The organism is Synechococcus sp. MU1642 (assembly GCF_020514115.1).
In the GTDB taxonomy this organism is placed as follows: domain Bacteria; phylum Cyanobacteriota; class Cyanobacteriia; order PCC-6307; family Cyanobiaceae; genus Parasynechococcus.
In genome coordinates this window covers 1-53540 of the sequence record NZ_VTKZ01000008.1, presented here as the reverse complement: position 1 = coordinate 53540, position 53540 = coordinate 1, and the positions used below count along the sequence as shown (strand labels likewise).

Annotated in this window: 65 protein-coding genes, 2 tRNA genes and 1 rRNA gene (1 of these 68 running past the window's edge); 23 read left to right on the top strand and 45 right to left on the bottom strand. The window is 53.5% G+C overall.

The features are described 5' to 3' along the window. On the bottom strand, window positions 1-598 hold the 5' portion of the coding sequence (locus FZZ85_RS08935; RefSeq protein ID WP_226414276.1) for a phycobiliprotein lyase. It extends 14 nt beyond the left edge of the window; the window shows 598 of its 612 coding nt (coding positions 1-598); the start codon lies at window positions 596-598; its stop codon lies beyond the left edge, outside the window. 63 nt (window positions 599-661) lie between these two features. Then, window positions 662-895 carry a hypothetical protein gene (locus tag FZZ85_RS08930; RefSeq protein WP_226414273.1) on the bottom strand — a complete coding sequence of 78 codons (234 nt, stop codon included), beginning with the start codon at window positions 893-895 and terminating at the stop codon, window positions 662-664. A 309-nt stretch (window positions 896-1204) separates the two neighbouring features. Here FZZ85_RS08930 and cpeB point away from each other — a divergent pair, with 309 nt between their 5' ends. The 5 genes from cpeB to FZZ85_RS08905 all read left to right on the top strand — a co-directional run bounded on the left by cpeB (window position 1205) and on the right by FZZ85_RS08905 (window position 5424). Continuing rightward, a complete protein-coding gene (gene cpeB / locus FZZ85_RS08925; RefSeq protein ID WP_006850931.1) occupies window positions 1205-1759 on the top strand; it encodes a class 1 C-phycoerythrin subunit beta in 555 nt (184 codons plus the stop codon). A gap of 61 nt (window positions 1760-1820) precedes the next feature. After that, complete coding sequence (gene cpeA, locus FZZ85_RS08920; protein WP_006851808.1) at window positions 1821-2315, top strand: class 1 C-phycoerythrin subunit alpha; 495 nt, start codon at window positions 1821-1823, stop codon at window positions 2313-2315. Between the two features lie 139 nt (window positions 2316-2454). Further along, window positions 2455-2889 carry a DUF2656 family protein gene (locus tag FZZ85_RS08915; protein WP_226414270.1) on the top strand — a complete coding sequence of 145 codons (435 nt, stop codon included), beginning with the start codon at window positions 2455-2457 and terminating at the stop codon, window positions 2887-2889. 497 nt (window positions 2890-3386) lie between these two features. Continuing rightward, on the top strand, window positions 3387-4712 hold the full coding sequence (locus FZZ85_RS08910) for a HEAT repeat domain-containing protein (RefSeq protein ID WP_226414268.1): 1326 nt from the start codon (window positions 3387-3389) through the stop codon (window positions 4710-4712). 73 nt (window positions 4713-4785) lie between these two features. After that, window positions 4786-5424 (top strand): HEAT repeat domain-containing protein, encoded by a 639-nt coding sequence (locus tag FZZ85_RS08905; protein WP_226414265.1) that lies wholly within the window; start codon window positions 4786-4788, stop codon window positions 5422-5424. 10 nt (window positions 5425-5434) lie between these two features. Here the strand turns inward: FZZ85_RS08905 and FZZ85_RS08900 are convergent, their stop codons facing one another. Further along, window positions 5435-5779, bottom strand: a complete 345-nt coding sequence (locus FZZ85_RS08900) for a Nif11-like leader peptide family natural product precursor (protein WP_226414262.1) — start codon at window positions 5777-5779, stop codon at window positions 5435-5437. A gap of 395 nt (window positions 5780-6174) precedes the next feature. On the opposite strand from FZZ85_RS08900, the gene FZZ85_RS08895 reads away from it, so the two are divergent. Continuing rightward, window positions 6175-7326 carry a HEAT repeat domain-containing protein gene (locus FZZ85_RS08895; RefSeq protein ID WP_226414260.1) on the top strand — a complete coding sequence of 384 codons (1152 nt, stop codon included), beginning with the start codon at window positions 6175-6177 and terminating at the stop codon, window positions 7324-7326. A gap of 28 nt (window positions 7327-7354) precedes the next feature. On the opposite strand, the gene FZZ85_RS08890 is transcribed toward FZZ85_RS08895, so the two are convergent. The 7 genes from FZZ85_RS08890 to FZZ85_RS08860 form a co-directional block, all read right to left on the bottom strand. Then, window positions 7355-8320 (bottom strand): helix-turn-helix transcriptional regulator, encoded by a 966-nt coding sequence (locus FZZ85_RS08890; protein WP_226414257.1) that lies wholly within the window; start codon window positions 8318-8320, stop codon window positions 7355-7357. Between the two features lie 3 nt (window positions 8321-8323). Continuing rightward, a complete protein-coding gene (locus tag FZZ85_RS08885) occupies window positions 8324-9307 on the bottom strand; it encodes a helix-turn-helix domain-containing protein (protein ID WP_226414255.1) in 984 nt (327 codons plus the stop codon). A 258-nt stretch (window positions 9308-9565) separates the two neighbouring features. Continuing rightward, the gene (locus tag FZZ85_RS08880; RefSeq protein WP_226414253.1) at window positions 9566-10471 is read right to left on the bottom strand and encodes a HEAT repeat domain-containing protein; all 906 of its coding nucleotides are present in this window, start codon (window positions 10469-10471) and stop codon (window positions 9566-9568) included. A gap of 156 nt (window positions 10472-10627) precedes the next feature. After that, window positions 10628-11497 carry a phycobilisome rod-core linker polypeptide gene (locus tag FZZ85_RS08875; RefSeq protein ID WP_226414251.1) on the bottom strand — a complete coding sequence of 290 codons (870 nt, stop codon included), beginning with the start codon at window positions 11495-11497 and terminating at the stop codon, window positions 10628-10630. Between the two features lie 328 nt (window positions 11498-11825). Continuing rightward, complete coding sequence (gene mpeA / locus FZZ85_RS08870; RefSeq protein WP_006850994.1) at window positions 11826-12323, bottom strand: class 2 C-phycoerythrin subunit alpha; 498 nt, start codon at window positions 12321-12323, stop codon at window positions 11826-11828. 46 nt (window positions 12324-12369) lie between these two features. Next, window positions 12370-12906, bottom strand: coding sequence for a bleomycin hydrolase (locus FZZ85_RS08865; RefSeq protein ID WP_006850273.1), 537 nt, complete (start codon window positions 12904-12906; stop codon window positions 12370-12372). Between the two features lie 181 nt (window positions 12907-13087). Continuing rightward, window positions 13088-14284 carry a HEAT repeat domain-containing protein gene (locus FZZ85_RS08860; protein ID WP_226414248.1) on the bottom strand — a complete coding sequence of 399 codons (1197 nt, stop codon included), beginning with the start codon at window positions 14282-14284 and terminating at the stop codon, window positions 13088-13090. Between the two features lie 249 nt (window positions 14285-14533). On the opposite strand from FZZ85_RS08860, the gene FZZ85_RS08855 reads away from it, so the two are divergent. From FZZ85_RS08855 to FZZ85_RS08845, 3 genes are all read left to right on the top strand, one after another. Then, window positions 14534-14854: a hypothetical protein gene (locus tag FZZ85_RS08855; RefSeq protein WP_226414245.1), complete on the top strand. Its 321-nt coding sequence runs from the start codon at window positions 14534-14536 to the stop codon at window positions 14852-14854. A 2-nt stretch (window positions 14855-14856) separates the two neighbouring features. After that, window positions 14857-15138, top strand: a complete 282-nt coding sequence (locus FZZ85_RS08850) for a Nif11-like leader peptide family natural product precursor (RefSeq protein WP_226414243.1) — start codon at window positions 14857-14859, stop codon at window positions 15136-15138. A gap of 61 nt (window positions 15139-15199) precedes the next feature. Then, window positions 15200-15433, top strand: a complete 234-nt coding sequence (locus tag FZZ85_RS08845; RefSeq protein ID WP_226414240.1) for a Nif11-like leader peptide family natural product precursor — start codon at window positions 15200-15202, stop codon at window positions 15431-15433. An 8-nt stretch (window positions 15434-15441) separates the two neighbouring features. Here the strand turns inward: FZZ85_RS08845 and FZZ85_RS08840 are convergent, their stop codons facing one another. The 11 genes from FZZ85_RS08840 to FZZ85_RS08790 form a co-directional block, all read right to left on the bottom strand. After that, on the bottom strand, window positions 15442-15747 hold the full coding sequence (locus tag FZZ85_RS08840) for a CpeR family transcriptional regulator (RefSeq protein WP_226414238.1): 306 nt from the start codon (window positions 15745-15747) through the stop codon (window positions 15442-15444). A 1-nt stretch (window position 15748) separates the two neighbouring features. Then, window positions 15749-16363: a chromophore lyase CpcT/CpeT gene (locus tag FZZ85_RS08835; protein WP_226414236.1), complete on the bottom strand. Its 615-nt coding sequence runs from the start codon at window positions 16361-16363 to the stop codon at window positions 15749-15751. A gap of 9 nt (window positions 16364-16372) precedes the next feature. Then, on the bottom strand, window positions 16373-16915 hold the full coding sequence (locus FZZ85_RS08830) for a phycobiliprotein lyase (RefSeq protein WP_226414387.1): 543 nt from the start codon (window positions 16913-16915) through the stop codon (window positions 16373-16375). Window positions 16916-17198: 283 nt separating this feature from the next. Next, a complete protein-coding gene (locus FZZ85_RS08825; protein ID WP_226414234.1) occupies window positions 17199-17942 on the bottom strand; it encodes a phycobilisome rod-core linker polypeptide in 744 nt (247 codons plus the stop codon). Window positions 17943-18018: 76 nt separating this feature from the next. Continuing rightward, window positions 18019-19665: a phycobilisome rod-core linker polypeptide gene (locus tag FZZ85_RS08820; RefSeq protein WP_226414232.1), complete on the bottom strand. Its 1647-nt coding sequence runs from the start codon at window positions 19663-19665 to the stop codon at window positions 18019-18021. A gap of 54 nt (window positions 19666-19719) precedes the next feature. Then, window positions 19720-20604 carry a phycobilisome linker polypeptide gene (locus tag FZZ85_RS08815; protein ID WP_226414230.1) on the bottom strand — a complete coding sequence of 295 codons (885 nt, stop codon included), beginning with the start codon at window positions 20602-20604 and terminating at the stop codon, window positions 19720-19722. Window positions 20605-20776: 172 nt separating this feature from the next. Next, window positions 20777-21496 (bottom strand): pentapeptide repeat-containing protein, encoded by a 720-nt coding sequence (locus tag FZZ85_RS08810; protein WP_226414228.1) that lies wholly within the window; start codon window positions 21494-21496, stop codon window positions 20777-20779. A 1-nt stretch (window position 21497) separates the two neighbouring features. Beyond that, window positions 21498-22256: a phycobilisome rod-core linker polypeptide gene (locus FZZ85_RS08805; RefSeq protein ID WP_226414226.1), complete on the bottom strand. Its 759-nt coding sequence runs from the start codon at window positions 22254-22256 to the stop codon at window positions 21498-21500. Between the two features lie 71 nt (window positions 22257-22327). Beyond that, window positions 22328-22966 carry a phycobilisome polypeptide gene (locus tag FZZ85_RS08800; RefSeq protein ID WP_226414224.1) on the bottom strand — a complete coding sequence of 213 codons (639 nt, stop codon included), beginning with the start codon at window positions 22964-22966 and terminating at the stop codon, window positions 22328-22330. After that, complete coding sequence (locus FZZ85_RS08795; RefSeq protein WP_226414222.1) at window positions 22900-23325, bottom strand: hypothetical protein; 426 nt, start codon at window positions 23323-23325, stop codon at window positions 22900-22902. The genes FZZ85_RS08800 and FZZ85_RS08795 overlap by 67 nt, the downstream gene beginning before the upstream one ends. 110 nt (window positions 23326-23435) lie before the next feature. After that, window positions 23436-24092 (bottom strand): TVP38/TMEM64 family protein, encoded by a 657-nt coding sequence (locus FZZ85_RS08790; protein ID WP_226414220.1) that lies wholly within the window; start codon window positions 24090-24092, stop codon window positions 23436-23438. A 41-nt stretch (window positions 24093-24133) separates the two neighbouring features. Between FZZ85_RS08790 and FZZ85_RS08785 the strand changes: the two genes are divergently transcribed. Further along, complete coding sequence (locus tag FZZ85_RS08785; RefSeq protein ID WP_226414217.1) at window positions 24134-24640, top strand: hypothetical protein; 507 nt, start codon at window positions 24134-24136, stop codon at window positions 24638-24640. Here the strand turns inward: FZZ85_RS08785 and FZZ85_RS08780 are convergent, their stop codons facing one another. Continuing rightward, a complete protein-coding gene (locus FZZ85_RS08780; protein WP_226414214.1) occupies window positions 24641-24880 on the bottom strand; it encodes a hypothetical protein in 240 nt (79 codons plus the stop codon). A 215-nt stretch (window positions 24881-25095) separates the two neighbouring features. On the opposite strand from FZZ85_RS08780, the gene FZZ85_RS08775 reads away from it, so the two are divergent. After that, window positions 25096-26523: a hypothetical protein gene (locus FZZ85_RS08775; protein WP_226414211.1), complete on the top strand. Its 1428-nt coding sequence runs from the start codon at window positions 25096-25098 to the stop codon at window positions 26521-26523. Between the two features lie 1632 nt (window positions 26524-28155). Here the strand turns inward: FZZ85_RS08775 and FZZ85_RS08770 are convergent. The 3 genes from FZZ85_RS08770 to FZZ85_RS08760 form a co-directional block, all read right to left on the bottom strand. After that, on the bottom strand, window positions 28156-28323 hold the full coding sequence (locus tag FZZ85_RS08770) for a hypothetical protein (RefSeq protein ID WP_226402022.1): 168 nt from the start codon (window positions 28321-28323) through the stop codon (window positions 28156-28158). A gap of 1038 nt (window positions 28324-29361) precedes the next feature. Continuing rightward, on the bottom strand, window positions 29362-30045 hold the full coding sequence (locus FZZ85_RS08765) for a hypothetical protein (RefSeq protein WP_226414209.1): 684 nt from the start codon (window positions 30043-30045) through the stop codon (window positions 29362-29364). A 174-nt stretch (window positions 30046-30219) separates the two neighbouring features. Next, complete coding sequence (locus tag FZZ85_RS08760) at window positions 30220-30747, bottom strand: recombinase family protein (RefSeq protein ID WP_226414206.1); 528 nt, start codon at window positions 30745-30747, stop codon at window positions 30220-30222. A 189-nt stretch (window positions 30748-30936) separates the two neighbouring features. On the opposite strand from FZZ85_RS08760, the gene FZZ85_RS08750 reads away from it, so the two are divergent. After that, a complete protein-coding gene (locus FZZ85_RS08750) occupies window positions 30937-31146 on the top strand; it encodes a DUF1651 domain-containing protein (protein ID WP_226414203.1) in 210 nt (69 codons plus the stop codon). Window positions 31147-31383: 237 nt separating this feature from the next. After that, window positions 31384-31554 carry a hypothetical protein gene (locus tag FZZ85_RS08745; RefSeq protein WP_226414200.1) on the top strand — a complete coding sequence of 57 codons (171 nt, stop codon included), beginning with the start codon at window positions 31384-31386 and terminating at the stop codon, window positions 31552-31554. A gap of 1237 nt (window positions 31555-32791) precedes the next feature. Here the strand turns inward: FZZ85_RS08745 and FZZ85_RS08740 are convergent. The 10 genes from FZZ85_RS08740 to psbB all read right to left on the bottom strand — a co-directional run bounded on the left by FZZ85_RS08740 (window position 32792) and on the right by psbB (window position 40964). Next, window positions 32792-32864 (bottom strand) — tRNA-Phe (locus FZZ85_RS08740). Window positions 32865-32894: 30 nt separating this feature from the next. Then, entirely contained in the window at window positions 32895-33539 is a 645-nt protein-coding gene (locus FZZ85_RS08735; RefSeq protein ID WP_226414198.1) for a ComF family protein, read from the bottom strand. Window positions 33540-33593: 54 nt separating this feature from the next. Next, window positions 33594-33869 (bottom strand): DUF2470 domain-containing protein, encoded by a 276-nt coding sequence (locus tag FZZ85_RS08730; RefSeq protein WP_011363472.1) that lies wholly within the window; start codon window positions 33867-33869, stop codon window positions 33594-33596. 180 nt (window positions 33870-34049) lie between these two features. Then, a complete protein-coding gene (locus FZZ85_RS08725; RefSeq protein ID WP_226414195.1) occupies window positions 34050-35288 on the bottom strand; it encodes an FGGY-family carbohydrate kinase in 1239 nt (412 codons plus the stop codon). A 4-nt stretch (window positions 35289-35292) separates the two neighbouring features. Beyond that, a complete protein-coding gene (gene metK, locus FZZ85_RS08720) occupies window positions 35293-36528 on the bottom strand; it encodes a methionine adenosyltransferase (protein WP_226414193.1) in 1236 nt (411 codons plus the stop codon). A 23-nt stretch (window positions 36529-36551) separates the two neighbouring features. Next, window positions 36552-37325, bottom strand: coding sequence for an HAD family hydrolase (locus FZZ85_RS08715; protein ID WP_226414191.1), 774 nt, complete (start codon window positions 37323-37325; stop codon window positions 36552-36554). Between the two features lie 5 nt (window positions 37326-37330). After that, window positions 37331-38422, bottom strand: coding sequence for a 30S ribosomal protein S1 (locus FZZ85_RS08710; RefSeq protein ID WP_226414189.1), 1092 nt, complete (start codon window positions 38420-38422; stop codon window positions 37331-37333). A 169-nt stretch (window positions 38423-38591) separates the two neighbouring features. After that, window positions 38592-39074 (bottom strand): transcriptional regulator NrdR, encoded by a 483-nt coding sequence (nrdR, locus tag FZZ85_RS08705; protein WP_226414187.1) that lies wholly within the window; start codon window positions 39072-39074, stop codon window positions 38592-38594. Window positions 39075-39287: 213 nt separating this feature from the next. After that, complete coding sequence (locus tag FZZ85_RS08700; RefSeq protein ID WP_011128841.1) at window positions 39288-39383, bottom strand: photosystem II reaction center protein T; 96 nt, start codon at window positions 39381-39383, stop codon at window positions 39288-39290. 21 nt (window positions 39384-39404) lie between these two features. Further along, window positions 39405-40964 carry a photosystem II chlorophyll-binding protein CP47 gene (psbB, locus tag FZZ85_RS08695; protein WP_226414185.1) on the bottom strand — a complete coding sequence of 520 codons (1560 nt, stop codon included), beginning with the start codon at window positions 40962-40964 and terminating at the stop codon, window positions 39405-39407. Between the two features lie 182 nt (window positions 40965-41146). Here psbB and FZZ85_RS08690 point away from each other — a divergent pair, with 182 nt between their 5' ends. Beyond that, complete coding sequence (locus tag FZZ85_RS08690; RefSeq protein WP_226414183.1) at window positions 41147-41623, top strand: 2Fe-2S iron-sulfur cluster-binding protein; 477 nt, start codon at window positions 41147-41149, stop codon at window positions 41621-41623. A gap of 59 nt (window positions 41624-41682) precedes the next feature. Continuing rightward, the gene (gene psbM, locus FZZ85_RS08685; protein WP_226414181.1) at window positions 41683-41787 is read left to right on the top strand and encodes a photosystem II reaction center protein PsbM; all 105 of its coding nucleotides are present in this window, start codon (window positions 41683-41685) and stop codon (window positions 41785-41787) included. A gap of 1 nt (window position 41788) precedes the next feature. Here psbM and FZZ85_RS08680 read toward each other — a convergent pair whose 3' ends face one another. Further along, window positions 41789-42637 carry a universal stress protein gene (locus tag FZZ85_RS08680; RefSeq protein WP_226414384.1) on the bottom strand — a complete coding sequence of 283 codons (849 nt, stop codon included), beginning with the start codon at window positions 42635-42637 and terminating at the stop codon, window positions 41789-41791. 82 nt (window positions 42638-42719) lie between these two features. Between FZZ85_RS08680 and FZZ85_RS08675 the strand changes: the two genes are divergently transcribed. Beyond that, complete coding sequence (locus FZZ85_RS08675) at window positions 42720-43124, top strand: thioesterase family protein (RefSeq protein ID WP_226414179.1); 405 nt, start codon at window positions 42720-42722, stop codon at window positions 43122-43124. Window positions 43125-43197: 73 nt separating this feature from the next. Then, a complete protein-coding gene (locus FZZ85_RS08670; protein ID WP_370631169.1) occupies window positions 43198-43413 on the top strand; it encodes a hypothetical protein in 216 nt (71 codons plus the stop codon). 25 nt (window positions 43414-43438) lie between these two features. Here the strand turns inward: FZZ85_RS08670 and FZZ85_RS08665 are convergent, their stop codons facing one another. Further along, entirely contained in the window at window positions 43439-43579 is a 141-nt protein-coding gene (locus FZZ85_RS08665) for a hypothetical protein (protein WP_226414177.1), read from the bottom strand. A gap of 17 nt (window positions 43580-43596) precedes the next feature. Here FZZ85_RS08665 and prmC point away from each other — a divergent pair, with 17 nt between their 5' ends. The 3 genes from prmC to FZZ85_RS08650 are packed head-to-tail and all read left to right on the top strand — an operon-like array spanning window position 43597 to window position 45282. Then, the gene (prmC, locus tag FZZ85_RS08660) at window positions 43597-44484 is read left to right on the top strand and encodes a peptide chain release factor N(5)-glutamine methyltransferase (protein WP_226414175.1); all 888 of its coding nucleotides are present in this window, start codon (window positions 43597-43599) and stop codon (window positions 44482-44484) included. 13 nt (window positions 44485-44497) lie between these two features. After that, entirely contained in the window at window positions 44498-45112 is a 615-nt protein-coding gene (locus FZZ85_RS08655) for an L-threonylcarbamoyladenylate synthase (RefSeq protein ID WP_226414173.1), read from the top strand. Next, window positions 45109-45282, top strand: coding sequence for a hypothetical protein (locus tag FZZ85_RS08650; protein WP_226414170.1), 174 nt, complete (start codon window positions 45109-45111; stop codon window positions 45280-45282). Before FZZ85_RS08655 ends, FZZ85_RS08650 begins: the two co-directional genes overlap by 4 nt. A gap of 9 nt (window positions 45283-45291) precedes the next feature. Here FZZ85_RS08650 and FZZ85_RS08645 read toward each other — a convergent pair. The 7 genes from FZZ85_RS08645 to ctpZ form a co-directional block, all read right to left on the bottom strand. Beyond that, window positions 45292-45363, bottom strand: a tRNA-Thr gene (locus tag FZZ85_RS08645). Further along, on the bottom strand, window positions 45354-45608 hold the full coding sequence (locus FZZ85_RS08640) for a helix-turn-helix transcriptional regulator (protein WP_226414168.1): 255 nt from the start codon (window positions 45606-45608) through the stop codon (window positions 45354-45356). The genes FZZ85_RS08645 and FZZ85_RS08640 overlap by 10 nt, the downstream gene beginning before the upstream one ends. Beyond that, window positions 45605-45913 carry a cell division topological specificity factor MinE gene (minE, locus tag FZZ85_RS08635; RefSeq protein ID WP_226414166.1) on the bottom strand — a complete coding sequence of 103 codons (309 nt, stop codon included), beginning with the start codon at window positions 45911-45913 and terminating at the stop codon, window positions 45605-45607. The genes FZZ85_RS08640 and minE overlap by 4 nt, the downstream gene beginning before the upstream one ends. 4 nt (window positions 45914-45917) lie before the next feature. Next, window positions 45918-46730: a septum site-determining protein MinD gene (minD, locus tag FZZ85_RS08630; protein WP_226414164.1), complete on the bottom strand. Its 813-nt coding sequence runs from the start codon at window positions 46728-46730 to the stop codon at window positions 45918-45920. A gap of 56 nt (window positions 46731-46786) precedes the next feature. Continuing rightward, the gene (minC, locus tag FZZ85_RS08625; protein ID WP_226414379.1) at window positions 46787-47425 is read right to left on the bottom strand and encodes a septum site-determining protein MinC; all 639 of its coding nucleotides are present in this window, start codon (window positions 47423-47425) and stop codon (window positions 46787-46789) included. Between the two features lie 7 nt (window positions 47426-47432). Continuing rightward, window positions 47433-48698: an HD domain-containing protein gene (locus FZZ85_RS08620; RefSeq protein ID WP_226414162.1), complete on the bottom strand. Its 1266-nt coding sequence runs from the start codon at window positions 48696-48698 to the stop codon at window positions 47433-47435. Beyond that, window positions 48695-49972 carry a carboxyl-terminal processing protease CtpZ gene (gene ctpZ / locus FZZ85_RS08615; protein ID WP_226414160.1) on the bottom strand — a complete coding sequence of 426 codons (1278 nt, stop codon included), beginning with the start codon at window positions 49970-49972 and terminating at the stop codon, window positions 48695-48697. Before ctpZ ends, FZZ85_RS08620 begins: the two co-directional genes overlap by 4 nt. A 67-nt stretch (window positions 49973-50039) precedes the next feature. Here ctpZ and petB point away from each other — a divergent pair, with 67 nt between their 5' ends. Together petB and petD are read left to right on the top strand one after the other, a co-directional pair. Continuing rightward, on the top strand, window positions 50040-50696 hold the full coding sequence (gene petB / locus FZZ85_RS08610) for a cytochrome b6 (protein WP_011363493.1): 657 nt from the start codon (window positions 50040-50042) through the stop codon (window positions 50694-50696). A 38-nt stretch (window positions 50697-50734) separates the two neighbouring features. Then, on the top strand, window positions 50735-51217 hold the full coding sequence (gene petD / locus FZZ85_RS08605) for a cytochrome b6-f complex subunit IV (protein ID WP_226414158.1): 483 nt from the start codon (window positions 50735-50737) through the stop codon (window positions 51215-51217). 76 nt (window positions 51218-51293) lie between these two features. On the opposite strand, the gene FZZ85_RS08600 is transcribed toward petD, so the two are convergent. Then, complete coding sequence (locus FZZ85_RS08600) at window positions 51294-52751, bottom strand: glycoside hydrolase 100 family protein (RefSeq protein ID WP_226414156.1); 1458 nt, start codon at window positions 52749-52751, stop codon at window positions 51294-51296. A 682-nt stretch (window positions 52752-53433) separates the two neighbouring features. Between FZZ85_RS08600 and FZZ85_RS08595 the strand changes: the two genes are divergently transcribed. Beyond that, window positions 53434-53540, top strand: a 16S ribosomal RNA gene (locus FZZ85_RS08595); the annotation flags it as partial.

Genomic DNA, 53540 nt, shown 5'->3' with positions numbered 1-53540 from the left:
TTGAAGACGCCATGGCCAGTTGTTGTGCCCGCTGGGTGATATCTGAAATTTCAGCATCAGTAGGGCACCGAAACTCGGTGCAATATGTGGTCATTGCAACACCATCCAAGCACTGAACAGAACTGACTCTCATCCTGATTTGATCGGTCACAAACCAGCAGCGTTCAATACCAATATTGGTGTCATATCGCGTCGTTATCGTCACGACGCCGTCGTCTGCGAAGTTGTAAGTGCTTAAAACAGATTGCTTTTCAACATATCCAACATCTCGAAGTAGAAATCCCTTGCGGGGGTCTTCATTGTCAGGAACGTCGATAACTACTGCAGCGTAATCATCGTTGCGGACGCCTTTCTTGATATTGCTTTCCCACCAAAATCGGGCTCCACCTGAGCTGTCTTCGGTTTTAATGTTCAAAGAATTGCAGATATTAGTGACGACTGGGTCATCTGCATTAAATGGTTCAATTACTAGATTCGAATCCGCAGCTTCGTCATCCTGATAGTCGTGGTGATGAACAGCGCGCCTGTTTAGCCAAGTCCCGCGGCTGGCTTCAAAGAAATCCGCCATTGTCATCGGCGGGGAAAGTGTCTGCACCATTGGTTTGCGCTTTGAAGAAAGTTAATTAATACAGGCGAACCGGTAAAGTATTATTTTGGCACTTCAAGGCTGAATCTGCTGTGCATTCCTCTGTGCAACAAGCTGTGACATCACTTCGTCGAGTCTTTGAAGCTCTGGATGTGCTGCAACAGTTGCGTCAATCTTCTTCTGGGATAAGCGCAGTTTTTTGCCTAAACCAACTACATCTTGAAACAGTCTTTCCCTGTAGGCAGCTAATTCATCGATGGACTCTTGCAACTCCTCGAGGCTAGGTAAATCGGACGCTGCGTTGTCCATGAATCTGTGATTAAGCCAAAAGATCCTAAGCCTGTTCGATGCCTGCCCAAGGCGTTTGTGAACCTTTGCTCAGGTTTACGTCACTAAAAGAAGAATTGCCCTCGGATCGGCCTAATTCCTAGGGCGCCAACCGGGGTATTTGGCCCAAGGTGACAAACTTTTGCGTAAAGGGGTCTGTTTGACGAACCCTGCTGATAACTGAGTTTAGCCTGTGTCAGCGCTTCCACCACCCTTGGGTCTCTGGGCTTTTAAGTCCTGTTCACCCGGCGGTTTCCGAAGCACTGCATCCCCAAAACTGTCTGGCCCCCAATGCTCGACGCATTCTCCCGCACAGTCGTCAGCGCTGACGCCAAAACTGCACCTGTTGGTGGTAGCGATCTCGCTAGCCTCCGCTCCTACGTGCAAGATGGCAACAAGCGTTTGGACGCTGTGAATGCCATTACTTCCAACGCCTACTGCATCGTCTCCGATGCAGTCACCGGCATGATCTGCGAAAACACAGGTCTGATCCAGGCTGGCGGCAACTGCTATCCCACCCGTCGGATGGCTGCATGCCTTCGCGATGGTGAGATTGTGCTTCGCTACATCAGCTATGCACTGCTTGCTGGTGACGCTTCCGTGCTGGATGACCGTTGCTTGAATGGCCTCAAGGAAACCTATATCGCTTTAGGTGTTCCTACCCAGTCTGCTGCCCGTGCGGTCGCGATCATGAAATCCGCTGCTACGGCTCTGATTGGTCAGACCAACTCTCCTGCCAGCGGTGGTGCTAAGTACCGCAAGATGGAAACCACTCAGGGCGACTGCTCTGCACTGGTTGCTGAAGCAGGTTCTTACTTCGATCGTGTGATTGGCGCAATCAGCTGATCTGCGGACGATCAAGTCTTCTCTCCTCACCTTCTCAGCACCTTTTACCTAAGGATCTCAAATGAAATCCGTCGTCACCACTGTTGTGACCGCAGCTGATGCAGCCGGTCGCTTCCCTTCCCAGAACGATCTTGAGGCTGTTCAGGGCAACATCCAGCGTGCAGCTGCTCGTCTGGAAGCTGCTGAAAAGCTGGCCGCCGGTCTGGACAATGTCACCCGTGAAGCAGGTGATGCTTGCTTCAATAAGTACGCCTATCTGCGGCAACCCGGTGAAGCCGGTGATAGCCAAGTGAAGGTCGACAAGTGCTATCGCGACCTCGGTCACTACCTGCGCTTGATCAACTACTGCCTCATCGTTGGTGGTACTGGTCCTCTCGATGAGTGGGGTATTGCAGGAGCACGTGAGGTGTATCGCACCTTGGGTCTTCCCACCAACGCTTACATCGAAGCTCTGACTTACACTCGCGATCGCGCATGTGCTCCTCGCGATATGAGCCCTCAGGCTCTTAACGAGTTCAAGAGCTATCTTGATTACGCGATCAACGCTCTGTCTTGATCACTTCAAGATTTTAGGAAAAAAAGGGGGGGGAGCAATTGCTCCCCCCCTTTTTTATGTCGCCCAGATGGAAGACCAATGCTCACCCATCACAGATGAGCTGAAATTCCATTAGATTCTTTAAAGGTGGAATTTTTCTATGACGACGTTTGTTCTATCTCATAACTTACAGGTTCAATCAGATCTCGTGCCTGCATTGGATTTTGAACTGCTTGCTCAAGAACTCAAATCTCTTTCAAAAAATATTTCTTCAACAGCAGTTCTTAATCACCCTCATTGGAAACTTTTAATAACATCTGATTTATCGCCGCAAGATATGGCTGCTGATTTAGTGCAAACTTGGTCTGAGTACCGTCGTCAACTCGGACACGAAATGAACCACTTTGTCCTGGCATTGGGTGGAAGGAAAGACTCCCAAGCTTCTCCTGGAGCTCCACTCCAGGAGGGATATTGGGGTGTTGATTTGGTTGAAACGTCTGATAAAACCGTGTTTCTTCAAGCGATCAACTGGGAGGCTCTTAAAGCTGGGCGATCCGAAGATGCGATTTTTGAAGTCTCCTCGAGAGCCTCATAGATTTTTATCAGGCTTGTTTCCGGCGATTCCTACGTCGGCTAGAGGCGCTTTTATGCTTGTTTGCCTCTGGCTTTTCGGAATCAGCTTTTTCTTTCTTGTTAGGAGTGTTGTCTTTTTGGGGTGTTAATTTCTCTACTAGTTTCCGAACCTTGGATGTATGAGGTTGCTTTTTAGGTGCTGGTATCGAAGGCTGATCCGCTGCGCTCCAGCCAACAGATGTTATCGGTGTATTGCAACTTCTAAAAGATTTCATCCATTGAGCCATGAACCGGGTGTCAATGGAAATTGTGTGGGAAGTTGAGGGCCTGCATCCGTCCATCACACCAGTGGAAACATGGATCAATCGTCCTGGGAAAGGTCCCATTTTTTCGTAGTGGCTTAGAAGAATTTTGCCTCCGGTGTCGTCTGATGGCAAGCTTGCTATTACTTTCTTATCCAGACAGGCCCCATTGAATTACGCACCTCAAGTAGAATCCTTCGAATGTTGACCATTACTGATGACTGGTCTTTTCGATAATATTCATGCTGGTTTGCATCAACAGGGAGCTGTTGATATCTTGTCTAAAGAAGTTGATGTTCTTGAGAATGAGAGTGATTATTATATGGCTGTTTCTCATTTGATTAATTTTCCTGGCCCGATAACAAGCAAAGCGTTATTAGCTTTTCTTGATAAGTGCTCTGAAGATGTACCAGTAGGTCTTGCCCAAAGAAAAGCTGTAGAAGTTCTTGCGCGATTAGGGGTTGCAGAGGCTACGCCCAAAATTGCTAGTTTTTTAGGCAGCTCTGATGTGTATATGGTCGAGAATGCTGCTTGGGCATTGTCTCGTTTGAATTGTCAAGATCCTGAAGTGCACCAACATATGATTAATTTGTTGAATGATGCTAGCCAGAATCAAAGAGTCTTAATTCAAAGTCTTTCAAAGCTTTCTGTTAAATCAGCAATTTCGACTATTTCTGTTCACACAGCCCATGAGAAGACTTCGGTCCGCGGTGCCGCCATCGCTGCCATGATTCATCTATCTGGAGATCAATCCCATCTGGCTGATCTTTCAGATCATTTGTATGGCTCCAATCAAATGGATCGCCAGTCGGCTGTGCAGGATGTGATCGATGCGAATGCTGTTGAGCTTTTGTCTGATTTGATGGAAGCACCAATATCGCCTGCATTTCGCATGCGAGCTGTGAGATCTTTTTTGATTAACCCGTCAAACAAACTCTCCGATAATGATGCACTATCAGCGGTGGATCAAATTTTGGTTGACGATCCTCGTATGATCACTGTCCTCCATCATTACGGCGATCCTTTGTCTACGGAGCTACTGATTGACGGCTTGTTCCATCCCGATTTTAGTCGTTGCTATCTTGCCATGCAGGCACTAATGAAATGTGATGCCCAAGAGATTTGGAATGCTATTGAGAATTGCTGGAAAGATAAAGCTCACAATGACTATGGTGCACATTATTTTTTGATGAGATTATTTGGCCTTGTTGAAGGTTGGACAGACGAGGCATTGAGTCATATTCGCAAAATTCTCTCAGATGCTATTACAGATAAGCGGCCTCAATTTAGAAAATCACCCCCAGCTGCTTTGCTGTCATTCGCTAAGCTATTTCCTGGCCAATACAATTGTTTTCTGGATAATTGTTTGTCTTTAGAGAATAACCTTAGTTGGGATATGCGTTATGCAGGCCTCCTCCTGATCCAATCTGATCAGACCGAGCATCTTCAACTTCGATATCAATGTCAACTACAACATCTTGTCGAATCTGATGGCGACAGCTTGCTGCAACTAAAAGCACAGAGCATTCAGGATCGTGGTTGAGAACTAAGTGGCAATTCTTCATGCCCCATGACTTGAAATGCTAATATTGAACAATAATGATTTAGGCTTTTAAATGAGCGGCGATTCAAACATTCCTTCAGTTGATGCATTGTTTGAGGATCTAATGCATCCCAACCCTAGGATTCAAGAAGAAGCTTGTTTGATTCTTTCTGAGAACTATCGGGAAGAGGCGTTACCAAGATTATTGGATCTCTTCTGTCATCATGATCCTAAAGTCTATAGAGCGGCTGTTAAAGGTGTTGGTTTTTTTGGGAGCTCTGCGTTTGATCCCTTGATCGAACTCTATGCAACAACAGAGAATCAAACTGCAAGGCGTTGCTGCCCTAAGGCCTTTGTGCAGGTGTTCAAAAACTTCCCAGATCAGCCGTTTCCTGATTCAGTCATGGAAATGCTGGAACAAGGGATAGATGATTCCGATATGGTTGTCGTGCAGGGTGCACTGATGTGTCTTGGTCAGATCGGTAAGCAACAATTTAAGTCTGAAGAGGCAATAAAGATTCTAGTAAGTTCTCTTAGCAGTCAAAATGTTGCTTTAATTTTTAGTGCATCTCAGGCTCTTGCCGATATTCCCAATCCTTTAGCAGAAGATGCTTTACGTTCACTGCAGACCAATAATACGGATCCTTTGATTCAGGAAGCAGCTCAATCTGCGTTGGCACGACTTCAGACTTTATTAAACACAAAGAGTTAGCCTATTTTCTCTATCGATTTACTGTTTTTACCCCTTCGTAATAGCCTCCAGCACGGAAATCAAAACGCTCTACCTTGTCCTCTTTAGTGCAAGTCGTCTGTGAATAATGAAGCAGTGTGCTGAATCCTTCTGGCACCATCTTGGGGCATAGTCTCCCGACATCATTAGCAAATGGGCAGAAGTAAACTCCTGCCCACCGATTCAGGAAACGACCCTTTATTTCATCCGAAAAGATAAATCCATGTTCATTTGCAAGCCTGAGGATTTGCTCGGGCTCCGCTTCCTGGAAAAGCGCTCTAAATGTTAAGTCTTCTTCTAGAACTTGAAGAAAGCGTATGAATTCAGCACGTGACATGAAGAATCAGCATCATATCCATATTTTATCAGCAATTATCCGCTTCTTATCAGAGTTGTTTGACTTATTTAGGGTTCACCACGCCAACAATAACTTTGTATGGCACTGCACTTTTCTTGTGCTGATCCTATGTGGACAACGAATTGAACCGGGCGCGATTCGATGATTGGATAAATCGTCATTGGTTTGAATTCAATCAACGACTACTTGTCTATATTTGATTAATTGTAGTGGTTTATTCTTCTTAAAATAGATATCCACCAATTATCAATTTTTGCGTTAGATAGGTCACTTCTTATCAAGCTAGGTAGATCAATCAATTCTTCTGTTAAAAATGAATATACGCATGTTGCATGGTGCCGAGTTCTCAGAGATTTGATAATCTATTCTCGTGGATGGGTGAACAGCAGGCAATTGAATTGCTTTCTAAAAATATTAGGACTCTTGATAATCCTGGGATTAAGTATATTGCGGCGACAAGGTTGGGAGCCTGTTCTTCGCGAGATTCTCTGGATGCCTTAGTCGTAGCGGCTACTGGGGATAGAGACAATATCTTTGATGCTATTACACGCCGTAAATCTATTGAAGCACTAGGACGTCGCCGAGATCTTAGCACTCTGCCAACTATTTATGATGCCATGCGTAGTCGTGATGAGCAGACTATTGTTAATGCTGTTGACACGCTAATTAATTTTGGCATACCACTTGATACTCAGTTTAAATCTACTCTTTTTAAGATTATTGAAGATGGCTCAGATATACTTAAGCGTGTTGCAATTCAATGCTTTACACGCTTGGAGATGGACGACTCTTATGGCATCATTCACCAGCAACAGAACAATCAAAACCTATTGGTTAAAGGAGCATCAATAGCTTATTCAATAAGAGTTGAAGGTGACAAGAGTAAATTGCATCTCCTTGCAAATCAGCTCAAAGATACCAACGTTATTTATCGACGTTCGTCGGTTATTGATATTGGTGATGCTGGTGATCCGTCTCTTTTGCCGATCATTTCAAAAGTAGCAGTTTCAATGCCATTAAGAGCTAAAAGTGCATTTAAGATTATACCTAAAACTAAAACAGAATCGCAGAGAATTTTGATTAATCAAATGTTGCAGGATGATTCTCGTAATTTATTTCTTACCCAGGATTTCAATGCACCAAGTGATCTGCAAGAAGTTTGTGACCTGCTGAGACATAGAGATGAAGAGCATCAGTATTTTGCTGCAAAATCTTTATTTAGTTGGCCAGGATCCACGCTTGCAGATTCTATTAAATCTATCTGGGAGAATCATGGCTCCGATTATGGTGTTCACTATCAAGTAAATTGTTTGGTATCTCAGCTTGATTTAAAAGAATTATCATTCATAACGAAGGAATCATTGTTGGAGCCAGCTCCGCAGTATGCAAAATCAAAAATTGCAGCGACTTGGGGATGTTTGAAATTGGGTTTGTTGGAATGTCGTGCTGAAATTGAGAATTTATTAATGACATCTACTTGGGAGCCACTTCGATGGACTTGTGCAGAGGTTTTACGTAAGATGTAGAGACCATTCCTCTTTGCCATTCATTTATTTATATGGGTAATTTATATCTTCTCGACTTTTCTATGGTCTGACTTGGAAGTTCTCCGAATGCAGTGTAATAGCGCCGTGCATATCTCCCTTGATGTTTAAACCCATATTTAATTGCAATATCTCGAATTGAATATAGATTTAATTTCCGACGAGCATTTTGGTTAAGCATAATTCTCCTGGATTCCTCAAGTCTAATTTGTGTCATCAATTCTATGATTCCCATTCCAAAGTACTCCTGACATATACGATATAATGATGCTTGGCTTGTATTTATATGCTTGCATACTTCGAGCAATGACAGAGGGGATTCCATGGTCTTCTCACTATGTGCAAGATTAATGATTTCTCTTAATTGATCGACATGTTTTGGATTTTGACTATTTTGCTCAGTCATTGGTTCTTCTAGACATGCGATTACAAGATCAAAATATTTTTCTGGGTTCTGAATTCCAGCAGATACTTCTCTAGCAGCTAATCTCTTAAGTTGGTTTAGAGCTTTATTATTGCAATAAATCCCCTGATCACCCGTGAGTCGTTCAAGTCCATCATATGCTTTACAATTTTCGAGTAATTCAAATAGGTGCTGCTTTTCGAGCATGCAACCAGTACTAGAGCATTCGTTGTTATATTTTCCCCATGCATTTCCTGGTACCGAATTAATCGTGCCGAATCCAGCCAGGCTATTTTTTGTCATCTTAAATCCATCGCAATAGCCAAAGGCTCCTTGAGTATTCGCTTTTGGCGTAATCCAATTAAAATCAATAGTTATACCATTACCCCACCCCTCGTACAATAATGTTTTGTTGGCAGATATTTCTGCAAGTGCGACTTTATTAGTATTTGCTGTTTGCATAGTGTAGAAACCACTGCCACCTTCCAGTTGCGTTATTTTTGTGAGCTGGCCGAGTTTTGCAAGCTCTTCAGAGAGCTCCAGTGGATCACGATATTCAATAGATGTTTTCATGTATTACTCTCCCTGCCATGCACTAAACGAATATAAATTCTTATTGGAACGATCTATTGTTTGGCTGGGTGATTCTCCAAAATATGTGGAGTAGGAGGCTTCAAATTTTTTCCAGTTCTTAAAACCATAGTAAAGTGCGGTCCTCTTCTTTGTAAACTCTTTGAGGCCTGTTGAGGAATATGGAGTTAAAAAAGCCTTGCGGGTCTGTTCCAGGCGTACTCTTCTAACAAGCTCAATTACATCCATATTAAAGATTTCTTGGCATATAGTATTGAGAGACTCTGTTTTTGAATTCAAGTATTCCGTAATTTCGTCAAGTGTTATTGGTGGCATGCCAGCCCTATCTTCGTGAATTAGTTTGACCATGTCTTCTATTAGGTCCGTTGAATCGCATCGATGTGCATCATAGGTTGATTCATTATTGTCGTTGTCTAGGAATATGATTGCTAGATCGTAGAATGCATTTGGTTTCGTTGATGGCTGGCCATTAAAATGTCCATTAAATAATTTCTTGAGCTGAGCACTTGCATGATCATGCGAGTCAATTCCAATGCATTCCTCAAGCCTCGCATAGGCATTAAATGCATTTAATTTGTTGATTCTTTCTTGTAATTTATTCCATTTTAGGCTCATGCAGCAAAGCTCTTCGTTTGCTCCCACAATGTCCCAGATATTTCCTCCTGTTTTGTTTATCCGATTGAAGCCAGCAATGCTATTTTTTGTCATTTGGTGGCCGCTAATGATTGTCTGTGTCTCCGTTTCGTTTGTCGGTGATGTGTCTAGCCAGCAGAATGATACTGATTTTGTATTGGCTTCTTCCTCGTAGAGAAGAGTTTGGTTCGATTTAAAAATTTCAAGATGCACATCTTGAATTGGTGAGCAAGTGGTCTTCGTTTCGAGAAGGCCGGTGCTTAACTGAGTTACATTGCATGAGAAGTTGGATTTTGAGTGATATTCTTCAAAATGTGCTTTGCAGAACTCTTCCATCTCGAGCGTGTCGGAAAAAATATAATTGCGCGATCGTTTTTTTCGCAAATTTTTTCTGCGTATCTACATACTCTATTGATGTTCCTTGATTGCGTGTAAGAAGCTTAATGTTTTTCTGAGTTATTGCTTTTTATCTTTTTGGTGTCCACTTCCTATCAAATTGCCTCCCTTTTCTCTTCTTTGTGTTAGCGCGAAGGCATGATTTGCCTCGCTGAGCATTCTTCTAAAGCTGTTTCTCTAATTGCTCTATTCGCTTTGCTATTTCTCCTGCAAATCTCTACTTAGTATGTTGATGGCAACATTTAATACTGCTTTAACCGACTCATCTCTTTCTGTTGACTTTGCTGCTTCTATGCTTTCTATGGCATTAAATGCTTCGAGTTTCATTAATGCCATTGCTGTATTTTTGCGTACCTGAGTGTCTTGATCGACCAGCTTTCTGCTTAGCATATTTTCAACATCTTCGGCATCACATGATTTTCCGATAAGGGTTACTGCTTCAGCTCTGACCTCTGCTGAGCTGTCATCGAGTGCTCGAAATACTCTGTTTTGTGCCCGCAGATCATCACTCTTCTGTATTTGATCTCCCAATGCTGAAATTGCAGCAACACGAACTTCAGCCACGTCTGAATCCGCAGCCTCGAGCAATGCCTCTGGTGCTTTGGCACCGATGAAACTTAGCGCAAGGTTGATCAAGCCAACCTGAAATGGTGTGCAGTCCGGATTTTTAAGGATTCCAAGCAGTGAATCCATGGCATCCGGTCCAATGGTTGCCATCGCTCCAGCAGATGAACCGAGAACAACTGGGTCATCATCTTCTAAAAAGGCTTCAAGCAGATATGGCAACGCGTCCTTGTTGCCAATCAAATTGAGTGTTTTGGCTGATGCTCGTCTTACGATCACATTTTGGTGCTGGCGAAGTGCTTTACAAAGAATGGGTAGCGCTTCGTCACCTACTGCGCCAAGACTTTTTGCAAAGGTGAGTCTTAAAGCTCCCCTCGCATCTCCGAGTCCGGCGACCATACGCTCGAGTGATTCTGCATCTGATCTTGGGAGCTCACCTTCGCTCAATTTTGCACTGAGCTCATCAGCGAGTTGGAGAGCTTCTTCTTCCGTGAGTTGGCTTTCGCTGATTGATGAGATATCGGTGAAATCCTGGAGCACGGTGGACGTCCAACTGCGTTGAGTCGCAATCTAAGCGACTCTCATCAGGCACCTACCAGCTTGTGGGGCTTTGCAGTGTCGCCGTCGGACATAAAAATGCCCCCATACAGGAATGGGGGCAGAAGTGATGGCATTTCGGTGCCTAATTCATCTTCATCAAAATGGCAATGGCTTAACGCCGAAAGGACGGAAGGGAGCAGCGCCGGTTCTCCTGGGAGGCTGATGTCCGCCGTACTTTTGTTGGGGCAGCGTTGGTGCGCCCTTAAAGATCGGTTTCATCATGCTGATCGCTGCCGCAGCCAGTTGCGTCGTGGTGCGACTCCGACGTCCTTGTGCGTTGTCACTAACGGCAACTTTTGTGCCTGCTAGCTCGCGCATCATGTTGAAGGAGCTGGTCATCATTCCTGCGTAGGAATCGCCTGCTCGCATGTAAGGAACGATGTCTGATCCAAACACCTCGGCATATTCTGCGCAATCTGTGAGGCTGTCGATCAGAGCATCAAATCCCTCTTCTGCTTGAAGTTTGATGCTGTTTTGAACTTCCTCTTGAGTGAGGGGTGCCCGTCCAAGCAGGTGTTTGAAGTTAAGTTCAATCCCACGTTGGGGGGCGACACTATGGAAATAATTTTCCTTGTAGAAAGGAGATTTTGCCAGCCCGTTAACAAAGTCCCGGACTGTAATTTCTCCGTTCATCAAGCGCACCTCAAGGGAGGTGCAACGCTCGTTTTCAGTGGGAGGCAGGTTTCCGTAGACCTGCCTGTAGGCGGCAATGATCGTGCGCTCGAGTGCTTCACTGCTGTCAGGGTGATACTCGTCGAAAGTCACCGCAAAGGGACATTCGCTGTGAAGCCTTGGGCCGATACCAAGTCCCATCTGGGAACAAGTGTTCCGCTTGAATTCAGCGATGGCACCAGCAACAGTCCGATGGACTGTGTTTTTGCCAGCTTTGCTTGGCATGGCGTATGACGCTGGTTTGGTGCGGCTAGCAGCAGCCATTCCAGCCGGGCTGGTTTGTGTACTGAGCATGGGGTTAGTGAGGGGAGGTGAATTGCGGTGACTATTCCCTACATGCTTAAAGCAACAGATTTTGTTGCTCGTAGGCTTTATAGAGGTTTTAGTGAAATGTGAGCATTAATTTGGCTCTCATATTTCACTCAATGTCACCTTGAGTAAACATTGCGTCTGTAATTGTGGCTAAATCCTTTGTTGGCTGGCCACAATATTCCTGGGTTATTCCAGAATTGTTTACTCTCGAATGTCAAGAACTTGTGTTTTTTGATTTTGAAAACAAAAAGGGGTGGGCTTTTGGCCCACCCCTTGCTTAGATCAAAAAATCACTCAGCTTGACTGATTATCAGCCGAGGGAGTTGATCACGTAGTCGAGCAGCTGGTTGTAAGCGGTCAGAGCCTGAGCGCTCATGTCGCGAGGGGCACAACCGCGGGAACGCAGGTGGGAGAAACCAGCCACATAGGTGCCAGCGTCGATGCTGAGGGCCTTGTAGACCTCTTTCTGACCGTTGATGGCCAGCTCATCCAGAGGGCCGGTGCCGCCGGTGACCAGGCAGTAGTTGATCAGACGCAGGTAGTGAACGAAGTCACGCTTGCACTTCTCTTTGCCTTCGGTAGCGCACTTACGGGGCTGACGGCCGGTGGCACCATTGGGGTACTGGGCGTAGACAGCATCAACAGCTTCCTGTGCAACTTGGTCGTAGTTGCTGGCCAGCTTTTCAGCAGCTTCCAAACGAGCAGAGGCGCGTTGGATGGAGCCCTGGACGGACTCCATGTCGGAAGCGGTGGGGAAGCGGGATGCGCTGTCGGCTGCGCCGACGACGGTGGTGATAACGGACTTCATGATTAAGAAGAAGGGTGTTCAGGTGTGCAGAAAATCGATACCTGGCTCAGCTGATGGCGCTGATCACCATGTCGAAGTAGCTAGCAGCTTCACCAGAAAGGCTGGCGCAATCACCAGAGGTCAGAGCCATCTTCTTGGGCTGGCTGTTGGTGTTGGTGATCAGGGCGCTAGCAGCGGCCTTCATGATGGCAACAGCACGTGCGGCGGATCCGGTGGGAACGCCCAGAGCGGCATAGGTCTCGCGGAGACCGTTCAGGCAGCGGTCCTGCAGCACGGAAGCGTCACCGGCGAGCAGCGCGTAGGAGACGTAGCGCAGAACGATCTCGCCATCACGCAGGCAAGCAGCCATCTTGCGGTTGGTGTACACACCACCGTTGGGAGCGGTCAGGCCGGTGTTCTCGCAGCAGATGCCGGCGACGGCGTCAGACACGATGCAGCTGGCGTTAGAGGTGATGGCGTTCACAGCGTCCAGGCGCTTGTTGCCATCAGCAATGAAGGACTTCAGAGAAGCCAGTTCGCCGCCACCAATGAAGGAGCCGCTGGAATCGGCCGAGACAGCAGCCCGGGAGAATGCGTCGAGCATGGGGGTTGTGGAATACGTTGTTTGGGGAGATGCATTCCGCATCACGAATGACACTACCCCTGCTTCCCAGGTCGACTTCCTGAAGGAGGACGTCAGGACACACAAGTTGACAAAGGCGAAATCAGTAAGGCCGTGTCGTCAACCAATGTCCGACAGTTCATCTTATTTACTGCTCGTCTTTTTATGACAACTGTTTAAGGACGCGTTGGCAAGTCCATTTCAGTGGTAGCCAGAAGGCACTGGCTGAAAGCTCCTCTAGGAGCGGCTTTTGGTCCACAAGGCCCAAGCGGAGGCACCCCCATGCAGCAGCAATGCGGGACTTGGTGTACTGAGGAATTGTTTCGGCTAAGGCAAGCCTGATTAGATCGCTTCGTTCTTCCAAACCTTGAAGGCTGACGACGGCGGTTAGGTAATAGTGCGTAACGTAATCACTCCATAATTTTTCTTTAATTTCGTTAATTAAAATCATCCTCTCTGCCCTCGGCATGGACATCAAGCTTGAAGCACCACCGTATTGGCGTGCTTCATCACGATGTTGAAGGTTGTTTTCGATCTCCGTAGGCTCAATATCACAAATCCACTCTTTCCTAAGTTTGAGTTGTTGAGGGTTGTCTTGTAAGAGTTGTGTTATGAGCTCTGCATATTCTTCCGGTATTAGGCATTTCTTATCAGGATCTACCAACTGAAATGCACTTCTAGCCCGCAACGACATCGACACAGGAGCTGTGACAAGAGCTTCTAGCCTTGTTACGTCACCGGCATCCCCCAAATCAATTACGGCAGAGCGCCTTCGTCCGGCGATTGGATCAACAAGTTGCGGGATGAGGACATCAAGGCCCTCTGGCTGTTGAGCAACTTTCGACATGTATGCCCTTGCCGCACCAGCCACCAAGGGATTGGAATCATCCTGGAGGGGGCTGATGCTGTTGATGACTCCGGGGGCCCCTAAACGACAAAATGCCTGTATGACAGCTCGCTTTTGAATATCCTCTCCCTCAAGGGCTTCCAATAATTTTTCATGATCTGTTTCTGTTAACGGTGCCCCGATTTTTGTTATCGCCTCTACAGAATTAATCACTGCAGCTTCATCACTGCATTTTAGGGCTCGAAACAAAGAGGGTAGGGCCTTTGGACTTTTTCGTCTGCCAAGGGCGTCAATCGCTTTGCGTCGTGTGATTCGATTAAAAAGATGCTCTGGATCCAGCTCTGCAGCCTTAATCAGCACATCGAGTGATTCTTCGCTGTTACTCGCTCCAAGCCTTGTGGCTGCCATGTATTTATCAACGGGCCTCTCGAGTGAGTCTGGATCTGCCAAAATCACTGCCATGGCCTGCTCTTCTGTCAAGCCTTCAACCAAGTTGTCGAATCGCTCGGCCATGTTTAAAGCGTCATCAATGAAAAAACCTGGATTTTCTGTCAGCTGGTGTTGAGCTGCAGTTTTAGAGCAGCTGACTTGATTCTGTTGAATCTGCAGTGACGTTGAAATTCCTTTATCTCTTTGACCATAGCATCAACGTCTTAATATCAGTGATGATTTATGACTGGTTGATTGTCTTCTTTAATTTGCCTGCCCTTTTATGAACACGTTCTCATCATCTGTTATCGTAAGTAGAGGGAATTTTGTATCATGCCAGTCTCTCCCGAGCTCGAACAGGCTCTTCCTAGATTTGTTGAAGCTGTCCAGAAGTCAGCAGATGTCCAAGATCAATTGAACCTTGTTGTTGATTTGGACCAATTAAAAGTAATTGTAAATCGTGTTGAGCCTTTATTGACTGGATCGGCACTGATTCCTTATGAACAGGCGACGAGCCCCCCGAAAATTACTATTGATTCAGGTACTTTAGAACAAAATATTCCATGGCGGTTATTACGGTGTCCTGGTGGGCCTTTGGTGCTGCAGATGATTTGTGCGAAGGTGAATTTTGCACTTTGGATTGAAAGCTGCTGACGATGTCTGTTTCTGTTATTAATGATTTTGTGCAGATGGTTATCTATGATCATTCTGTTGCAACTGGATTGAAGTCCTGCAAGACAGATCAAGATATTGTCGATTTTGCGTCTTCCTGTGATTATGTTTTTTCAATCACAGCTTGGCTTCAGTATGTTGAATCAGATTCAGCTGGTTTATCTGAATCTGAAGCCTTGGCGATCCAAGCCACCGCAAACGATCACTGGTCATGGGCATTTCGTAAAATCGCCCCATGGAGAGCCATGTTGATGGATGGTGCCTAGTTTTACGGTCTGCTGATGGAAGTTTCGTTTAGAATTATTCTTGTGACTTTGAAGGCCTTTAATGACCGGTTCTGCTCTTAGTGCAAATCAAGATCAAGTCCTAGAGGCTTTTATTGCTTTAGTTCGTCACAATCCAGATCTAAAAGCTCAAATTAAAGCTGCCCTTAATCAAGATCAAGTCATTGAGATCGCTGCTGCCAATGGTTTTGATATTGATTCCTCTGCTATTTTGAGAAAATGGAGTAAACATACTGATTTTAGTCAAGACACCTGGATGGGCTGGTTTGAAGAATAAATTTCTATTCAGGAATTGATTTCTGAGTATCTTGTTGTTTTACTGCCTTTCTTTGCCCAATAAGTGACAAGATCTTCTCCTCCTGGTCTGGGCACGCTTGCTGTTGCTTGCAGTATTTTGAACGATCGTCTTGGTCCCATCGGCCAATTCCCAATTGCTTTGACTGTTCTAATTCTTCCCCCAATTGCTTGTATAGAGGCTTCAAACTTGTCAAGTTGAGTTTGATCAACTGTTTCGAAGATAAAGTCTGTGCCAACACATATTAGATGCTGTGAGCGTATCCAGGATTTCATTTGTTTTTTGATATCTTCCATTTCAAGCTTTCGAATTTAGCCACTCATCATTAATTTCTTCGGAGAAGCTCTTGATCCTCTTGAATTTTAGGAGTCCATGTTCTGACCCCCAAATCTGTTCGTCTGTTTTCGGGTCATACCCACGATCCCGACTAATCCAATTGTCTTGATCCACTTCAACTTCGCTGACAAGATATGTGATCTTCCCATCTCTTGGAACCAAACATTTTTTCCCTGGTTCAACTTTGCCAATGTACTGTCCTTTTCCTTTACTTTGAAAGTGCATCGCACATCCACACCGTTCTTTTAGGCTTGTAGTATCGATTGCATTCATGATTTCTGGATCCCGACCAGCTCCCGCTATTCTTCTGGGGTTTGTGAAGCCATAGTTCTCTACTATAAATGTATCGCTATTTGCTGTTAAACGATGAATTCCCTGTCGATAGGGATCCCAGGGGGCATAGTCGTAGCATTGTTCAGAATAAAATCCAGGCCCTTTGAAAATATGCCAAGGCAATGGTCGAAAGAAGATATTGATGCGTGCAAAATCCTTGGGATTTTCTTGCGACTGTTCGATGTTGTCGTACACGCCTGCGAGAGTTTTGGCGAACTCGGCAAAGGCTGAATTCTTGCTCATCTTTTTGATCTATGCATTAATGCGCCGGACTTCTGAGGCAAATGAAGTTTGAAGTATGCCTGATCCTGCTGATGTTCTCAAGACTGATGACCTACAGCGGACGTTTTCCGACACAAACCAAATTCTTTCTTCCGCAATCGATTGCTCATACTGCGTCGTGAGGGTAAATGTACCATCGTCTAAAAAACTGTATTCAGAGATTGCGGACTCAGATTCTGCATATCCAACGCTTCTGATCAATGTTCCCGAAGATTTATCTTTGGTTAGTGGAACAATAATGCAAGATCCTGATGATACTTCTGAAGGGTCGTCGGGTTCCCAGTCACTTTCAGCGCACCATTCCATTTTGAAGGGTGATGAAATTGAGCATTTATCTTGTTCCTTCGCTAAAGATGATTCAAGCAGTTGTTTAACTCCTGGATCTTCTTTGCTGAGTTTTTCAATGACAACTTCGCTTAGAACTTCTTCAAACTGCTGGAAGGCTAGAGAATGCCCCGATCTCATTGAGCGCCATTTGCCTGAACTTTGAGCAACAAATTGCTCAATCGTCATGCGAACTTGTGCTGTTTCCTGCGTTGAGCTCATCCAGTGAAGGACGGTTGATCTGCATCATGTTAACCATCGAGTCGACCATCATGGACATTGCCATGGGTGTTGACGCAACTGACTGGAGGAATGTGGTGTTGCTGTTTGGGTCCTCGCTTGAGGGTGGGCGCAGGATAGGCATGTTTAGAGAGTTTGTTTGACGTGCCTTTGGTAGCCGAATGGCCACCATGACTGGGATTTCGATTACCCAACCATCATCACTGATGAGGCATAGATAATTTCGGGATGATCAAAAGGAGTTAGCCTTCGCAATAGAAAGGATCTGACCTCCCTGCGCAAGAATTGATTTGATCGTGGCCGACATGGATGTTTGGGTCACCACCGATTTCTGCACAGCGCGGCGATTGGCGCCCACTTGGCGGCGGGAAGTCCAGTTGATGGTCAGGGAGCGGGCATTACCAACACCTCTACGATCTTGTGCCTCTGGTGAACTGTTGGTACACAGACTATTCAAGAGTTTTGAATCTGTTTCTGCGTTGTCGTATCCGGCATGACCGGCATCCAAAGCTTTTGCCCGTGTGAAGAAGAGCGTGCTTCCTCCAACTACTGTCTGAGTGGAACGATTGTATGGCACTTGGTCGATGCCAAAAGCAGATAGGTATTCATCGCTGTAGGTGTAACTCGCGATTTCTGTTTCATACCCTTCTTCCTGCAAAAGCCGAACATGGCTCATCAATTCAGCTTGGTCACGGGGAGGACGGCCTAAAAGATGTTTGAAGTTCAGTTCAACAAACCGGTAGGGGCTATTGCTTTCTAGAAAAAGCTTTTTATAGGTTTCCGATTGTGCGAGAGCCGTTACCAATCCTTGAACTGTCAGATCCCCATTGATGAACAACGCCTCAATGGAGGGGTTCACATCGAGTTCCATCAGGTGTCGATTTCCAAAAACCTGGCGGTAGGCTTGGCGAATCACATCTGCCGCATGTGCTGTGTCGACATTGGCAGCTGAGGAAAGAGTTGTTGGCTCAGTCATGGGGATCTGATTAAAAGGTGATGTGAGAGAGCTGTTTCTTTACGAAGTAGCTCTCAGTTGCAGCAATGGAATGCTTTTACATCACCTCAGTGATGGAAACGATCTTGCCTCCGCGTGCATGGATGTACTTCATTTGGCTGCTCATGTCCTTTCCGGACACGACGTAGCTGTTACCAGCTGTGCGTTGACGTGAACGAGCTGCCTGAGAAGCAACAACAATGCGGAAACGCTTCTTGGTCGGATCGGGTGCGCCTGATTGGGTGCCGGTGCGGTTTGCCCGGCTGGTGGTTTTGCTCCAGCCGCTTGGAGCCAGACCTGTGGCCACCGAACTCACCAAAGCGGAGCTGCCGAGTACCGTATCGCTCGCCGCAAATCCTTCTGCGAGGCTCAGTTGACGATTGAAGTCAACCTGAGAACGACCGCTTTCGGTGAGGATTCGTGCGTATGGAACTGTGTCTTCACCAAATGTGTTCTGGTATTCCGCGCTATCGACATAGCTGGAGATTTCAGCCTCGTAGCCACCTTCGGCGAGGATCTTTGTGTGCTCGCTGATTTCGGCTTGGGACTGTGGAGCTCTTCCCAGGAAATGTTTAAAGTTCAGCTCGATAAATCGATAGGGCGCACTCGTTTCGAAGAAGCGGCGCTTGTATTCGGCTGACAGGCCAACGGCACGAACGAATTCACGTGTGCTCAGGTAGCCGTCGATGAATTTGCTCTCCGCGGAACCCACCCGTTCGAACTCCATCAGATGGGGGTTGCCCATCACTTGCTTGTAAGTGGAACGAATCAGTGCTGCGAGTTGATCGGGGCCATCACCAGGACAACGTTGGTAGGTCTCTTGCTCCCGCTGGCCAAGACCGAAGGTGACATACACATCCCCACGCATGGGTCCAGAGTCTTTTCCTGAAGTGATTCCAGGTGTCTTGGAGCTGAATTGCGTGGAGGTGTAACTTCCAGACGATGGACGCAAGCCAACCGGCTGACTAGGCAGGCTAATCCGCGGAGCCACGCCATTGGCAAGGCTGCGGGTTAGCGCCGGACCTGCACCGCGGGCACTATCACTGCCAGCAAAACTCTTTTGAAGAGCGGCCAGCATCGGGAAGGCAGCTGTCGATAGGTCAGCGGGTGAAGACCATGAACGGGCATAGGGCACCACGTCGCTTCCGAAGACCTCGAGGTACTCCGCAGAGTCGACAATGCTGTCGACCAGACCGTCGTGACCGTGCTCTGCCTGCAGGGCGATTTTCGCTGAGATCTCGGCCTGTGTTTCAGGTGCTCGGCCCAACAGATGCTTGAACGTCAGCTCGACACCCCGCTGTGGGGCAACGCTTCTGAAGAAACGGTCCTTGTAGAAGCTGGACTTGGCCAGACCACGAACGAATTCACGCACGGTCAAACGACCGTCTCGAAGCTGAGCTTCCAATTCCGAGCAACGCTCGAAATCCATCACATGGGCGTTGCCAAAAACCTGTCGATATGAAGCACTGATCACCGTTTCCAGTGACGCCACATCTTCTGGGCTGTAGCACTCGCTTGTGACGCGATGGGGGCAGTCAGCGTGACTCCGGGGACCAACCCCAATCGCCATCTGATCACACGATTGCTTCAGGAACTCACCAATGGTGAGAGCAGCGGTTTGGTCTACTCCCTTGCGCTGGAAGCGAACGGGATCATTCCACTTGCTTGTTGCGCCGAAACCAAGGGAAGATTGCGTGCTGGCCATTGTTTTGGTGAGGGGAGAGATGGTCGTGAGCGTCGAGAGGAATTCGGATGTGGCTTAAGTCACCGGCGTAATGCTGGCGATTTTGCCGCCTTCGTTATGGATGCGTTTGAACTGCTCTGAGAGCTTGTCGAACGGCACGTAGAAGATGCGGTTGCTTCGGGTGTAGCGGGAAATCCGCCTCACATTGTTGGCTTTGTAAGCCGTGACTTCGACCCGATACGTGATGCCTTGATCGCCTGCGCCAACCCCAAGACGTGTGGGTGCGTCCTGAAGGTTGGTCGAGGGACGGAAACTCCATCCAGCGGTCTCTTTGGAGGATGGGGGAACCACTGCAATGGCTCGGTTCAGATAAGCCGAACCGCCCAGCTTGCTCCTGTTGCCTGCCAGATCACCCTTGAGGCTGCTGCTGCTGTTGCCTCGCAGCAACTGGAAGCTCCAGGTGAATTCCTGCAAGGTGGCACAGCTTTCGGTCTTCCAGCCCCGCTGATAGGGGACCGTCCATTCGCCGAAGGTGTTTTGGTATTCCGAGCTGTTCAGGAAGCTGTCGATATCAGCCTCATACCCTTGGCTGTCTAGGCGATCGGCGTGCTCACGCATTTCCGAGTAGTCAGCAGGTGCGCGACCGAGAAGATGGCGGAAGGCCAGCTCGATGTAGCGGTATCGCGCGCAGTTATCAAAGAAGCGGCTGCGGTACAGCTCGCTTTTGGCAATGCGACCCACCAGCTCACGGACGCTGATTTCACCGAGCTTGAACTGCGACTCTTCGACGATCTGCCGCTCGCTGTCCATCACATAAGCGTTGCCAAGCACTTGCTTGTAAACGGCCCGGATGATCTGTTCTTTCCTGGCGTCCTCATCGCCTGGGATCAGCTCGAGAGGGGCTTCACTCTCTTCAGAGAAGCGTTCGACCCCTAGAAGCGAGGCTGGACCGAAAGGCATGAATTCACACGCATTGGTTCGACTAATAGTCCTTCAGAAGCTCACGCCCGAAGAGCATTCTTTATAAACCTCAATCAATTGTGTCCGACTGTTGCGTCACGGGCTGATTCCTACGCCGTGACGGCGATCTCGGCGGGTTCTGTAGGAAAAGTTTGGATGCAAATGGCTCGCTTTAGGCGTCCTGCCCTTGCTCCTTGATCAGGGACTCAAGGCTCGCCCTTGTCGTGGAGCGTGTCATCGGATTCCAGCAGTCGAGTTCTTGGACGGATCGACCGAGCAGAGCACCAATTTGATCCTCAAGTCCGGTGCAGAGCGAAAAGTCTGCCCCCCGAATCGACGTCACCGTTTCAAGAGCTGCCCCCTCCAGGTTGGCCCCGCGAAGATCGGCCATGTCCATCTCGCAGGTTCCGAAGCGGGTCCCCCGGCACATGGCTCCGCGAAACGTGGCTGATCGCAGGTCAGCGCCTGCTAAAGAAACGCCATCGAGCAAAGCTCCACTCAGATCTGAACCACTCAGATAGGCGCCCATCAACACGCTTCCCCTGAGGTCCATCCCGCGCAGATCTGTGCTGTTGAGAAAAGCCCCATTAAGCTTCGCGCCGGGGCCCACGGCACCGCTTGTGTTCAGTGCGAAGCCCTCAGGCACCAGGGTGGCCTGGTCGTAACGGGCCAGACGTAGATCAGCGCCTTCGAGTTGGCACTGGCTGAGGTTTGTGCCGCGCAGATCAGAGCGACAGAGCTTGGCGTTTCTTAGGTCGAGGTCTCCCAAGTCCTGACCGCTCCAGTCAGCCCCTCGAGCATCGACTGGATTTGTGGCTGCGCTTGTTGTTCCGCACGTTTCGGGTGCCGTCCACTCACGCAGATTTAGAGCCCCAGATTTGGGCATCACCATCTCAGTTGCGCAGCATCGCGACAACGATGGTAGAGAGCACCCGCACGATTTCGAATCCACCGACGGCAAACAGGCCGAGCCAGAGCTTGAGAGCGAAAGCAGGGGGTTCCTCGTTCAACCAAGTGGCAGCAACCTCCAGTCGCTCTGACTGCGCACCCTGATGGATAGGCGCCCGATCTTGAAGGGCGTCGCGCCAGTCGGTTCCGTAGCGCGGGAATTGTTGGTAGATCGGGATTTCCCCAAGGGGCCGCCCGGGCAGAACGCGTGAACGTTGCTGAGGAACCAGGTCGTACCCGAAGCAGTTCATGTATTCCGGGCCGTCGAGCAGGGCGTCGACGAAGGCGGTAAAGCCCCTCTCTCCGATCACGATCGACCAGGCCCGGCGTTCGGCGTCGCCATGGGTCGGGCGCCCGAGCACGCGTCCCACCACCTGATCCACCATCCGGTAGTTCGAGTTGCACTGGTAGTAGCCCTGCTGGAAGCGTTCCGAAAGCAGAAGACCTCGGATGAAATCCCGAACCGTGATGTTGCCGCTCCGGAGCTGTGATTCCAGGAACGGTTCGCGATCACTGCGCATCGCATGGAAGAAGACTTGGCGATAGGCCTGTTCAATCAAGCTGTCTATGTCTGTTCTGGCGCTGTCATCGCCCGCTGCAGAGGAGGCATACGTTGGGGGATTGATGGTGCTGTTGTCGCCGGCCAGGTTGCTAACGCGACCGTTTTGGGTGTTGAGCGGGTACCCAAGAAGCGGGATGGCCATGGGGTGCTCCGTGAGTAGAAATACTTGGGAGTAATCCTCTCTTGATCAAAAAAATTTGGTGGTGGTGCTTATCAGCTCTTAACTGCAGATTTGTTGAGCTCGGCGTGTAAGTGCTGGAAGCAGTCGTGGATCAACTGACGGTCGTTTGATCGCGAGACCCCTTCTAGGGCCTTCTCTTTGAGCTGACCGAGGGCTATGTTCATCCCCTCGATGGGCACGTTCATTCGTCTGTATAGCTCTCTAAGGGCGGCCATGCCGCTCGGATGTGTAAAGCAGCTCTGGTTGCAGGCCACCGCGTAGATGATCACGCGTAGAAAATTCCAACAGTCGCGCCAGCAGGCATCTGCTCTGTCCTGCGGGTAGAGAGCCCCGCCCGGTTGCACCAGATGCGGCTGGGTTTCAAGCAGATGTCCCCGTGCCTGGTTCACTAGTTGATCCGACCGATGGATCAGGCTGCCGGGGAGCGAGTCATCCATGCCGGAGAGCTGGCAGATCGTGACAAGGTCATCGGCCGTTAGTTGGCATTGGGCTTGATCCGCACGCTCAAGAATGTTGCGCGTCGCCTGCGGCAAATCTTGGTTGATGCTCAGTCCTTGAACCTGTGCGGTCTGCACCAAGGTCTTGAAGTCGATGTTGTGGAAGTTCAAGGGTTGACGCTGGCCACCGGTGTGGCGATCAGCCAGCCGTGGCGTTCCAGGTAGAAGGCCCACACCAGGTCGTCCCCCAACCCAGGGCAACGTGTGATGGCTGCTTCAGTGAGGTCTGTTGGTACCCCCAACTGCGACAAAAGCCAGCCAACGGCGTCTGGGCTTGAGGCCGTCGCTGTACGGATGGCAGATCCCACCACCCAGGTCAGGCGGGTGTCCTTGAGATCCCCATTGCTTTCTTCGCAAGCCAGCAGAAGGTTGTCCGCCGTGGTGTGTTGGTCCAATGTTTCCTGCCAGAGCGCGATGTTTTCATCACGGAGGTTGATCCGAAAACAGCCCTCTCCCACCGGTAGATCCAGCTCACCGCTGCTACCGGCCTGGTTCTGCAGGACAGAAATTCTCGGATCTGCCAGTGCGCTCATCAAGAAACGCCGATCAACTCGAATGTAACCAGTGTCCAGGAATTTCCTCGACCCCGTCAGCGGTTCGTGGGAATCGACATGGATCGGATGTCATCCTCCGAAGGACCCTGTCAGAGGTGCTTGTCGGAGGACACCTCTAAGGATTTCTTTTTCAGCAGACCTGTGATGGTGGCGAGAGCAAACATGGCAAGCAGTGCCAATCCCAGGGTGAGGCTGGCGCCTTGAGCGGCACCTGCGCCGACAGCAACGAGGATCGAATCGCTGATCAGCACGCTGATCAGCAGGGCTGGGGCAAAGAGACGCCAGTGGGTGCGGCTGATCCCGATGGCATAGCTGAGAAAATCAAACAATCCGGTCATCAGCAGGCCGGTCATCAAAAAGAAGTTGCCTTCCAGCTGGTTCTTGCTGAAGCCATCGATGCGTTTCATTGCGCTGGCACCCACCAGACGGCTCACCGGTCTGCGTCCCCAGCGGCGGGCGATGAAGAAGGCCGCACTGCAGAACACCAGGTCCGACAGGATGATCGTGAGATAGCCCGCCTTGAAGCCCAGCAGCGAGCCGGCCAGCAGGGAATACACCGAACTCGGCAGCGCCGGCAGGATGATGCTGACCCCTCGCAGCAGGAATAGGCCGAGTGGGGCCAAGATGCCCATGTCGTTCACGGCGCTTTGCAGCGGAGCAATGCCGTATCGCTGCAAAGAAACGACGGCAACAATGAAGATGGCGACCCAGGCGCTGACCTTCAGCCCTGTCTTCAGCCTGGACATCTCTTCAATCGCTCGAAAGCCCTGTGGAATGTAGGCCAGTCGTGGCTTTTCCCAGGGCCGTGGACATGAAGCTCAGCATCGATACCATCAGCGAAATTTCTCAACACGAGGCCAGCCCGGTGATCATCACCTCCCCGCGCACCGCGTTCGAGCAACAGCTGTGCACCCACCTGCTCAGCCTCAGTGAGGTGGTGGAAACCCTGGCGGATCGTTTGATGGAACTGGAAACGCGGTTGGCCAACATTGAGGGCCAGCAGCTGGTGGATGCGGAGATCGCGGCGGTCAGTGATGACGCCGGTGAACTGCTCCTGGCCAGCGAAGAGAAGGTGCGGATGCTTCGGGATCGTCTGACCCCAGGCGAGGTCGTAGCGCTACATGCTGATTCCCATGACGAGGGGGCTTCACAAGCGGACGATCAGGAGATCTCAGAAACCCCTGAGATGGAGATGGACATCGACCGTGTCGAGGACGAGACCTTCAGTGACGAGGCCCTCAGCGATGACACGGAATATGTGGATGATCCTCAGATCGATCTGCTCTCCGCCTGATCAAGCCAGCTCCAGCAGTCGAATCCGGAAGGCCGCCACCTGGCGTGCCATGTCGGGGGAACTGATCAGAAAGGGGTGATCGGCCATCGCCTCGAGCACGGCTTCGAGATGCTCCTCCTGGCTGAGCTCAGGTTTGTTGCTGCCCCTCAGACGCTTCCAGGTGCGGTCGAACACCATGGCAAAACTGTCGGCGTTGTCGAAAACACGATCGGTGCCTGCATCTGGAGAGATGAATGACACGGCAGTTTTGGCATCGATGTGATGCCAGGACCCAGATTTGAACTGGGGGCATTGCGACAATTTGCCCCTTTAAGCGCTCAAACTGTATAGCAACGATACAAAAAATGCCCTTTTTGGGCGTTTTTGCTTGCTGCTCCCATACCGCTCCCATACCATCGGGTTGATTTGCGGTAGGTCCGAACCACTCCTGGAAGGTGTTTCGGTAGTGGAACTCTATGGGACGGTCGCTGCCACAGGAATGGATAGACGGCACCCTTCACACCCTCAATGTGGTGCGCGACCTGGGGGGCAAAGGGAATATCCCCCACACCTCTCTATCGGTCGTTCGTCAAAAACCCAGCGCGAACAGCAGAAAGACCAAGAACCTCCAGTGGCGCTTCCTGCCGGAGAAAGTAGATGACCCTCGTCCGTTTGCTGGCAAAACCAATCGGGGGCGGGGCAAGCGCATCTATATAGAGGGAACTTGCGGGACCACCGACCCCTGGGAAGCAGCAAAGGTCGCGGTCGCTGCCTCTCAAAAGAAGTGGCAGGACCTCCTCTCACAGTCCCAAGTGTGGGAAGTGGAGAAGCAACACGCTCTGTCGGTCTATTGGGAGCGTTGGTGTGCCAAGGCGAAACTGGAACCAAGGAACAACCGAAGTCGTTGGTTGAGCGACAAGCGGAACCTTTGGAACGGAACCACAGGCATAGGCGTTCAACCCTGGGCGACTGTCAAAAGCATTCAGGCGATCACGAGCAACGACTTTTTGGAGTTCTTCCGTCTCATAAGGGAGAACTGTGAAGCGAAGGGCAACTCAGGAGAAGAGACCAGAAGGCAATACAAGACCCTTATCCGCAACCTCTTCAAAGAGGCGAAGGCAGATTTCCCCGCTCTGTCCTGCCCTGAGTTTCCTGCGATTAAGAAGAGCGTGCGTCAGAAGAGGCATTTCACACATCAGGAGTGGGAGCAATTGGTTCGCGTTGTCGCCGAACTGTCTGGTGGTGCTGCTCGCCGGTCTCTGACGGCGGAGGAATATCGGGAACTGCCTTGGACCCAGACGAACCGTCAGAACTCACGCAACTGGGTTGATTTGTATGACGCGCTCTACTTGGGGTGGTTTTATTACCTCCGAAGTGAGGATGCTCCTCGGTTGAGAAGTGAGTGGTTCAGCGAGCAACTGACCGATGCGGGAGAAGCTCTGGTTATCTGCTTCCTTGAGAAAACGAAGGGCGACAGGGGCAAGTACGACACTTATGCCTACCGACCAGATGCGTTGGAGAACGTCCGCCGCATTCTCCAGAGGAAACCACTGGGGTGGTTGAACTTTCCCCACATCAAGAGAACGGAAGGCAACGAAAACGAGAGTAACGTTGGAGAGACGATCAACTTCCTTCTCAAGAAGGCGTGTGAGAAGGCAGGTATTTCAACCAAAGGGATTGATTGGACCTCCTGTCGCCATACCGCGTTCCGCTTGACCTTGGAGGACTACCCAGAACTCGGTACCACGCAATACATCCGGGATTTTGCGGACAACGGTCATATGTCGCCAAAGATGCTGGAGGAGCGTTATTTGCGCTTTATCCAGCGTGAGAAGACAGCAGCAAAGGTGCGGGCAGCAATCACTCCAGGGCAGTTGTCACTAATAAGCAGAACGAAGAATTAAGAGCAATGGATTTGATTGCACTCTGATACTAATTAAAATTTGACTAGATGTTGATTAGCCTGTAGGATTAACTTTGTGGAGGTTGATGAGAAATCTCTGGATCCTTGTATCCCTTTGCGTCGCAATTGTCGCGAAAGGCGTTAGTCATGCTCCTGGAATACATGATTAGGTTTGTGACCTTTGGCCTCAAGGGTGTGTCTAAATTTGCTCCAAAGGGATGAAAGCACGCTAGAGGCCACGAGCGAAGCGAGTATTCCCCGAAGGGGAATGAATTAAATGTCCGAATAAATATAGTTTTGTTCTCTATTTAAGACCGTTAGAGAACGAAAAAACAAGAATAACACAAGGGAGTCCCAATAAATCAACTGCCAAGCAAACCCCCCCCTGTAACCACCCCCATCAAGCATGTTGAGGAAACTAAATAGTCAAAGATTTAACACGACCTATACCAAGAGAGAAGCGCCAATATTGGTTCCCATTGAGCATAAACTTTGTTCTGAACTGGGACTGGATCGCTCTGAACTCCACAAGACAGCAATCAAGGAGTTCTGGAACCGCCGTCAGCAATCCACCTTGTCCTTCTTCAATTTGGTTAGGAGAGAGCGGATGGTTTCTTCGGTTTGCGCTGCGTCCATTGGTCCCTCTGGTGTCAGGGAATATCCGCGGAGTCTGAATCCTGCGGCAGGGGACTGGAGTTCAGAGTCGTTTCGTCTGACCCTTTTGATTCCTGTTCTGCTCTGGTCAATCTCTCCACCAGGTTCAGGGTGTCGTGAGGGGACAAATCACCGTCATCGCCCCACTTGAGACTGGAAAGGTCAGGCGGGCACATGAGGGGTAAGGGATGTATCTGCGGAACCTACGGACGTTGAGATCACTGTTGCGGCAATGCTCCCCGAAGATTCATGGAAGAAATGCTGAATTGAGTGCCTTCGCGATACCGAACTGGTTGGGAGTGGTTTTAACCACGCACAATCCGACCACCCAGGCATTGCGCAGAGATGGTCCAGAACCCCGCCGCTGCTTTCAGGAGTTCTCGATTTGGAGCGAATTCCTCTGTTCGCCAAAAAAGGAGCGCATTGTCCAACCCAACAAAAATCACTCGATTGACGTCCTGGGGTTTGGGGACTCGCTTGTGCGGGTTCCATACAAGGTCGTTCTCAAATAGCAGAGCAGTTCCTGAGTTAGCGGCGTCCTGGGTGAAGAAGGACCAAGTGGTTTGGCGGTACTGCTTGGGTTTACTGGACATAAATATTCCAAGTCGTTTGTCGTCCTGGATTAGAACCCCTCGAAGTGCCGTAGGAGTTCGCTCTTCCAAGCGAATGGAAATGGTGGGGACCTCTTCACTGGTTACTTCGCAGACCAAGGGCAGTGGGACTGCACTCGCAGGCATTGCTGACAGAAGCAGAAGGAGTAATGCCCTCATTCGTCCCTCATCAAACCCGGCATTCTCATGGATTCACCTCAGTTAGGACTTCTCCGTCTTCGCTCAGCACTCGGGTTTTCCTGCCGATCATCTTGGCGATCCTCTTTGCTTGTTCACAGGCGACCCCTAATGACGCTGCTCTCGCGTGGAGGTGCCATTCCAAAAAGGGGTTCAGTTCTTGGATTTGGAACTGATTCCCTGCCATCCCCTTAGTCGCCTACCAAGACTTCGTTGATCCGATCTTCGAGCGTCTTCTCCTCCAAGGCGGGGGCAAGCGCGTCTCCTGTTGCTCTGAGTAGATCAGCAGTGATCTGTCTTGCCTCTGGGTTGGCGTAGATGAAGACGCCAATGGCAATACCCAGCAGAACTCTCAGCACGACACCTTCACCTGTTACTAAATGATCCGACGAACCATCGATGTTGTCATCCCCATCGCTGATGCGATTTTTCCGTATCCACCTCCTCTCTGGCTAATCTCCATAACTGCTACTTCCCTTCCCGGTGGTGCCTTTTTAATGACCGCCTTCCAGTGATCGAGATGTAATTACATCAAACTCTTGAAGTAGAGCGTACGCATCATCGAACCGCTCAGCATCTCTGAGTTCTTGGACCTTGTGATTCCACCAGATTCCAGTGTCGATAATTGCTTGGAGTTGTTCAGGTGAGGGGTTGAACCCTGATCCTCCAGACATAAGCGCCTTTCTGATTTCAGGGAAGAGTATCTGCTGAGAACAGGAACGCAAGTAAATCAGGATAAAGGAAGTTTTGCCTATGGATCTGATCCTTGAGATAGATATGATAAGTCGTTCGTACTTAATCGTTAGGCCCTTTAAAACTGCAGAGGAAGTGCTTGGCAATAGTGATATTCCGATCCACTTTCTGAAAAAATATCCGCTCTGCAATTTTGACTACAGGCGATTGTGTGTGCCGAGTTGAACCAAAATCTGTAAAGTTGTTTGTGCTTTTAGTGCTCCTTCCCCCTCTCCCCTCAAGCATGTGGAGCAACTTCCCTCCCAGGCGTGACCAATTACTGCTACATGCTTTTGGAAGGTCAGAAGGTCTCTTTGGGAGTCCATCCTGATGCTGTTGTTACTGAGGAATACTCCCTTCCGGATGGCACAGCAGTCCATGTGATTGTTGGGGAGGAGGAGCAGGACAAGTTGTTTGCTCTACAAGGAATCCTTGATGAGGGAGAGTGATTTCTCCACCTAAGGACTAACGGCAAACAGGATTCCGACCAATGATCTTGGTGTGAGGGTTCCTTGCCATCGCTGCTCTTTCAGCATCTTGGCGGTTGCTGGTAACGATTTCCTCCTTCCAGGTCTTACCGCCTGAGTAGAGAGTGATTTCCCATTTTCAAGTGCATGACATTGCTGGTCCTCCGATCAGTAGTAGTGCGAGTAGCAGCGCCTTCATCATCCGTGGACTCGCTTCAGGAAGTAGGCGTTGTCCTGTGTTCTGACCACTAGGAATGATTGCGCTAACTCCTTCTCCCAGAACTCCTGGTAGTCGGTGTCGTCTGACTTGTTGAGCACCTCCTTCCAGATGTGCTCAGCGAAGAGTTGCTCCGCTACTTGGTTTTCAGGCACCTCGACGTTCCACTTGAGGCGATAGAGGAACTCTGCCTTCGTCTCCATCCCCAGGACACTGAGTTTCTCCAGAAGACCAGGCACGTCTTCGTCGTACTCAAGGGTGTGGAGGTAGTCGTCGAGTGAGTCCTCTTCTGAGGTGCTCACATCGATGACCTCACCCTCCCCAGGTTCCTCATCCCACTCCTCCTCCTCTTGCTCTGGAGGCAAGCGGTAGTCGTCGTCTCGCCTGGACTCCGCTTCTAGGTACTGACGTTCTTTCTCCTGTTCCCATTGCTGCCTATCCCAGGCGTGCTTCCGCTGGATCTCATCCAGCATTTCCTCCTGGGTGTTGATCAGCTTTTGGGTGTCCCAGTCCCGCTTTCGGTCTCTCAACCCAAGGGTGGCGATCAGTGCAAGGGGACCAAACAGGATCCCGCCCAAGAACCAACTACACCCGCCGTGCCCTTTGCCTCCGGCAATGGTGGAAGCGAAGACTCCGCACAGAATCCAGAAGACAACAGCGATCACTGGTCGCCTTTGAGCACTTCGTTGATCCGATTCTGAAGCGTTTTCGAGTCTTCGTCCTCGACCGCTGGAGCACGAGCATCAGCAGCGAACCGAAGAACGTCTGCTGTGGTCTGACGTGCTCCTGGACTGGTGAAGAGCAAATACCCAGGACCACTCCCGCATGGATCTTCAGCATCACGCCACCTCTTGCTGCTGAAGGATCCGGCGAACCATTGATGCCGTCATCCCCATTGCTGACGCGATGGTCCTGTATCCATCGCCCCGCTGCCGCATCTCCAGCACTGCTGCTGCCTGCTGGGGCGTGTAGTTCTTCTTCCTGCCGAACTTCACCCCTCTGTTCTTCGCGACCTCTCTGCCCTCAGCAGTGCGCTTCTTGATGCCCTTCAGTTCCATCTCGGCGGCGTAACCCATCACGCCCACCACCAACTTCACCAACTCCTCAGGCATCGAGGCAGTGCCCAGTCGCTCATCCAGGGTTTTGATCGCCACCCCGCGTTCGATCAGACCATTGACCTGAACAAGCATTTCGACCATTGAGCGCCCAAGACGATCCAGTTCGTGGATCACAAGGGTGTCGCCATCACGGAGACCATCCAGGCACTTGCTCAGTTCAGGGCGATCTCCATGTCGGAAGAGGAATGGGACTTTGTGGATGGTCTGAGGCAGACCAGATCCTCTCGCGTCTGTATGACGTGCCAGCACTTTTCTCCTATGTCTGCGACCAGCACTGCCACACGTTGCTTACTTGTGGTCTCCAGCGTCGCCAGGTTCCGCATGGCGAGCACCTGACGAAGAGGTGCCGCAACTGGATGGTCCGCAGGGAAGCGGAAATGGTTTGGTGCCCGGAGGTGGCGTGATGCAAGAGGGATGGTTGATAGACGTCAATGACCATTGGAGTGGCGTTTCCATAAGGACAACTCAGCGTGGGTCCGAGACCCCAAGGTCTTCATTGGCCGAGGGCGACAGATGCCTGTTGGTCCGCCACTGCTCAAGGAGCTTCGATCTCTGAGGAAAGACGCCGCAGAGCAGATGTGGAAGTCGCTTCAGCCCCAGGGGTGGAAGAAGACAAGACCTCTATGGGGTTTGACTGCTGAACCCTGAACGGTCCTTTTTGTTTGTGTCCCTATGCTGCAAAGCCAGGAGTCTCGTAAGTAGGAATACTTAGAGATTGTTTAATTCCTTCTGAACGAGTTATCAGTACCCCGCAAGGTCATGCCCCTGCGGGGTGTCTTTTTGTGGGTAGTGGTCACGGACGCACCCCAAATACCAATCCGGTAAAAATCGCTGCCGCTACCCATATGGCGGGTGCCTACAACCTCAAAAAGGTGTTGCCCCTCCATGTCTTACAGAGACGCCAACCACCTCAAATCCACCTTCCAGCGGGAACTTTGGAGTGAAGCGGGGACTTGGTTGCTGGAGAGGACGCAAACGCTTTGGGATGGCGGGATGCCCGATGAAGCATCGGCGCTCTATTCAGAGTTCTCCAGGGATCCTGCTCTGGGCGAATGACTTTGCTCTGTATTGATACAAAGTTCGGTATTCCGTAAGCACAAATGCTTGCCAAGCGGTGTTAAACCGGTTGCATCGCATGAGAGCGAGGAACTCAGGAGGTCAAACACTCCTGGGTCTTTTCTTGGAAAACGCTCACGGCACCCACAGCAGTCCCACCTCATGGGTGATGGTGGTGGTCGCTTGGCGTCGTCCCGCCTAGCGGCACTTTCAGTCCCCGAAGGAGTGATAGGGATACCGCTCCTTTTTTTGTGCCGAAGCGATACAAGCAAATGGGCGCTTTTACGGATGGCGATATCAGTTTGTCTCGCGAGCATCAGGACATCCCCTTGTAAGGGGGGTGGGAATGTGTCTTCAGGAGAGCGGGTGGGACCGCTCTTTTTTATGTGCCCTTGCGATACAGGAACCGGTAGTTCCGCTCATGCCTTTGTGCTCTGACCCGCCTTAGAACTGGGATGAGGTCAGAGACCGATTAGGACGACAAACCAGGTCTCAACGACCTTCAGGGGGGTGTCTGCTCACCCCCCTTCTTAATGAGCGGTTCTACCGATGGCGGACGGGTTTGTAACGGAGAGAACATAAAAGAGCATCATCCGTAAGAGATGAATGCGTCGAACAGAGCAGAGGGTGGGACCTCTGCTTTTTCTTGGATTGCTGACCCCGGTAGTCGTTTGGTCGTAATGGCGACGACTGGTAGGTATTTCTTCCGTCACCTTGTGGTTGCTCCCTTTTGGTGAGGGGGTGATGCGTCGAACTGGGAGCGGGTGGGACCGCTCCTTTTTTTGTGAGTTCGTAAACGGCACCCACGGCATCCTTGGATGTCTGAAGAGAGTGGTCCTGCTGGTGACCCCAGCGATTTCGACGCGTTCGTCCCTCCCTTTTTTGCTGGCGGCATTCCCTGCCGCCTTTTTTATTGCTTACGGGCGACCGAACCAGGAACGGTCGTCACTACCTGTTTTGACGGTTCTCCTACTCCTCACGGGAGATCACTTGAAGGAGGTTGATGGGGTCAAGAACGAGAGGGACGGGACCCCTGAGGTGTGGGCGCCTCAGGGGTCTTTTTCTGTCCTTGGGTATGGGAAATCTGGGGATCTTGTTCCGCCTGACCGAAAGGGCGTGCTCCCCTGCTGCTCCCCTACCGTTTTGACGAAAGTCGACAAGGCGCTTGGGACGCTAAAAAGCACGTAATTACACCAGATGTGGTGCTTTCACGTGCCTTTTGAGGCGATTCGGGAAATGCCAGGACCCAGATTTGAACTGGGGACACGGCGATTTTCAGTCGCCTGCTCTACCAACTGAGCTATCCCGGCGCGCCGCCGAAGCGACTCGTGAATCTTAAATCACCGCCTGCGCTCTTTTGCGGGGTTTCGTCCCAGGCAGATCAATCCAGCCACGTGGTGGCCAGCATTTTCAAGGGCCTCATGGGCAGCTAAGGCGGTGGATCCGGTTGTGAGGATGTCGTCCACGAGCCAGACCGAGCCGAGGCTTCCTTGTTTGTCCAAGGGGATGGCCTGGAAAGCCCCGATCAGGTTGTTCTGGCGTTGGGTTTTGTTCAGATGGTGTTGGCTTAGCCCTGCATGGGTGCGGTGCAGCAGGGCTGCCGTCGGTCGGCCCAAGCCCAGGGCGATCTGCTGCGGCAAGGGGTTGGATCGTTGCCTTTTCCAGCTTGGAATCGGTACCAGCACTGCTGTTGCGGGCAGTGGCAAACGGTCCGATAGCAGCTGAACCAAGGCAACAAGTGCTATCCCTTGGCGCGGCTGACGCACCTGGAGCAGCAGTTGACGCAGAGTGCCTGCATAAGGCCCGAGGGCGCACCTAGGCAATCGGAGCAAGCCCTTGAGCCCTTTCAGAGGGAGAGTCAATGCGTCGAGGCACGTGCTGCAGAGAGCCGCCGGCCGCATTGGGCTGTCCCAGGGTCCATCACAGATCGGGCAGCGGGGCTCGATCAGCAGTGTTTGGGCAAAGGCCAGGAGCGCGCGATGCACAGCAGATCGATCGTTGCGACGAGGGTTCCACTGCTGGGCCGAATCGGTCCGAGATCAGGCGCCTTCTTTGGGCATCGCCCGCAGCATCGCCACCAAGGTGCGGTGGGCGTCTTCGCTGTCGGTGAGGGTGTGATCGAAGGCGATGCTGACGCTCGCGCCATCCACCTCCAGTTCCATGGTTTCCGCTTTCACAGACACCATGCGAGCTGCAGCGGGATTGCTGACGCCGCCGTAGTGCTTGGCGTAGGCGAGCACCGCCTCGGCATGGTCGTCGTTCATGTGTTTGCAGATCCGTGTGCTGACGGCATCAGTGAGGGGGTCTGCAGGCATCGGGATCAAACGGGTTAATGCAATCTTTGCAGTGATCGGCTCAAGCGAAGCGCTCGATCAACAAAAGGCCGAGGCGGATGCCACTGAAGCCCACATACCCGGCCAGCACGACGAAGAGGCCGATAGCCAGAACTTCGCGGAGATTGGTGGGCATGGGGGCTGGGCGTGATGCCGGAATTCTTACCCGACCAGGGCCTTTTGGGCCAGTCGCGCCACCCCTGCAGCAGGGGGTGTTTGGCAACTCGTTACAGCGCAGCCAAGACGCCGTTCTCGCAGCCGTCTCCATTGGGGATTGCGCGCTCCACCGCCGATGCTGATGATCCGCAGAGGTACGGAAGCACCAAGTTCGTTCAGGCGTTGCCAACCCTGCGCTTCGATTTCGGCAAGACCTTCGAGCAGTCCATGCAGGAAGAGGGCATCACTCACCGGCCGTGGTTCAAGTACCGGTAGCAGCTCTGGATCATCTACAGGGAACCGTTCCCCTGGGCAGGGGAGCGGCCGCAGGCGGAGTCCGCTGTCGGTGTCGGGGTTGATCTGGCGGCTCAGTTCGCTGAGCTGCTCATCGCTGTAGAAACGCCGCAGCACCCCGGCCCCTGCATTGGAGGCGCCTCCACAGAGCCAGCGTCCACCAACGCGATGGCTGGTCACCCCCGGGGCGTGCAGGGGCGTTTTGGTGAAGCACTTCATCACTAGCGTGGTCCCCAGCACGGTGATCCCATCTCCAGGTCCGGGATTGGCGGCGAGCACGGCGGCATTGGAATCGGTGGTTCCCGCCACGATCATCAGATCGTCCGCCAGGCCCAAGGCCTTGGCCTGATCCGGTGCGATCGTCCCGAGAATGCTGCCGCTCCGACGGATTTCGGGTAAAGCCTGCCGCCATGTCTGTTCGGCAAAGCGGTCTGGCCAGCTGTTGCTGATCAGATCCCAGCCCAGTCGCAGGTTGTTGCCTTCTTCCCCCCAGCGCCAATCGTTCAGCAGCCACCCGCTGATCCAGTCGGCCTGATGCCGCAGCAGGATCGCCTCTCCATGGCAGCTGAGAAGCCGCAAGGCCCGGGCCAGGCTGCCGCTGCAGCTGGCGGCAGGGCTGCCTCGATCGACCAGCGGCTGCAATGCTGACTGCAGCTCAGGGCAGCTCTGGGAGTAGGGAAGTGCCTCCCCCAGTGGGCGACCATCGCGATCACAGGCCAGTAGCGTGCCGGATGTGCCATCCACGGCGAGCGCCCTCAGCTGGGATCGCAGTTGTGCTGGGATTGCCCTGATCAGATCCCCACAGCCTTCGCGCCAGCTGTTGGGGTTGGAGAAGTCTCCGGCATAGGCCTGGGATCTGCTGTCGAGCAGCACGCCATTGTCGGCCACAACGGCTGTGCGGATTCCGCTGGTGCCCAGGTCGATTCCGAGCACCAGTAGCGAATCCGTCATGGCATCAGGCCGCGGCGACCTGCTTCAACTCCTGGCTTTTTGCTGTCACGTTTTCCCAGGGGGCGTTGAGGTCGTTGCGTCCGAAATGGCCGTAAGCGGCAGTGTCCTGATAGAAGCGGCCGCCCCGTTGCTGGGGAAGGTTGCGCAGACCGAAGGTTTCGATGATGGCGCCGGGGCGCAGATCGAAGTGCTCCTGCACCAGGGCGGTGAGGGCATCGTTGGCCAGTGCACTCGTGCTGAAGGATTCCACCAGGATCGACACGGGCTTGGCCACGCCAATGGCGTAGCTCAGCTGCACCTCGGCCCTTTCGGCGAGCCCTGCGGCCACGAGGCACTTGGCCACATAGCGCGCGGCATAGGCGGCCGAACGGTCCACTTTGGTGGGGTCCTTGCCGGAGAAGGCACCACCGCCATGGCGGGCATAGCCGCCATAGGTGTCCACGATGATCTTGCGGCCGGTGAGGCCGGCATCGCCCTGAGGGCCGCCCACCACGAACTTGCCGGTTGGGTTCACCAGATACTTGGTGGCCTCGCGGGAGGGCTTAAGGGTCAGGTCGGCAGTCGCTGGCTCCACCACATGGGTCCATAGGTCTTCGGTGATGCGCTCGCGGATGCCCTGCTCATCACTCATCCCATCCACTTCCGCGGTGTGCTGGGTGGAGATCAGGATTGTGTCGATCGAGACGGGCTTGTCGTTTTCATAGACGACGCTCACCTGGGTTTTGCCATCGGGAAGCAGGTAGCCCAGGGTTCCGTTGTGGCGCACTTCGGCAAGGCGGCGCGACAGCCGGTGGGCCAGGCTGATCGGCAACGGCATCAGCTCGGGCGTCTCGTTGCAGGCGTAGCCGAACATGATTCCCTGGTCGCCGGCACCCACCAGATCCAGAGGATCACCGGCGTGGTCGTCCGCTTCGTTAACGCCCTGGGCGATGTCGGGGGACTGCTGGTCGAGAGCCACCAGCACCGCACAGCTGTTGGCATCGAAGCCACCGGCCCTGGCTCCGCTGTAACCGATCTCCTTGATCACATTGCGCACCAAGTGGATGAAATCCACCTGCGCTTTGGAGGTCACCTCACCGGTGATCATGCAGAGGCCGGTGTTCACTACGGTCTCGCAGGCCACGCGGCTGGCGGGATCCTGGGCAAGCAGAGCATCGAGAACGGCGTCGCTCACCTGGTCGCAGATCTTGTCGGGATGCCCTTCCGTGACGGATTCGGATGTAAAGACGTATCGGCTCATTCGGGGCTCCAGATGGCGCGACTTTACGTGGCTGTGCTGAGGGCGAGGTCGTCCCAGCCGTGGAGCAGATGCTGTGCTGACGGCAGTTCCGGCGGACGACTCCAGCCACCTGTGAATCCGATCACGCCGCCGATGCCGGCCTCCAAGGCCATCTGAAGGTCGGTTTCCGCATCACCAACCAAGGCACAACGTTGGGGTGGCAGGCCAAGCCTGTCGCACAGCTCCAGGACGGCTTGTGGATCGGGTTTGCGCGGATGGTCGTCAGCACTCCAGATGCCGGCAAAGCCTGCGCTGAGCTGATGGTGAGCTAGGAAGTCTTCGACACCGGATCGGGTGTCGTTGCTGATCACAGCAGCGGTCATGCCCTGCTCGTGCAGATCCCGCAGCAGTTGTCCTGAACCGTTGATCAACGGGCTTGGAGTTGTGTCGATCAGGCCGTCCTGGTCAACTGCGTCAAAGCAGGCATGGGCAAGGGCTAGAGCCTGGGGCCATGAGCAGCCCAACAGACACAAAACCGTTGCGGTCGAGGCGATGTTGTCTTGCCGTGAGGCAACCGCCAGGGTTCCGCCGGGATCGAGCATGCCGTTATCAACACCGGTTGCTCTGCAAAGGGTTTCTCTTAGTTCAGAGGCCTGCAGCGCAGGGGCTTTTTCCCGCGCAATCTCAATGGCTTTGTTGATGCGTGCGTCTGCCAAGGCCAGCAGATGCGGCTCGCTATGGGAAAGGGTGCCGTCCTTATCGAACAGCACCCCTTGAAAATTGCCGATGGGATGTCCCTTCAGCAGCAGTTGGACCATCAGGCTCAGATCATCATGGAGTTGATCGGATCCTCGCCCTCTTCGGCCTGCTCCATCAGCATCTGCTTGTAGCGAGCTGCCATTTCCTCGGCCTTCTCAAACACCTTTTGGGGGTCGGTGAGCATGTCGCCGGGTTCGGGCTCAAGAGCCTTCGTGGACAGGGAAATCCGGCCGCGCTCGGCATCCAGATCGATGATCATCACTTTCATCTGATCATTCACGTTCAGCACCGAGTGGGGGGTCTCGATGTGCTCATGGCTGATCTCGGAAATGTGCAGCAGACCGCTGACACCACCGATGTCGATGAAGGCGCCGTAGGGCTTGATGCCGCGGACGGTACCCACCACAACTTCGCCTACTTCCAGGCGATTCATCTTCCGCTCCACCAGGGCGCGGCGGTGGCTGAGCACCAGGCGGTTGCGCTCTTCGTCCACCTCGAGAAATTTCAGAGGCAGGAAGTCGGCAACCAGTTCTTCCTTCGGCTTGCGGGTGCTGATGTGGGACCCGGGGATGAAGCCCCGCAGACCTTCAACGCGCACCAGGGCACCACCACGGTTGGTGGCAAACACCTCGGAGTAGATGGTGGCATCTTCCTTCTGGAGCTGGCGCACACGCTCCCATGCCCGCTGGTATTCGATCCGACGGATCGACAGTGCCAGCTGACCATCCTCGTTCTCCTCACTCATGATGAAGAACTCACGGATCTCGCCGGGGGCCAGTACGTCGCTTAGACCCTCGACCCGGTTGATCGACACCTCTTGCAGAGGCATGAAGGCAGCTGTCTTGGCGCCAATGTCGATCATGGCGCCCTTCGATTCCAGGGCGAAGACAGTGCCGTTAACGATGTCGCCAGGCTTGAAGTTGTAGTCGTACTTGCTGAGGAGAGCCGCGAACTCATCCACGGTGAATCCGGCGTCGTCCAGGTTGCGGCTGGCAGCGCGGCTGCTTGGATCATCCGCGGTGGGGATGTCTTCAGGAATGCTCAGGTCCTCACCCTCAAACGCCTGTTCGGCGGCGGCGGTTTCTGCAGAGGCTTCTGTGGCGTTCGCGTCCTGAACTTGATCCTGGATCTGTTCTTCTGTCGGAGTCGCAGACATGGGGGGCTGGCGGTCTACCTCAGGTGGGTAGTTCGAGAAAATCACGTGGAACGCCCGCCGACGTTTCACGGAGAATTACCAACTTTACAGACAGGCCGTCGGCTTCACCTCCGCGATTCAGCGCAATGGTTCAAAGCACTGATTCACCTCACAGATTCAGTGCAGCGATTCAACGCACAGTGGCCAAATGGTTCTGTTCCTGATCGGCGTTCAGTGTTTCCAGGGTCGACACGAAGTCATCAATGCCACGGAACTGGCGGTAGACGGATGCGAATCGGATGTAGGCCACTTCGCTGATCCGCTTGAGATCACGCAGCACGTATTCACCGATCTCAGTGCTGCTCACTTCCTTGCCGGTGCGTTGCTGAAGTTGCAGTTCGAGGTCTTCCACGAAGGATTCGAGCTGAGAGGTGTCTAAGCCCGTTTTTTCGCAGGCTCGATTCAAGCCATGCAGCAACTTGCTGCGACTGAAGATTTCTCGGTTGCCGTTGCGTTTAATCACCGTGATCGGAACGGTTTCCACCCGCTCGTAGGTGGTGAAGCGGAATTCACAGTTGAGGCATTCACGCCGTCGTCTCACGCTGCGTCCACCGTCCGCTGCCCTGGATTCGAGAACGCGACTATCTGTGTTTTGGCAGGAGGGGCACTGCATCCCCGAGGGCATCGTTAAGTTGCACCAACTGTAGACAGTGATTTGAGACTTGAGAAGGGCCTCGTAGACATCAGTCTCATTTGAGGATTCCGCCGTCGGCTGCTGCTGACTTGAGACTGCTGTGATCTGCTTGTGCGGGCGAGACTGGCTTGCGACGGTGGATGTTGGAAACCATAAAAAACCCCCGCCTTGGCGGGGGTTTGGGAGATCAAATCACTTACCGATTTTCGGCGGATCGCGGAAGGCAATTGCGAAGAAGAGAGTGGCAATCGCAAGGGTAAGGATGAGGACGTAAGCGAAGCTTTCCATCGTGTAGTTCCTATAGGGCGATCAGTTGAGGGGTGTTCCAGCAGGGGGAACGTAGCCCTCGGGCAGGCGACGGGTGGATTTATCGCCGAGCTTGGCGAAGAGGCCAAACTCAACTTGATCTCCGAGGTCGGGATCAATACCAGCGAACACGTCGCGATACAAGGTGCGGGCACCGTGCCAGATGTGGCCGAAGAAGAACAGCAGCGCGAAGGTGGCATGGCCAAAGGTGAACCAGCCGCGTGGTGAGCTGCGGAACGTACCGTCAGAGTTGTAGGTCTCACGGTCGAAGTCGAAGGCTTCACCCAGCTGAGCTTTGCGTGCGAGACGCTTCACATCGGCAGGGTCGGTAAAGGTCTGGCCGTCCAGCGCACCACCGAAGACCTTGGCGGTCACGCCTTGTTGTTCGAAGGAGAATTTCGCCTCGGCACGACGGTATGGAATGTCGGCACGAACAATGCCTTGATCGTCTTGCAGAACGACGGGGAAGTTTTCGAAGAAGTTCGGAAGGCGACGAACTTCCAGATTGCGACCTTCTTTATCGCTAAATGCGATGTGGCCTACCCAAGATGTTGCCAAACCATCTCCATTCACCATCGGACCCACGCGGAAAAGACCTCCCTTTGCAGGGCTGTTGCCGACGTAGTCATAGAAAGCGAGCTTTTCAGGGATGGCCTCAAAGGCTTCTTCCTGGGTGGCTCCATCGTCCATCGCGGATTGCACACGACGGTTGATTTCAGTTTTGAAGTAGCTCTGATCCCATTGATAGCGGGTGGGGCCAAACAGCTCGACGGGAGTTGCTGCAGAGCCGTACCACATGGTTCCGGCCACGATAAAGGCGGCGAAGAACACGGCTGCGATCGCGCTTGCAAGAACCGTTTCTATGTTGCCCATCCGAAGCGCTTTGTAGAGACGCTCGGGTGGACGTGTGGTGATGTGGAAAATGCCGGCAATGATGCCGACGATGCCAGCAGCAATGTGGTGGGCAACGATGCCGCCAGGGTTGAAGGGGTTGAAGCCTTCAGGTCCCCAAGACGGTTGGACGGCCTCTAGGTGGCCAGTCAGCGCATAAGGGTCAGAGATCCACATACCAGGCCCGAAGACGCCAGTTAGATGGAAAGCGCCGAAGCCGAAGCAGCCGAGACCAGCAAGAAGAAGGTGGATACCGAAGATCTTCGGCAGGTCGAGGGCTGGTTCGCCCGTGCGTGGGTCTTGCCAGATCTCAAGGTCCCAATAAGTCCAATGCCAGATGGCGGCAAGCATCATCAGGCCGGAGAAAACAATGTGAGCGGCAGCAACGCCCTCGAAACTCCAGAAACCGGGATCAACACCCGTTTCGCCGGTGATGCTCCATCCACCCCAGCTGCCGGTTACGCCAAGGCGGGACATGAAGGGCATCACAAACATGCCCTGACGCCACATGGGGTTCAGGACAGGGTCGGACGGATCGAAAATGGCCAGCTCGTAGAGAGCCATGGAGCCGGCCCAGCCGGCTACGAGGGCTGTATGCATGAGGTGCACAGCCAAAAGGCGGCCCGGGTCATTAATGACGACGGTGTGCACCCGATACCAGGGCAATCCCATGGGTCAGGTTCGGAGGACAAGACTGCATAAGCAGTCAGACATGGGCGATCGTAAGGGCTTCAGTCCATAGGGCGGGGGAAAAGTGACTTGCCCGCAACGGTCAGTGACAAGAAAGTCAGGGCTTAGCTGTTCACAAAACGCAACGCTTCGGCCCATGATGGGGATTGGTTGCTTGTGAGCTCATGCCCGTTATCAGGTTTGTTCGCGAAGGGCGTGATGTGGAGTGTTATCCCGGCGAAAATCTTCGTGAGGTCGCCCGGCGCGAGGGCATCGAGCTCTACGGCTTGAAGGGGCAGCTGGGCAACTGCGGTGGCTGTGGCCAATGCATCACCTGCTTCGTTTCCGTGGTTGATGAAGACAACGCCGATGCACTGACGGCACGCACCGCTGTCGAAGACAGCAAGTTGCGCCGCCGACCCGAACAGTGGCGTTTGGCATGTCAGGCCCTGGTGGAGAAGTCCGTGATGGTGCTTACCCGGCCTCAGGTGAGGCTTGCTAATGCTGATTCGAGATTGGCTGCGGCTAGGCAGGCGCCGCTGCCGGCGGGGCCCACGGCATGGCCAGCCCCCCCCGTGGGTGAGCTTGATGAGGAGGATCAGGATGTGGCTGATGGGGATGCCCCGGGTGCTAAGGCTGCTACCGCCGGTGACGAGGCCTAAGAGAGTCGCTCTTCAGACCTCTTGTCGGTGATACGTTCGCCTGGATCCCTTTAACGGCCATGGAAACCAACGATCTCGGATTCGTCGCCAGCCTCCTTTTCATTCTGGTTCCGGCGATCTTCCTGATCGTGCTCTACATCGGCACGCAGAACAGCGAGTCTTGATTCAGCCTTGTTCAGGCTCACGCACCAGCAGCACAGGCGCTGGTGCGTGCACACGGATGTAGTCGCTGACTGATCCGCCCAGTAGCTTGTCCAAATCCACGAGCCCTCTGGCGACAAGAGGCCGTCGGTCTTGGGAGGCGATGACCAACAGGTCGGCGTTGCACTCAGATGCGGCCAGGCAAACACTGCGACCGATGTCTTTCCCTTCGGTGTGAACGGCTTTCATATCAACGCCGAAGCCTCTGGCTCGCTGAACAGCGGCGTCGAGAACCTCGTCCGCTTTTGTTCGGCCTCCCCGGGAGGGTGCTGATTCTTGGCGAACAACATGGACACCGGTGAGGGTTCCGCCAGGGATTTCACGCACTAGTTCGCAGGCTGTGCGAAGGGCGTCGTCCCCCACGCCTGTTCCGTCGATCGTCACCATCACGCGGTTGACATGCTTGACGTAGAGGTCGTCCCGCACCAGCAGCATTGGCCGGGTGGACAGCTGAAAGACGTATTGGCTGGTGCTGTTGGCCAGAATCGATTGAAGACGACCCAGCCCGCGGGATCCCATCACGATCAGGTCAGCCTGAACTTCATCGGCAACCTTGAGAACGGTCTGCTTGGTGTCACCCTCACGAATCAAGGTGCTCACACTTGATGGACTGAGTCCCATGCGCGTGATTGCGCTGTTCAAGAGGTTTTCTGCTTCGTCGCGATGGCCGTCGGATTGCGACTTGCTCTGTTCCGAGACCACATGCAGCAAATTGATTTGTGCGGCCTTCAGGCTGGGAATGTCCTGAAGCATCCGGATCATTTCCTCGACGTGACCCTTGCCGGAGTCGGCAATCAGAAGGTTCCTGAACACAGGGAGATGAAGCATCCTCTACGGAAGCCTATGGGCGGTTTCCTCCGTGGAGACAAGCTGATGTCACAGCGTTACGCGGATCATGTACACCCTGACTAAGCGTGTTCTCCCGCAGCACACCGATTACGCCGGGGTGATGTGGCACGGGGCCTATGTGCAGTGGCTGGAGGAAGCCAGAGTGGAGGCCCTCCAGGCTGCTGGCCTGGGTTATGCCGCCATGACCGTGATGGGTGTCGATATGCCGGTGGTGTCCCTTCACTTGGATTACCGCCAGCCGCTCCGGCACGGCGACGAAGTGTGTGTTGAAAGCAGATGCCCTGGTCAGCAGGGGGTGCGCTGGCCATGGGTTTCTCGCTTTGTCTGCAGAAACACGGTGGTGGCGGAGGCGTCGGTGAATTTGGTGATGCTGCGTGAGGGGCGCGTGCTCCGGCGCGTGCCGGCGCAGCTGCACGAGGTAATGGATCAGCTGGTGCGCCAAGCGCTCTGAATCAAACCCTGAGTCGCCGACGCTGTGTTGCTGCACATGTATTTGCTCGGGGCTGGCGCGGAATCGTTGGTTGGTGGCTTTTGCCCAAGCGCTTGTGGTGGTGTATCCGCAACGCAGCCGAGCACTGATTTGGGCCCGCTGGGCGAGACGGATGCAGTGCCCGGTTTGGGTGGTTCAGGGTGATGCCCGCCGTTGGTCATGTCGGGGCAGCAATGCCCTGCTGTGGGATGGTGCGACGGCCTTATTCACCCCAAGGAGTTGTTTGCTTCTCTTGGTGATTGCCCTTTGAGGTCAGGGGGTTCACGCGGCAAGCATCAACGGTTGATGGAGGCCATCGGCTCGGGGGTGACCTTAATCAGCTGTTGCTTCATTTGCAGTGCTCCCCCGCTGAGCTGGCCCCCCAGCTTTTGGCCCTTGAGTGTCAGGGCGAACTGCTGTGTGAGTCTGGATTGCATTGGCGCAAGCCTCGGCCTTGACAGACTCCAAAACCCTTGCCGGCACTGATGTGTTGCAGTGGCGGCGCCAACAACTTGCCCGGGGTGGCACCGCGGCTGATCTCGATTGGTTGCTTGATCTGGCCGGTGGCGTTCGTTGGACCAGCCTGCAACGACTATTGCTTGACCCCACGCGCACCGTTGCCCTGGAGCAGTCCCTTGAGGCGCTTTCTCACTTGTGGGAGCGCCACCTTCACGGGAATGTTCCCCTGCAGCACCTGGTGGGGCTCTGTCCCTGGCGGGATTTATTGCTTGAGTCTTCGCCTGCCGCATTGATTCCCCGACAGGAGACGGAAGTGCTGGTGGATCTGGCCCTGGGCCAGTTCAACTCCACCCCCCCCGCCCGTTGGGCTGACCTCGGCATCGGCTCTGGGGCCATCGCTGTGGCTTTGGCCCGCGCCTGGCCGACGTCACCGGGGTATGGCGTCGACCTCAGTCCCGATGCCTTGCGTTTGGCAGAACGCAATCTTGAGCGTTGCGCCCCGCATCACAACTGTTCGCTGCTCCTCGGTTCGTGGTGGATCCCCCTCAAACGATGGTGGGGGGGCTTGGATCTTGTGGTTAGCAATCCTCCGTACATCCCCGGTGCTGTTGTTGACGGCCTTGAGGCTGTGGTTCGTGACCACGAACCTCATATGGCGTTGCTTGGGGGGGCGGATGGCTTGGATGCCATCCGCGCCGTGGTTAATGGAGCGCCAACGGGGCTGTCGCCGGGTGGCTGGCTTTTGCTCGAACACCATCACGACCAGAGCGCTCAGGTGACCCGGCTGCTGCGGGATGCCGGCTTGGTGGACGTCAGCGCGGTCGCTGATCTTGAGGGGACCCTTCGCTTTGCGCTTGCTCGTAAACCTGCCGCATCAAGCTGATGCAACCCTTGCGATGAAGGAAGGATTCATGCCCGTGCCGGTTTTGGCCGCCACCGATCTGGCTTTGCGGCTTCGTGCCGGCGAAGCCGCCATCATTCCCACCGACACCCTGCCGGGACTGGCGGTGCTTCCCGATCAAGCCCAGACCCTTTGGCGCCTGAAATGCCGACCGGCGGACAAGCCCCTCATTTTGATGGGGGCTTCAGTGAACGACTTGCTTCACGAGGTTGAGGTTCCGTGCCATCGGGAGGTTGAAGCCTTGGCTGAGCGCAATTGGCCTGGAGCGCTCACCCTGGTGGTGCCTGCCCGTGATGGCGGAGCTGGACGGTATCTCAATCCAGGTGGCACAACGCTGGGCTGCCGCATTCCGGCCTGTGAGCAGACCCGCGCTCTGCTTCAGATCAGCGGGCCATTGGCCACGACCAGTGCCAATCGTTCCGGAGAACCCGCCAGCATGACCGCAGCAGAAGCGGCATTGATTTTCCCTGATGTCGCTCAGCTGGGTCCGCAGCCCTGGCCTCAACCCTCGGGCCAGGCCAGCACGGTGTTGGTCTGGGTCGAGGACGGAAGCTGGCGCATGGTGCGACGTGGTGCTGTGATTCCTAGAGGGGTTGAGGTGCTCGAGTGATCTCGCTTGTTGGGCTCTGCCTGCTGGTGATGACCTTGGTTCATTGGGTGCTGGAGCCCCTGGAAGCTGTCTTCACCTGGACGCTTCAATTGAATCTTCTCCCCTGGCTGTTGGGGTTGTTCTTCATTTGGTTGTTGGCGGGCGAATCAGACCGCAGTCCGTCGTCCTGATCCAGATCAAGCCGGCTAACGGATTTGAACCGATGGCCTTCGCTTTACAAAAGCGCTGCTCTACCGCTGAGCTAAGCCGGCATGGGCTGCATCGTACCGGCTGCCTGGCGATTCAATGCAGGGTCTCCATCCTTGATAAGCCCAAGCACCAGCTCGAGTCGATTGTGACAACCGCTCTTACGGAGTGCCCTGCTGATATGACACTGAAAGGTGTGATGACTGATCACCAATCGCTGGGCAATGGTTCGGTTGTTGAGGCCTTCCAGCAACAACAGCACAACCCGCTGTTCAGCGTTGGTGAGGAGATTCAGGATCCGAGGTTTCAAGCTTGAGCAGGTTGCTGCTCAGAGGTTTCCACCTTCGCTGGTTGGGCGATCGGGCGCCGGATCGGCAGGTTGGCCACCAGGGCGGTGACGCGGTCTTCCGTCTCGAGGCTCACATCACCTTCTGCGAGGTCGATTTCCACGTAGCGGGCCACCACTTCGAGGATCTCGCGGCGCATTTGTTCGAGCAGCTCAGGATTGAGGTCGCTGCGATCGTGGGCCAGCACCAACTGGAGCCGCTCTTTTGCTGTTTCTGCACTGGCGGGCTGACGGCGCAGGAGTTTGTCGATGAATTCCTTGACTGTCATCGCCTCAGAAAATCCGGGTTTGCATCAGCTTGCGCATCTTGGCGCGGAGGCCGCGGCGGGCCTGGGAGGGGTCCATCAGAGGAACATCTTCCCCCTGAAGCCGTTGAGCGATGTTGCCGTAGGCCTGGGCCGCTGGCGAAGACGAATCACTCAGGGTCAAGGGTTCACCGCGGTTGGTGCTCACGATCACTTGTTCGTCTTCAAAAACAAGCCCCAGAAGAGGTAACGCCAGGATGTCGGTGACATCGTCCACCGAAAGCATTTCCTGGTTCGACATCATCTTCGGGCGCACCCTGTTGAGCACAAGCTGCACCGGTTGCACGCCCTGGGTGTTCAGAAGCCCGATCACCCGATCAGCGTCCCGCACGGCGGCCACTTCCGGGGTGGTGATCACCACGGCTTCTCGGGCTGCGGCCGCGGCATTTTTGAATCCGTCTTCGATGCCTGCAGGGCAGTCGATCAACACGTAATCGAACTGGCGTTCCAGCAGAGCAACGATGGCCTGCATGTCCTTGGGCTTGAGCCACTCGAGCATCCGAGGATTGCCTGCAGGGAGTAAAGCCAGATTGGGCTCCTGCTTGTGTTTCACCAGGGCTTGCTCAAGACGGCAGGTCTCCGCAAGCACCTCCTGAGCTGTGTAGACGATGCGGTTCTCCAGGCCCAGCAGCAGATCGAGGTTTCTAAGACCGAAGTCCGCGTCAAGAACCACTGTCTTGGCGCCTTGGCGGGCAAGGGCGATACCAAGGTTTGCTGTGGTCGTTGTTTTTCCGACACCGCCCTTGCCAGAACAGATGAGAATGGTTCGGGTCGTCGACACCAGGGTTCTGCTTGGGTGCGGCCAGAATAATCTGGCTTTTAGCTCTGACAACGACGTCAGCGTTTTTGAAAGCTCTGGATGTCGGCGGGTTCAATGGCGATCACTCCATCCTTGAGTGTGGCTTGTTCGGCCAAACCCGCCTGGGGCAGATCCTCGGGGCCTCGGGCTACAGCTTCAGCAATCCTCAGTTGCAGTGGCCGCAGCTGCAGAGCAACGATTTTCGCGGTTGTTGACCCCTCGCATCCGGCGTGGGCCACGCCCCGCAGGCGACCCCACACCAACACGTCAGCAGTTGAACTGATCCGTGCTCCTGGATTCACATCGCCGTAGAGAAGGATGGTGCGCTCGCTTTGGAGATGGTCGCCGGAGCGAAGGGTGCCGTTGTGAAATAACAGGTGAGACGCGGGCGTCGTCACAGGATTGGGCTGGAGTTCACGGTTGGAAGGCGTGTTGGATCTGCTTGCGTCCAGTCCCAGGGCTGAAGCACTTACGACGGTCTCGGGAACGCGACCGGTGATTCGTCCGAGTTGATGGCCTGCCTCGGTGACGGCGGCGCACAAATCCGCGAGGTCGTTGCAGTTCAGGGTCCAGTCCCCGCAATCGAGATCAACGATTGGTTGGGAACACCTGCTCAGCAGATCAGGTAAACGATCCCTCCAGTGGTCAAGGCGCTGGTCGGGAAGCCTCAATGTCATGGCTGCTTCACGCTGCTGCTGCTCGGGGCCATTCAACTTCCATCTCCTGCCTGAGCTCGATACTGATGTCACGGGGGTGAATCAACCAGGAGGTTGCCGCTGGGGTCGCGAGACTGGCGATCAAAGGAGAGGCTTTCTCCAGGGCTTGGAGCTGCTGCCCGTCCCAGAGGCGTAAGCCGCCTCGATAGGGGTGGTATCCGCGTAGCTGTTGATGACGCAATCCGCAGCAGAGTTCAGGGTCGTGGCCATGGCGATCGGCCAACCGCCTGGCTGTCGCGAGCAATTGCAGTTGATCAGCCGGAGAAAGATGCTCGACGGCCGTTGCTTTGAGCAGGCGTCGATCTAGAAAACGCCCACTCAGTTCAGCCAGGGCAGCTGGCGCTTCGGCTTGCCAGCGCTGGAGGTGGTACCCGGTGCGTTGGTCGTCGTTGGCGAGGAAGCTCTCCAATTGGATCTGGTCCGGTTGCCAGAGCCAGCTGGCCATCACCTCATCAGCCCAAACCTGCTGAGGGCCCAGTTGTCGAGCCGTCAGGATCAGTTTTTCCAGCAGCCAGTTGCACACCACATTCAGTCGGTGGTTGTAGACGCTCCTGTACATGAGGTTCCTGACCACCAGGTAGTGCTCGACAGCCATCAGACCCTTGGGACGAATGGCCATGTCCCCGTCAGGGGCCAGGGTCAGTGCTCCCAGGATGCGGTCGAGATCCAGCTGCCCGTAGCGCGTTCCGGTGCTGTAGCTGTCGCGCAGGAGGTAATCCAGTCGGTCGCAATCCAGCTGACTACTGACAAGGTGTTTGATCAGGGGGTGAGGGCTGAGTCCATGCTCCAGCAGATCCGCCACCGCCTCAGCTGTGCCGGATGAATGGCTTTCCAGACAGGCATGGATCTGCGGGTGATGCCGAATCACCCTTGCTGACCACGCTTCATGGCGCAGGCCAAACATCTCTTCGCCTGTATGGCTGAGGGGGCCATGGCCTATGTCATGGAGCAGAGCGGCCCCGTAGAGCAGCCCTCTGTACGTCTCTAGCTTTGGTGCCAAAGGCAGCATCTGCTCAAACGCACGACGCGCCAGATGAAAGACACCCAGCGAGTGGGTGAATCGACTGGATTCAGCGCTGTGAAAGGTGAGGTAGGCCGGGCCCAGTTGGCGGATGCGACGCAGGCGTTGGAACGGCGCCGTGTCCACCAAGTCCATCACCATTCCCTCAGCTGGGGCTTGGCGGTCAAGACCAATACCTCGGTGCAGGGGGTCGTGATAAGTCCGCTGGCTCATGCCTCGGTGTCGTCAGCTGATTGTTCCAGCAGGGCCTCCATCCATTGCTCGGCTTCCGAGAGCCAGCGATCACCATCACCGCCAGGATTCAGGGGTTCCGGATCTGACAACCCACGGTCGGGTGCGATTCCTTCCCCTTGGATGTCCCGTCCACTCGGTGTCACGTACCCGGCAACGGTCACGGCGAGGCCGCTGCCGTCACTGAGGTTGGTCAGCGTTTGAATAAGCCCTTTCCCAAACGTTTGGCCTCCGAGCAGGGTGGCGCGCTCGTTGTCCTGAAGAGCTCCAGCCAGGATTTCACTCGCACTGGCCGTCCCTCCATTCACGAGGGTGACCATCGGTCCGTCGTAGACCGTCTGGAGACTTGCCTGGATGGTGTCGTTGATCCCCTCGCGGTTGCGGGTTTCAACGATGGGGTCACCGGAAAGGAAGTCGTCGGCGACCGCTAATCCAGCGCTCACCAAACCGCCTGAGTTATTGCGAAGGTCGAGCACCAATCCTTCGATGTCCTTGTTCTGGAGTTCTGTGAGTGCCTCTTTTACCTGCTCGGGGACTCCCTCGCTGAACTGGGTGATCCGCAGATAGCCAAGGGTGTGACTGCCGCTGCGCAAGCGCCGTGTGCGCACCGGTCTGAGATCCACGCTGCGGCGTTCCAGGGTCAGCTCGTTTTTCTCTCCGCTGCCGTTGTCCAGCGTCAGCACAACCTGCGATCCCACGTCTCCCCGCAGCGCTGCCACGGTTCCCTCAAGTCCTAGATCCATCACGGCCCGCCCATCAACAGAGAGCAGTTGAGTTCCACTGGTGATCTCCGCCTCGCTGGCGGGTGAACCCTCGAGCGCCGAAATCACCACAACGCCATTGGTGCCTTCATCCGGCCCCAGTTGCAAGCCCACACCACTGAGGCTGCCGTTGGTGCTGTTCTTCAGTGCTATGTAGTCCTTTGGACGAAGCAGCCGGGTGTAGGGGTCGCCCAGCTGAGCCAGCATCGATTCGATGGCTGAGTAAGCATCCTCACTGCTCTCGATGCTGCGTTCCATGGCCTTCTGCCGTTGACGCCTCCAACGCACTGCATCGAGATGCTCTGTGTTCCAAAAACCCTGGTTCACAAGCCGCCAGCTGTCCACCACGAGCTGTTGTGTGTCGCTGAGTGCAACGGCTGTGCAGGCAGTGCCCAGCACCAAAAAGCAGCAAAGAACAGCTGCGATCAGTCGGCGGATCGTTCGACACCCCTTGCGCCGCAGCCAGTCTGAAAGATAGTTAACAGTTGGATACATCGCGGTGGGTTCGCCTCGGTGGCAGAAGCGTGCTCAGTAGACTTTCGCAACTCGAGCCCGCTTGTGCATGGCGAACTCATCACCGGTTTACGACTGGTTCCAGGAACGCCTGGAAATCCAGGACATCGCTGACGACATTGGTTCCAAGTACGTGCCTCCCCACGTCAATATTTTCTATTGCCTGGGGGGCATCACGTTGGTGTGCTTCCTGATCCAGTTCGCGACTGGGTTTGCGATGACCTTCTATTACAAGCCCACCGTCGCTGAGGCTTACAAGTCGGTCGAGTATTTGATGACTGACGTCAGCTTTGGTTGGTTGATTCGCTCCGTGCATCGCTGGAGTGCGTCAATGATGGTGCTGATGCTCATCCTCCACGTGTTCCGTGTGTACCTCACCGGCGGTTTCAAGCGTCCCCGTGAACTCACTTGGGTCACTGGTGTGACTATGGCGGTGATCACGGTGTCATTTGGTGTTACCGGTTATTCCCTGCCCTGGGACCAGGTTGGTTATTGGGCCGTGAAGATTGTTTCCGGTGTCCCTGCAGCCATCCCTGTGGTTGGTGACTTCATGGTCGAACTGCTTCGTGGTGGCGAAAGCGTTGGTCAGGCCACCCTTACTCGCTTCTACAGCCTGCACACTTTTGTCATGCCCTGGTTGCTAGCGGTGTTCATGCTCATGCACTTCCTGATGATCCGGAAGCAGGGCATTTCTGGCCCCTTGTGATCTGCGTTCCTACTGTTCCCTCACATCTGGACTAACTGATGCACATTCTCAAGAAGCCTGACCTCTCCGATCCCAAGATGCGTGCCAAGCTCGCTAATGGTATGGGTCACAACTATTACGGAGAGCCCGCTTGGCCGAACGACCTCCTCTACATCTTCCCGGTGGTGATCCTCGGCACCATCGCCTGTGTGGTTGGTCTGGCCGTACTGGATCCAGCGATGCTCGCCGACAAGGCTGATCCCTTCGCAACCCCTTTGGAAATTCTTCCTGAGTGGTACCTCTATCCCGTCTTTCAGATCCTGCGGGTTGTTCCAAACAAGCTTCTGGGCATTGCTCTGCAAACCCTTGTTCCCCTGGGTCTGATGCTTGTTCCTTTCATCGAGAGTTTCAACAAGTTCCAGAATCCTTTCCGTCGTCCCGTTGCGATGACAGTGTTCCTGACCGGAACCCTGGTCACCATCTATCTCGGCATCGGTGCTGCACTTCCGATCGACAAGTCCCTCACCCTCGGTCTGTTCTGATCATTCGCTCGAATTCAGTCGATGTACCTCGGCTTTCTGAGCCGGGGTTTTTTTGTGAGATGGCTCCCGTGGTTCTTCAGTGACCCATCGATTCGTCGAGGTTGAGCATCAGCACGTCGTCTGGGTTGACATGGAGAAAGTGGTGCATCAGTAGAAAACCAACGATGGTCCAGGTTTGATACGTGCGTGACTGCTGTCCAACCCAGGTACCCGTGGGGCCGTCGAAATATTCAGCCCATTGCTGACGTGGGAGCTGGTTGAGATGGCTCCAATAGCACTCGTCCATCAGCGTTTTCATTTCTCCCATCAGCAACACGTCGGCCTGGGGATTCAGCCGTTCGTGCAGAAGGATGGACGCTCCAAAAAACCAGAGCAGGCTCGGCCAGTGGCCTCCGTTGTGATAACTCCAGGGCCAGTTTTTGGGGTCGGAGCCCGTTTTGTTTTCCCACTCCACGCCCTCCATCGGTGGATGACAGATCCGCATCGGCATCTGGGCCATGAGGTGATCACGGTTGTGCAGCACCAGTCGGAACAGGGCACGTTGTTGTGGCGCTGTCAGCAACCCGAACAGGGATGCCAGGGAATTTCCTAAGGAGTAGAAGCGAAAATCCGGCCGTCCGGTGCGCATGTTCCCGATCATGTAACCGCCACGGTTTTCCAGCCAGTCCTGCAACCAGTCAGGGATGACCTGTGGTTGAACATTGAATTCGTTGTGGTGCTGGTTTTCGCCGTATTGCTCCGTTGGTCGTCGCCGAAGCACTTGCATCGTTTTACTGGTCACCCAGTAGTGCTTCAGCAAGAACTGCCGTAAGTCATGGGTCCACTGCCGGCTCAGGCGCAGGCGTTCTCCCAGAAGAACGCTGTTCTCGTGGCGTTGGCAGAGTTCCATCAGCCCAACACAACTGCGAAGCGCTGCGAAGAGCAGCACTTCCACCTCCAATGGCGCGCCCCATACGTCCATGGGACGGTCAATCATGAAGGCGCAGTCGGGAACGAAAAGCACCGGTGTGCCTTCGAAGCTGGGGTGAAGAACCAGGTCGAGCAGCAGTTGTAAACCGCGTTGCACTTCAGGACTTCGACCGAAGTCGGTGTCCCCACTGCGTTTGACGTAGATCCAGCAGAGAATCGGCCACCAGAGGCTTGCATCCACTGAGGTGATGCGACCAATCGAGCGTTGGCCGTAGTCCGCAACCAGCTGGCCTTCTTCCTCCACAAAGCTGGTGGGGAAGACACCGCGGGTTTGAACGTTGGTGCTTTGGAGCTGAAGGCTGACGCTCAAAAACTGCTTCACGATTGCGAAGCGTCCTTGCAGCATCAGGTAAATCATCACGGGAACGTTGTCCCGGAGGAAGATCTCGCCGTAGTTGAGGGCGTCGTCAGCGCGGCGATGTTCCATCGCGGCAACGCTGCCGGCGAGTTCCCCCTGCACGCCAATCAGCGTGGCTTCGAAGTGTTCCCGTGCTTTTTGCAGCACCTGCTCTTCATTTGAGTTGGGGCGGAAACGCTGGCTTTGTTCGGTGAAGCGCGTTGGCATCGCGGTGACCTCCAACTGAAACCTAGTTCTGGCAATGGATTTCGCCAGTGGAAGCAACCCTTCAGATCTTCTTGTGTCGTGCCTATTGCACCCCAGAAGGTGGTGGTGTTATGGTTTTGTCTTGCGCGGGAGCCGAGAGGCTGTTGCGCAAGCCGAAGCGCTTGAGGCGAAAGCCTTGATGTGTCTGAGGCGACTTACGAGACCAAGAGGGAGCGATCCCACGGTGTTGTAAGTTCTTCAAGCGGTCACGAGAGGCCGCGATGACCAACCAACCGATCTCCTGAGAGGGAGTGAAGAAAAGTTTGGTCGCACCTGGACAATTGAAAAGTTTAGGAACTGACGCTTTCATCGCGTTTGGTTCTGAGCCAAACCGAGAGGTGAGGTGAAGAGCCGAATGAAAGAGCGATGAAGGTGTGAGGTCCCGTCAAAAAATTTCGTTGCGCTGAAGCAATTCGCTGCAACGGGAGAGTTTTCACGAACTCTCTTGTTGTCGGTGTGCGGATTGTGGAGCAACAACCGGATCTGAGATCCCGGAAAGTCATTGACAGAGAAATCTAGAGATGCACTCTTAAGAACCCTTTTGTGTCAGCGAAAGGAGGCCTCAACTGTTTTCAGTTTTAACTGAGTAATGGGTGACGCAAATCATTTTGAGGGAGTGAAAACTTCTAAGAGGAAATGATCTACAACGGAGAGTTTGATCCTGGCTCAGGATGAACGCTGGCGGCGTGCTTAACACATGCAAGTCGAACGAACCTTCGGGTTAGTGGCGGACGGGTGAGTAACGCGTGA

What these genes read in the sequence shown, in the direction of transcription:
- FZZ85_RS08840 (WP_226414238.1), bottom strand. Translation starts at nt 15,747, where the DNA reads ATGGAAGATATCAAAAAACAAATGAAATCCTGGATACGCTCACAGCAT.
- FZZ85_RS08820 (WP_226414232.1), bottom strand. Translation starts at nt 19,665, where the DNA reads ATGGCCAGCACGCAATCTTCCCTTGGTTTCGGCGCAACAAGCAAGTGG.
- FZZ85_RS08815 (WP_226414230.1), bottom strand. Translation starts at nt 20,604, where the DNA reads ATGCCTTTCGGTCCAGCCTCGCTTCTAGGGGTCGAACGCTTCTCTGAA.
- FZZ85_RS08850 (WP_226414243.1), top strand. Translation starts at nt 14,857, where the DNA reads ATGTCTGTTTCTGTTATTAATGATTTTGTGCAGATGGTTATCTATGAT.
- FZZ85_RS08930 (WP_226414273.1), bottom strand. Translation starts at nt 895, where the DNA reads ATGGACAACGCAGCGTCCGATTTACCTAGCCTCGAGGAGTTGCAAGAG.
- FZZ85_RS08675 (WP_226414179.1), top strand. Translation starts at nt 42,720, where the DNA reads ATGTACACCCTGACTAAGCGTGTTCTCCCGCAGCACACCGATTACGCC.
- FZZ85_RS08665 (WP_226414177.1), bottom strand. Translation starts at nt 43,579, where the DNA reads ATGCAATCCAGACTCACACAGCAGTTCGCCCTGACACTCAAGGGCCAA.
- FZZ85_RS08745 (WP_226414200.1), top strand. Translation starts at nt 31,384, where the DNA reads ATGTCTTACAGAGACGCCAACCACCTCAAATCCACCTTCCAGCGGGAA.
- cpeB (WP_006850931.1), top strand. Translation starts at nt 1,205, where the DNA reads ATGCTCGACGCATTCTCCCGCACAGTCGTCAGCGCTGACGCCAAAACT.
- FZZ85_RS08895 (WP_226414260.1), top strand. Translation starts at nt 6,175, where the DNA reads ATGGGTGAACAGCAGGCAATTGAATTGCTTTCTAAAAATATTAGGACT.
- FZZ85_RS08700 (WP_011128841.1), bottom strand. Translation starts at nt 39,383, where the DNA reads ATGGAAAGCTTCGCTTACGTCCTCATCCTTACCCTTGCGATTGCCACT.
- petB (WP_011363493.1), top strand. Translation starts at nt 50,040, where the DNA reads ATGGCGAACTCATCACCGGTTTACGACTGGTTCCAGGAACGCCTGGAA.
- FZZ85_RS08855 (WP_226414245.1), top strand. Translation starts at nt 14,534, where the DNA reads ATGCCAGTCTCTCCCGAGCTCGAACAGGCTCTTCCTAGATTTGTTGAA.
- ctpZ (WP_226414160.1), bottom strand. Translation starts at nt 49,972, where the DNA reads ATGTATCCAACTGTTAACTATCTTTCAGACTGGCTGCGGCGCAAGGGG.
- FZZ85_RS08600 (WP_226414156.1), bottom strand. Translation starts at nt 52,751, where the DNA reads ATGCCAACGCGCTTCACCGAACAAAGCCAGCGTTTCCGCCCCAACTCA.
- FZZ85_RS08860 (WP_226414248.1), bottom strand. Translation starts at nt 14,284, where the DNA reads ATGGCCGAGCGATTCGACAACTTGGTTGAAGGCTTGACAGAAGAGCAG.
- FZZ85_RS08825 (WP_226414234.1), bottom strand. Translation starts at nt 17,942, where the DNA reads ATGACTGAGCCAACAACTCTTTCCTCAGCTGCCAATGTCGACACAGCA.
- nrdR (WP_226414187.1), bottom strand. Translation starts at nt 39,074, where the DNA reads ATGCAGTGCCCCTCCTGCCAAAACACAGATAGTCGCGTTCTCGAATCC.
- FZZ85_RS08915 (WP_226414270.1), top strand. Translation starts at nt 2,455, where the DNA reads ATGACGACGTTTGTTCTATCTCATAACTTACAGGTTCAATCAGATCTC.
- FZZ85_RS08865 (WP_006850273.1), bottom strand. Translation starts at nt 12,906, where the DNA reads ATGCTCGACGCATTCTCCCGGGCTGCTGTCTCGGCCGATTCCAGCGGC.
- FZZ85_RS08730 (WP_011363472.1), bottom strand. Translation starts at nt 33,869, where the DNA reads ATGCCTGCAGACCCCCTCACTGATGCCGTCAGCACACGGATCTGCAAA.
- FZZ85_RS08845 (WP_226414240.1), top strand. Translation starts at nt 15,200, where the DNA reads ATGACCGGTTCTGCTCTTAGTGCAAATCAAGATCAAGTCCTAGAGGCT.
- FZZ85_RS08795 (WP_226414222.1), bottom strand. Translation starts at nt 23,325, where the DNA reads ATGAGCGCACTGGCAGATCCGAGAATTTCTGTCCTGCAGAACCAGGCC.
- minE (WP_226414166.1), bottom strand. Translation starts at nt 45,913, where the DNA reads ATGACAGTCAAGGAATTCATCGACAAACTCCTGCGCCGTCAGCCCGCC.
- petD (WP_226414158.1), top strand. Translation starts at nt 50,735, where the DNA reads ATGCACATTCTCAAGAAGCCTGACCTCTCCGATCCCAAGATGCGTGCC.
- FZZ85_RS08885 (WP_226414255.1), bottom strand. Translation starts at nt 9,307, where the DNA reads ATGGAAGAGTTCTGCAAAGCACATTTTGAAGAATATCACTCAAAATCC.
- FZZ85_RS08790 (WP_226414220.1), bottom strand. Translation starts at nt 24,092, where the DNA reads ATGTCCAGGCTGAAGACAGGGCTGAAGGTCAGCGCCTGGGTCGCCATC.
- FZZ85_RS08710 (WP_226414189.1), bottom strand. Translation starts at nt 38,422, where the DNA reads ATGTCTGCGACTCCGACAGAAGAACAGATCCAGGATCAAGTTCAGGAC.
- FZZ85_RS08900 (WP_226414262.1), bottom strand. Translation starts at nt 5,779, where the DNA reads ATGTCACGTGCTGAATTCATACGCTTTCTTCAAGTTCTAGAAGAAGAC.
- FZZ85_RS08875 (WP_226414251.1), bottom strand. Translation starts at nt 11,497, where the DNA reads ATGCTCAGTACACAAACCAGCCCGGCTGGAATGGCTGCTGCTAGCCGC.
- FZZ85_RS08810 (WP_226414228.1), bottom strand. Translation starts at nt 21,496, where the DNA reads ATGGTGATGCCCAAATCTGGGGCTCTAAATCTGCGTGAGTGGACGGCA.
- FZZ85_RS08775 (WP_226414211.1), top strand. Translation starts at nt 25,096, where the DNA reads ATGGGACGGTCGCTGCCACAGGAATGGATAGACGGCACCCTTCACACC.
- FZZ85_RS08830 (WP_226414387.1), bottom strand. Translation starts at nt 16,915, where the DNA reads ATGACGATTGAGCAATTTGTTGCTCAAAGTTCAGGCAAATGGCGCTCA.
- cpeA (WP_006851808.1), top strand. Translation starts at nt 1,821, where the DNA reads ATGAAATCCGTCGTCACCACTGTTGTGACCGCAGCTGATGCAGCCGGT.
- FZZ85_RS08715 (WP_226414191.1), bottom strand. Translation starts at nt 37,325, where the DNA reads ATGGTCCAACTGCTGCTGAAGGGACATCCCATCGGCAATTTTCAAGGG.
- FZZ85_RS08690 (WP_226414183.1), top strand. Translation starts at nt 41,147, where the DNA reads ATGCCCGTTATCAGGTTTGTTCGCGAAGGGCGTGATGTGGAGTGTTAT.
- psbB (WP_226414185.1), bottom strand. Translation starts at nt 40,964, where the DNA reads ATGGGATTGCCCTGGTATCGGGTGCACACCGTCGTCATTAATGACCCG.
- FZZ85_RS08835 (WP_226414236.1), bottom strand. Translation starts at nt 16,363, where the DNA reads ATGAGCAAGAATTCAGCCTTTGCCGAGTTCGCCAAAACTCTCGCAGGC.
- FZZ85_RS08805 (WP_226414226.1), bottom strand. Translation starts at nt 22,256, where the DNA reads ATGGCCATCCCGCTTCTTGGGTACCCGCTCAACACCCAAAACGGTCGC.
- mpeA (WP_006850994.1), bottom strand. Translation starts at nt 12,323, where the DNA reads ATGAAGTCCGTTATCACCACCGTCGTCGGCGCAGCCGACAGCGCATCC.
- FZZ85_RS08890 (WP_226414257.1), bottom strand. Translation starts at nt 8,320, where the DNA reads ATGAAAACATCTATTGAATATCGTGATCCACTGGAGCTCTCTGAAGAG.
- FZZ85_RS08910 (WP_226414268.1), top strand. Translation starts at nt 3,387, where the DNA reads ATGACTGGTCTTTTCGATAATATTCATGCTGGTTTGCATCAACAGGGA.
- FZZ85_RS08655 (WP_226414173.1), top strand. Translation starts at nt 44,498, where the DNA reads ATGAAGGAAGGATTCATGCCCGTGCCGGTTTTGGCCGCCACCGATCTG.
- FZZ85_RS08620 (WP_226414162.1), bottom strand. Translation starts at nt 48,698, where the DNA reads ATGAGCCAGCGGACTTATCACGACCCCCTGCACCGAGGTATTGGTCTT.
- FZZ85_RS08905 (WP_226414265.1), top strand. Translation starts at nt 4,786, where the DNA reads ATGAGCGGCGATTCAAACATTCCTTCAGTTGATGCATTGTTTGAGGAT.
- metK (WP_226414193.1), bottom strand. Translation starts at nt 36,528, where the DNA reads ATGAGCCGATACGTCTTTACATCCGAATCCGTCACGGAAGGGCATCCC.
- FZZ85_RS08725 (WP_226414195.1), bottom strand. Translation starts at nt 35,288, where the DNA reads ATGACGGATTCGCTACTGGTGCTCGGAATCGACCTGGGCACCAGCGGA.
- minC (WP_226414379.1), bottom strand. Translation starts at nt 47,425, where the DNA reads ATGACATTGAGGCTTCCCGACCAGCGCCTTGACCACTGGAGGGATCGT.
- psbM (WP_226414181.1), top strand. Translation starts at nt 41,683, where the DNA reads ATGGAAACCAACGATCTCGGATTCGTCGCCAGCCTCCTTTTCATTCTG.